At 69.2% G+C, this 56,021-nt stretch carries 54 protein-coding genes and 2 pseudogenes (1 of these 56 running past the window's edge); 25 read left to right on the top strand and 31 right to left on the bottom strand.

Annotated elements, in window-relative coordinates; genetic code table 11:
• The 4 genes from MED01_RS31545 to MED01_RS31530 form a co-directional block, all read right to left on the bottom strand.
• A protein-coding gene (locus tag MED01_RS31545) for a TMEM175 family protein (RefSeq protein WP_238672107.1) crosses the window boundary here: on the bottom strand, positions 1-15 show its beginning. 636 nt of this gene lie to the left of the window's left edge; 15 of the gene's 651 nt are visible here — the first part of the coding sequence; it begins with the start codon at positions 13-15; the stop codon falls past the left edge of the window.
• 20 nt (positions 16-35) lie between these two features.
• A complete protein-coding gene (locus tag MED01_RS31540) occupies positions 36-563 on the bottom strand; it encodes a pyridoxamine 5'-phosphate oxidase family protein (RefSeq protein ID WP_238672106.1) in 528 nt (175 codons plus the stop codon).
• A gap of 67 nt (positions 564-630) precedes the next feature.
• Positions 631-1,377, bottom strand: a complete 747-nt coding sequence (locus tag MED01_RS31535) for an MBL fold metallo-hydrolase (RefSeq protein WP_238672105.1) — start codon at positions 1,375-1,377, stop codon at positions 631-633.
• Between the two features lie 99 nt (positions 1,378-1,476).
• Positions 1,477-1,728: a hypothetical protein gene (locus MED01_RS31530; protein ID WP_238672104.1), complete on the bottom strand. Its 252-nt coding sequence runs from the start codon at positions 1,726-1,728 to the stop codon at positions 1,477-1,479.
• Positions 1,729-1,903: 175 nt separating this feature from the next.
• On the opposite strand from MED01_RS31530, the gene MED01_RS31525 reads away from it, so the two are divergent.
• The 3 genes from MED01_RS31525 (at position 1,904) to bla (ending at position 6,343) form a co-directional block, all read left to right on the top strand.
• Entirely contained in the window at positions 1,904-2,605 is a 702-nt protein-coding gene (locus tag MED01_RS31525; protein ID WP_238672103.1) for a DUF4396 domain-containing protein, read from the top strand.
• Positions 2,606-2,768: 163 nt separating this feature from the next.
• Entirely contained in the window at positions 2,769-5,390 is a 2,622-nt protein-coding gene (gene rph / locus MED01_RS31520) for a rifamycin-inactivating phosphotransferase (protein ID WP_238672102.1), read from the top strand.
• A gap of 56 nt (positions 5,391-5,446) precedes the next feature.
• Positions 5,447-6,343, top strand: coding sequence for a class A beta-lactamase (gene bla / locus MED01_RS31515; RefSeq protein ID WP_238672188.1), 897 nt, complete (start codon positions 5,447-5,449; stop codon positions 6,341-6,343).
• Positions 6,344-6,348: 5 nt separating this feature from the next.
• On the opposite strand, the gene MED01_RS31510 is transcribed toward bla, so the two are convergent.
• Positions 6,349-6,780: a winged helix-turn-helix transcriptional regulator gene (locus MED01_RS31510; protein WP_238672101.1), complete on the bottom strand. Its 432-nt coding sequence runs from the start codon at positions 6,778-6,780 to the stop codon at positions 6,349-6,351.
• A 115-nt stretch (positions 6,781-6,895) separates the two neighbouring features.
• Between MED01_RS31510 and MED01_RS31505 the strand changes: the two genes are divergently transcribed.
• Positions 6,896-7,615 (top strand): DsbA family oxidoreductase, encoded by a 720-nt coding sequence (locus MED01_RS31505; protein ID WP_238672100.1) that lies wholly within the window; start codon positions 6,896-6,898, stop codon positions 7,613-7,615.
• 5 nt (positions 7,616-7,620) lie between these two features.
• On the opposite strand, the gene MED01_RS31500 is transcribed toward MED01_RS31505, so the two are convergent.
• Both MED01_RS31500 and MED01_RS31495 read right to left on the bottom strand, forming a co-directional pair.
• On the bottom strand, positions 7,621-8,187 hold the full coding sequence (locus MED01_RS31500) for a dihydrofolate reductase family protein (RefSeq protein ID WP_238672099.1): 567 nt from the start codon (positions 8,185-8,187) through the stop codon (positions 7,621-7,623).
• A gap of 58 nt (positions 8,188-8,245) precedes the next feature.
• On the bottom strand, positions 8,246-8,746 hold the full coding sequence (locus MED01_RS31495) for a pyridoxamine 5'-phosphate oxidase family protein (RefSeq protein ID WP_238672098.1): 501 nt from the start codon (positions 8,744-8,746) through the stop codon (positions 8,246-8,248).
• A 63-nt stretch (positions 8,747-8,809) separates the two neighbouring features.
• Here MED01_RS31495 and MED01_RS31490 point away from each other — a divergent pair, with 63 nt between their 5' ends.
• On the top strand, positions 8,810-9,496 hold the full coding sequence (locus MED01_RS31490) for a winged helix-turn-helix transcriptional regulator (RefSeq protein ID WP_238672097.1): 687 nt from the start codon (positions 8,810-8,812) through the stop codon (positions 9,494-9,496).
• Positions 9,497-9,730: 234 nt separating this feature from the next.
• On the opposite strand, the gene MED01_RS31485 is transcribed toward MED01_RS31490, so the two are convergent.
• A complete protein-coding gene (locus MED01_RS31485; RefSeq protein ID WP_238672096.1) occupies positions 9,731-10,645 on the bottom strand; it encodes an SDR family NAD(P)-dependent oxidoreductase in 915 nt (304 codons plus the stop codon).
• Between the two features lie 102 nt (positions 10,646-10,747).
• Between MED01_RS31485 and MED01_RS31480 the strand changes: the two genes are divergently transcribed.
• The 5 genes from MED01_RS31480 to MED01_RS31460 all read left to right on the top strand — a co-directional run bounded on the left by MED01_RS31480 (position 10,748) and on the right by MED01_RS31460 (position 13,666).
• Positions 10,748-11,413 carry a TetR/AcrR family transcriptional regulator gene (locus MED01_RS31480; RefSeq protein WP_238672095.1) on the top strand — a complete coding sequence of 222 codons (666 nt, stop codon included), beginning with the start codon at positions 10,748-10,750 and terminating at the stop codon, positions 11,411-11,413.
• Between the two features lie 56 nt (positions 11,414-11,469).
• Positions 11,470-12,354, top strand: a complete 885-nt coding sequence (locus tag MED01_RS31475) for a S41 family peptidase (protein ID WP_238672094.1) — start codon at positions 11,470-11,472, stop codon at positions 12,352-12,354.
• 243 nt (positions 12,355-12,597) lie between these two features.
• Positions 12,598-12,975: a DUF2089 domain-containing protein gene (locus tag MED01_RS31470; RefSeq protein WP_238672093.1), complete on the top strand. Its 378-nt coding sequence runs from the start codon at positions 12,598-12,600 to the stop codon at positions 12,973-12,975.
• Entirely contained in the window at positions 12,975-13,232 is a 258-nt protein-coding gene (locus MED01_RS31465) for a hypothetical protein (protein WP_238672092.1), read from the top strand. Before MED01_RS31470 ends, MED01_RS31465 begins: the two co-directional genes overlap by 1 nt.
• An 11-nt stretch (positions 13,233-13,243) precedes the next feature.
• Positions 13,244-13,666 carry an SHOCT-like domain-containing protein gene (locus MED01_RS31460; protein WP_238672091.1) on the top strand — a complete coding sequence of 141 codons (423 nt, stop codon included), beginning with the start codon at positions 13,244-13,246 and terminating at the stop codon, positions 13,664-13,666.
• Between the two features lie 217 nt (positions 13,667-13,883).
• Here MED01_RS31460 and MED01_RS31455 read toward each other — a convergent pair whose 3' ends face one another.
• Positions 13,884-14,216, bottom strand: coding sequence for a YciI family protein (locus MED01_RS31455; protein ID WP_238672090.1), 333 nt, complete (start codon positions 14,214-14,216; stop codon positions 13,884-13,886).
• A gap of 79 nt (positions 14,217-14,295) precedes the next feature.
• Here MED01_RS31455 and MED01_RS31450 point away from each other — a divergent pair, with 79 nt between their 5' ends.
• Entirely contained in the window at positions 14,296-14,685 is a 390-nt protein-coding gene (locus tag MED01_RS31450; protein WP_238672089.1) for a hypothetical protein, read from the top strand.
• Between the two features lie 42 nt (positions 14,686-14,727).
• Here the strand turns inward: MED01_RS31450 and MED01_RS31445 are convergent, their stop codons facing one another.
• Positions 14,728-15,069, bottom strand: coding sequence for a GlsB/YeaQ/YmgE family stress response membrane protein (locus tag MED01_RS31445; protein WP_238672088.1), 342 nt, complete (start codon positions 15,067-15,069; stop codon positions 14,728-14,730).
• Between the two features lie 272 nt (positions 15,070-15,341).
• On the opposite strand from MED01_RS31445, the gene MED01_RS31440 reads away from it, so the two are divergent.
• Together MED01_RS31440 and MED01_RS31435 are read left to right on the top strand one after the other, a co-directional pair.
• Complete coding sequence (locus tag MED01_RS31440; RefSeq protein ID WP_238672087.1) at positions 15,342-15,920, top strand: hypothetical protein; 579 nt, start codon at positions 15,342-15,344, stop codon at positions 15,918-15,920.
• 4 nt (positions 15,921-15,924) lie between these two features.
• The gene (locus tag MED01_RS31435) at positions 15,925-16,842 is read left to right on the top strand and encodes a DUF6357 family protein (RefSeq protein ID WP_238672086.1); all 918 of its coding nucleotides are present in this window, start codon (positions 15,925-15,927) and stop codon (positions 16,840-16,842) included.
• Here MED01_RS31435 and MED01_RS31430 read toward each other — a convergent pair.
• Together MED01_RS31430 and MED01_RS31425 are read right to left on the bottom strand one after the other, a co-directional pair.
• Positions 16,760-17,125 (bottom strand): VOC family protein, encoded by a 366-nt coding sequence (locus MED01_RS31430; protein WP_238672085.1) that lies wholly within the window; start codon positions 17,123-17,125, stop codon positions 16,760-16,762. The genes MED01_RS31435 and MED01_RS31430 overlap by 83 nt on opposite strands.
• 155 nt (positions 17,126-17,280) lie before the next feature.
• Positions 17,281-17,817 (bottom strand): TetR/AcrR family transcriptional regulator, encoded by a 537-nt coding sequence (locus tag MED01_RS31425; RefSeq protein WP_238672084.1) that lies wholly within the window; start codon positions 17,815-17,817, stop codon positions 17,281-17,283.
• Positions 17,818-17,889: 72 nt separating this feature from the next.
• Here MED01_RS31425 and MED01_RS31420 point away from each other — a divergent pair, with 72 nt between their 5' ends.
• Entirely contained in the window at positions 17,890-18,936 is a 1,047-nt protein-coding gene (locus MED01_RS31420) for an aldo/keto reductase (protein ID WP_238672083.1), read from the top strand.
• On the opposite strand, the gene MED01_RS31415 is transcribed toward MED01_RS31420, so the two are convergent.
• The 8 genes and pseudogenes from MED01_RS31415 to MED01_RS31385 all read right to left on the bottom strand — a co-directional run bounded on the left by MED01_RS31415 (position 18,827) and on the right by MED01_RS31385 (position 25,410).
• Positions 18,827-20,266 carry a helix-turn-helix domain-containing protein gene (locus MED01_RS31415; protein WP_274526563.1) on the bottom strand — a complete coding sequence of 480 codons (1,440 nt, stop codon included), beginning with the start codon at positions 20,264-20,266 and terminating at the stop codon, positions 18,827-18,829. The genes MED01_RS31420 and MED01_RS31415 overlap by 110 nt on opposite strands.
• The gene (locus tag MED01_RS31410; protein ID WP_238672081.1) at positions 20,214-20,375 is read right to left on the bottom strand and encodes a hypothetical protein; all 162 of its coding nucleotides are present in this window, start codon (positions 20,373-20,375) and stop codon (positions 20,214-20,216) included. The genes MED01_RS31415 and MED01_RS31410 overlap by 53 nt, the downstream gene beginning before the upstream one ends.
• Before the next feature lie 124 nt (positions 20,376-20,499).
• Entirely contained in the window at positions 20,500-21,690 is a 1,191-nt protein-coding gene (locus MED01_RS31405; protein WP_238672080.1) for a helix-turn-helix domain-containing protein, read from the bottom strand.
• Between the two features lie 622 nt (positions 21,691-22,312).
• On the bottom strand, positions 22,313-22,705 hold the full coding sequence (locus MED01_RS31400; protein WP_238672079.1) for a hypothetical protein: 393 nt from the start codon (positions 22,703-22,705) through the stop codon (positions 22,313-22,315).
• 235 nt (positions 22,706-22,940) lie between these two features.
• Positions 22,941-23,107: pseudogene (locus MED01_RS36415) on the bottom strand (helix-turn-helix domain-containing protein); the annotation flags it as partial.
• Positions 23,055-23,216 (bottom strand): hypothetical protein, encoded by a 162-nt coding sequence (locus tag MED01_RS31395; RefSeq protein WP_238672078.1) that lies wholly within the window; start codon positions 23,214-23,216, stop codon positions 23,055-23,057. The gene MED01_RS31395 and the pseudogene MED01_RS36415, both read right to left, overlap by 53 nt.
• Positions 23,217-23,340: 124 nt before the next feature.
• Positions 23,341-24,543 (bottom strand): helix-turn-helix domain-containing protein, encoded by a 1,203-nt coding sequence (locus MED01_RS31390; protein ID WP_238672077.1) that lies wholly within the window; start codon positions 24,541-24,543, stop codon positions 23,341-23,343.
• 29 nt (positions 24,544-24,572) lie between these two features.
• Positions 24,573-25,410 (bottom strand): IS5 family transposase gene (locus MED01_RS31385; RefSeq protein WP_238672076.1). Its coding sequence is split into 2 segments (ribosomal slippage): positions 24,573-25,127 and positions 25,129-25,410, totalling 837 coding nucleotides; the frame shifts between segments, so codons are not numbered across the junction.
• A gap of 342 nt (positions 25,411-25,752) precedes the next feature.
• Between MED01_RS31385 and MED01_RS31380 the strand changes: the two genes are divergently transcribed.
• The 3 genes and pseudogenes from MED01_RS31380 to MED01_RS36410 form a co-directional block, all read left to right on the top strand.
• Positions 25,753-26,637: a hypothetical protein gene (locus MED01_RS31380; protein WP_238672075.1), complete on the top strand. Its 885-nt coding sequence runs from the start codon at positions 25,753-25,755 to the stop codon at positions 26,635-26,637.
• Positions 26,638-27,083: 446 nt separating this feature from the next.
• Entirely contained in the window at positions 27,084-30,626 is a 3,543-nt protein-coding gene (locus MED01_RS31375) for a hypothetical protein (protein ID WP_238672074.1), read from the top strand.
• 675 nt (positions 30,627-31,301) lie between these two features.
• Positions 31,302-31,605: pseudogene (locus MED01_RS36410) on the top strand (IS5/IS1182 family transposase); the annotation flags it as partial.
• Positions 31,606-31,627: 22 nt separating this feature from the next.
• Here MED01_RS36410 and treZ read toward each other — a convergent pair.
• The 3 genes from treZ to glgX are packed head-to-tail and all read right to left on the bottom strand — an operon-like array spanning position 31,628 to position 37,774.
• Positions 31,628-33,352: a malto-oligosyltrehalose trehalohydrolase gene (gene treZ / locus MED01_RS31365; protein ID WP_238672073.1), complete on the bottom strand. Its 1,725-nt coding sequence runs from the start codon at positions 33,350-33,352 to the stop codon at positions 31,628-31,630.
• Positions 33,349-35,655: a malto-oligosyltrehalose synthase gene (gene treY, locus MED01_RS31360; protein ID WP_238672072.1), complete on the bottom strand. Its 2,307-nt coding sequence runs from the start codon at positions 35,653-35,655 to the stop codon at positions 33,349-33,351. The genes treZ and treY overlap by 4 nt, the downstream gene beginning before the upstream one ends.
• Position 35,656: 1 nt before the next feature.
• Positions 35,657-37,774, bottom strand: coding sequence for a glycogen debranching protein GlgX (gene glgX / locus MED01_RS31355; protein WP_238672071.1), 2,118 nt, complete (start codon positions 37,772-37,774; stop codon positions 35,657-35,659).
• A 316-nt stretch (positions 37,775-38,090) separates the two neighbouring features.
• On the opposite strand from glgX, the gene MED01_RS31350 reads away from it, so the two are divergent.
• Together MED01_RS31350 and MED01_RS31345 are read left to right on the top strand one after the other, a co-directional pair.
• A complete protein-coding gene (locus MED01_RS31350) occupies positions 38,091-39,530 on the top strand; it encodes a glycosyltransferase family 4 protein (protein WP_238672070.1) in 1,440 nt (479 codons plus the stop codon).
• 221 nt (positions 39,531-39,751) lie between these two features.
• Positions 39,752-40,396: a maleylpyruvate isomerase N-terminal domain-containing protein gene (locus MED01_RS31345; RefSeq protein WP_238672069.1), complete on the top strand. Its 645-nt coding sequence runs from the start codon at positions 39,752-39,754 to the stop codon at positions 40,394-40,396.
• A gap of 249 nt (positions 40,397-40,645) precedes the next feature.
• Here MED01_RS31345 and MED01_RS31340 read toward each other — a convergent pair whose 3' ends face one another.
• The 4 genes from MED01_RS31340 to MED01_RS31325 all read right to left on the bottom strand — a co-directional run bounded on the left by MED01_RS31340 (position 40,646) and on the right by MED01_RS31325 (position 45,806).
• The gene (locus tag MED01_RS31340) at positions 40,646-41,929 is read right to left on the bottom strand and encodes a citrate synthase (RefSeq protein ID WP_238672068.1); all 1,284 of its coding nucleotides are present in this window, start codon (positions 41,927-41,929) and stop codon (positions 40,646-40,648) included.
• 232 nt (positions 41,930-42,161) lie between these two features.
• The gene (locus MED01_RS31335) at positions 42,162-44,192 is read right to left on the bottom strand and encodes a sulfatase-like hydrolase/transferase (RefSeq protein WP_238672187.1); all 2,031 of its coding nucleotides are present in this window, start codon (positions 44,190-44,192) and stop codon (positions 42,162-42,164) included.
• A 16-nt stretch (positions 44,193-44,208) separates the two neighbouring features.
• A complete protein-coding gene (locus tag MED01_RS31330; RefSeq protein WP_238672067.1) occupies positions 44,209-45,639 on the bottom strand; it encodes a class I SAM-dependent methyltransferase in 1,431 nt (476 codons plus the stop codon).
• 17 nt (positions 45,640-45,656) lie between these two features.
• Complete coding sequence (locus tag MED01_RS31325) at positions 45,657-45,806, bottom strand: hypothetical protein (protein ID WP_165947858.1); 150 nt, start codon at positions 45,804-45,806, stop codon at positions 45,657-45,659.
• 201 nt (positions 45,807-46,007) lie between these two features.
• On the opposite strand from MED01_RS31325, the gene MED01_RS31320 reads away from it, so the two are divergent.
• A complete protein-coding gene (locus MED01_RS31320; protein WP_238672186.1) occupies positions 46,008-46,859 on the top strand; it encodes an arginase family protein in 852 nt (283 codons plus the stop codon).
• A 4-nt stretch (positions 46,860-46,863) separates the two neighbouring features.
• Here MED01_RS31320 and MED01_RS36230 read toward each other — a convergent pair whose 3' ends face one another.
• Positions 46,864-48,705, bottom strand: a complete 1,842-nt coding sequence (locus MED01_RS36230; protein WP_238672066.1) for a glycoside hydrolase family 15 protein — start codon at positions 48,703-48,705, stop codon at positions 46,864-46,866.
• 68 nt (positions 48,706-48,773) lie between these two features.
• On the opposite strand from MED01_RS36230, the gene MED01_RS31310 reads away from it, so the two are divergent.
• From MED01_RS31310 to MED01_RS31300, 3 genes are read left to right on the top strand one after another with little or no spacing between them, the layout of a single operon-like run.
• Positions 48,774-49,991: a D-arabinono-1,4-lactone oxidase gene (locus tag MED01_RS31310; RefSeq protein WP_238672065.1), complete on the top strand. Its 1,218-nt coding sequence runs from the start codon at positions 48,774-48,776 to the stop codon at positions 49,989-49,991.
• Positions 49,988-50,362 (top strand): sensory rhodopsin transducer, encoded by a 375-nt coding sequence (locus MED01_RS31305; RefSeq protein WP_238672064.1) that lies wholly within the window; start codon positions 49,988-49,990, stop codon positions 50,360-50,362. The genes MED01_RS31310 and MED01_RS31305 overlap by 4 nt, the downstream gene beginning before the upstream one ends.
• 46 nt (positions 50,363-50,408) lie before the next feature.
• The gene (locus MED01_RS31300; protein ID WP_238672063.1) at positions 50,409-51,545 is read left to right on the top strand and encodes an FUSC family protein; all 1,137 of its coding nucleotides are present in this window, start codon (positions 50,409-50,411) and stop codon (positions 51,543-51,545) included.
• Positions 51,546-51,590: 45 nt separating this feature from the next.
• Here the strand turns inward: MED01_RS31300 and MED01_RS31295 are convergent, their stop codons facing one another.
• From MED01_RS31295 to MED01_RS31285, 3 genes are all read right to left on the bottom strand, one after another.
• Positions 51,591-53,096 carry a sensor histidine kinase gene (locus MED01_RS31295; RefSeq protein ID WP_238672062.1) on the bottom strand — a complete coding sequence of 502 codons (1,506 nt, stop codon included), beginning with the start codon at positions 53,094-53,096 and terminating at the stop codon, positions 51,591-51,593.
• Positions 53,074-53,814, bottom strand: a complete 741-nt coding sequence (locus MED01_RS31290; RefSeq protein WP_372493772.1) for a response regulator transcription factor — start codon at positions 53,812-53,814, stop codon at positions 53,074-53,076. The genes MED01_RS31295 and MED01_RS31290 overlap by 23 nt, the downstream gene beginning before the upstream one ends.
• 119 nt (positions 53,815-53,933) lie before the next feature.
• The gene (locus MED01_RS31285) at positions 53,934-54,164 is read right to left on the bottom strand and encodes a DUF8847 domain-containing protein (RefSeq protein ID WP_091408172.1); all 231 of its coding nucleotides are present in this window, start codon (positions 54,162-54,164) and stop codon (positions 53,934-53,936) included.
• 190 nt (positions 54,165-54,354) lie between these two features.
• Between MED01_RS31285 and MED01_RS31280 the strand changes: the two genes are divergently transcribed.
• Both MED01_RS31280 and MED01_RS31275 read left to right on the top strand, forming a co-directional pair.
• A complete protein-coding gene (locus MED01_RS31280; protein WP_238672060.1) occupies positions 54,355-55,302 on the top strand; it encodes a serine/threonine-protein kinase in 948 nt (315 codons plus the stop codon).
• A gap of 70 nt (positions 55,303-55,372) precedes the next feature.
• Positions 55,373-55,798 (top strand): OsmC family protein, encoded by a 426-nt coding sequence (locus MED01_RS31275; protein WP_196922768.1) that lies wholly within the window; start codon positions 55,373-55,375, stop codon positions 55,796-55,798.
• The last annotated feature ends 223 nt before the right edge of the window (positions 55,799-56,021 follow it).

Raw genomic sequence — 56,021 nt, 5'->3', positions numbered from 1 at the left:
CCCTTTGGGAGGCACGTACCGAATTATGCAGTAGATCAGCTTTCGTCACTGGTGGAGCGACGCCAGAACTGGCGTGGCGCGAAACCCTCACGTCGCAGCCAGTGCTCGGTGTAGACGATCCGCTCCGCCTCGACGACCACGAGGGTGTCCTCGGGCGGCTCGGACAGCGCCCGCCCCCGCTCGGCGTGCTCGTTCTCCCACCGAACCGCCGCCCAGTAGTGCGCGCGGTCCGGATGCTCCGGAGCAAGCACCCTTGCCGTCCCGAACAGTTGGGCACCACGGCTGCTGGCCAGTCCGACCAGCGGCGCGAAGATGCCGATTGACACGCGCGGGTCGGCGGCAATGTTGCGGATCTTTGGCGATCGTGGCGCGGCGGTGAAGAGCACCGCGAAGCCGAGCGGGTAGTACCGCACCGGCGTGGCCAGCGGTCCGTCCGGACCCGTGGTCGCGAGCACACACATGTTCTGCGACGACAACAGGTTGAGAAGGCGTTCTTCGAGCCGTTCGCGATCGAGCCGCTTCGGCGGCGTGGGCTCCGACAGCCACGGATTCGTCAGCGGCATACAACGTCCTCGATCATGGCGAACACCCTAACCGCGTAACCCGCCGTCAAGATCGGCAGGGCGTGCTCTACGCCGTCCTGCGCAGGTAGGTCTCCGCCAACTGACGAAGGCGTGTCCTGTCGAAGCTCTCCCCGTGACCGGGATGGACGACGGACACGTCGAGGTCGACGAGGAACTCCATGCTCCGCCGGTACGCTGCCACGTCGGAGTTCGGCAGATCGTCGATCAGGGCACCCTCGTAGACGACGTCGCCGGAGTACAGGGTCCCGGTGCGTTCCTCCAGCAGGGCGATGCTCCCGGGCGTATGGCCCGGAAGATGCAGCACCGTCAGCACCCGCCCGCCCAGGTCGATGCGGTCGCCGTCGTCGAGCAGGCGGTGCAGGGTCATCGGTGCGACGCGATAGGCAGCCGGGTCGTACCCGGGATCGGGCAGAACATCGATCATGAGCTCCGGGACGGCTTCCCTCGCGGCGTCGATCCCCAGCTTCTCGAAGAGTTCCGCGCCGTACAGGCTCGCCGGTACGCCCGCCGCGAGGATCCCCGCCTCGGCAGGGTGGGCGGCCCGGTCACCGAACTCCGCCGCCGCACCGACGTGATCCAGGTGCGCGTGGGTGAGCACGACAATCGGATCACGCTCGAACAGGCCCGGAATCGCCTGCCGCAGCGCGACGACACCGAGCCCGGCGTCGATCACGATGTCCCGATCGGTGCCCCGCAACCACCAGAAGTTCGCCGACAGCAGCTCGTTGACGTGCGGTTCCGAGATCCGGACGACGTCGCCGTCCACTTCGACCCGGGCATACCAGTCGACCATGCCCGAGAGTCTGCCAGCGCAGCGATGCCGCTTCGACCCCGCGAATCACGGTTCGCGCCTGTCGCGATCGAGATGGAATCCGGCGGGTGCAAGAAGAAGCTAAATGATCGCGAAGAGACGGTCGGCGGGGTCCACGACGGCGGCCAGCACCGCGCCGGGAACGAGGGCTGGGTCGGTCGCACGGATCGTGTCCGCCTCGAAGGTGGCGAACCCCGGCCCGCTGATGCGCAGGTGGAGTTCCAGCTCGGGATTCTCTCCGCCCAGGTGGTTCGCCACCGCGACAATCTCCGCCGTCGCGGCGACACCGGCGGCGGCCAGCCGACTCGCGTCACGGCGCGAGCGGCCGACCACTGGCCAACCGAAGACGCCGAACCCGACACCGATGGCTGTCGCCAGGACGCCACTCCACCGTCCAACCGAGGCCGGGGAGGGTGAATCCGTCCGCGTCGGCGCGCGGGAACGCCCGATCGGCCGATCCGAACGAGTACGCCGTGAAAGACTCGCCCGGCTGGCGGAAGGGGCGGGGATGCAACCAACCTGGCTCGTAGCGCTCTCGTGGGCTTCGCTCGCGTTCGGCGTCGTCAGCTTCGCGGTCGTCATCGCCGACACCTATCTCCGCGGGCACCGGCAGCCGGTCCGGGTCATGGAGATCGTCTGGCTGGTGACCGTCCTCTACATCGGCCCTGCCGCCGTCCGCCTCTACTGGAACTGGGGCAGGCCCGAGGCGTTCTCTCAACGGCGGCAGGAGGGTCAACCGCGACGGCCGCGCCGGGGCATCGTCGTCACCCACGTGTCCCGCTGCGGCGCGCACTGCGCTCTCGGGTTCATCGTCGCCGAGGTCGCCCTGTACGCCGTGAGATTCGACCCGGCCGAGGACCCGCTGTGGGTCGGCTACGCGGGCGACTATCTGATGGCGGTGACGATCGCCGTTCTCTTCCGGTACTTCGCCGGGCCGGGTCGCAGCCTGACGAAGGTCTGGCACGCACTGTCGAGCGTCGGCAGGATCGAGCTGCTGACCATCACCGTGTTCGAGGTGGCGTTGTTCGTGTGGCTGACCCTCGCGCATCGGGTGGTCTTTTCGGAGCCGCACCTGCGACCCGACAGCCCGACGTTCTGGTTCGCCGGTCAGCTCGGGCTGATAGCTGGCTTCCTCGCGGCCTGGCCCACCGCCTCCTGGCAGCTCGGCCGAGGGCTGAGATTCGAGCCGCGCCGACTCCCCTACGACTGAGCAGGGCCCGGCCGCCCGACAAAAACAAGCGGCAAGGAGATCACTCTCCCTGCCACTTCTAACGTATACCGCACCTGGGGGCTTGCCGCAAGACCCCGGTCGTGGCGCAGAATCGGCGGCCGGACCAGCACAAACGAGGTAACGGGGGCGAGACGTGGGTGTGTTGTCGAGGGACGAGGACCGCGCCGGCCAGGCACCACTGTTGGATCTTCGAGAGGTCGACGAGACGCAGGTGTCGGTCGTCGGCGGCAAGGCCGCGCACCTGGGCGCGCTGTCGCGGATCGACGGCATCCGGGTGCCGGCGGGGTTCTGCGTCACGACTGCCGCCTTCCGGCGGATCATGGCGCAGACGCCGTCGATGGACGATCGACTCGATCAGTTGTCGCGCCTGAGCGCGGACGAGCGGGAGGCGATTCGCACGCTCAGCGCGGAGATCCGCCGCAGCGTCGAGGAGACCCCGATTCCGGGCGACCTGGCCGCCGCGATCACCGGCGCGCTCGACCGGTTCGGCGAGCAGGCCGCCTACGCCGTGCGGTCCAGCGCGACGGCGGAGGACACGCCCACGGCGTCCTTCGCCGGCCAGCAGGACACCTACCTGAACGTGGTGGGGCCGGAGGCGATCCTGCGGCACGTCAGCCGGTGCTGGGCGTCACTGTTCACCGAGCGGGCCGTCATCTACCGCCTTCGCAACGGCATCGACCACCGCACGGTTCAGATGGCTGTCGTCGTACAGCAGATGGTTTTTTCGGATGCCGCAGGCATCCTGTTCACGGCGGACCCGGTGACTGGCAACCGGACTGTCGCGACGGTGGACGCCAGCTTCGGCCTCGGCGAGGCCCTGGTGTCCGGCCTGGTGAACCCGGACGTCTTCACGGTGCGCGACGGCGAGGTCGTCGCCGGCACTGTCGCCGCCAAGCAGCGCGCCGTCACCGCGCTGCCCGGCGGCGGAACGCGGGAGGTGGCGATCGAGGCGCAGCGGCAGGAGCAGCCGGCGCTGACGCAGGCGCAGGTCCTACGGCTGGTGCAGCTCGGGCGACGGATCGAGGCGCACTTCGGCCGCCCGCAGGACATCGAGTGGTGCCTGGTGGACGACGACTTCCAGATCGTGCAGAGCCGGCCGATCACCACCCTGTTCCCCATCCCGGCGGCCGACGACCAGGAGAACCACGTCTACCTCTCGGTCGGTCACCAGCAGATGATGACCGACGCCATGCGGCCGCTGGGTCTCTCGATGTGGCAGTTGACGGCCATCGCCGTGATGCTGGAGGCCGGCGGGAGGTTGTTCGTCGACGCCACCCGGCTGCTGGCCTCGCCCACGAGCCGCGCCGGCTTCCTGGAGATGGTCGGGAAGTCCGATCCCCTGATGCGCGACGCGTTGCAGACGCTCCTCGACCGCCCCGACTTCATTCCGACGCTTCCGGACGGGGGCGGTCCCGCCAGGCTGACGACCGGCGGCGCGTCCACCTCGATCGAAACCGACCCGGCGATCGTCACCGAGCTGATCGAGCGCAGCAGGGCATCCATAGCCGCCCTGCGACGCGACATCGCGACGGTGACCGGTACGGCGCTGTTCGACTTCCTGCTGGAGGCGTTCAAGGAGCACAAGCGGGTCCTCGGCGATCCGCTGAACATGCAGGCGATCATGGCCGGCATGGAGGCCACCTGGTGGCTCAACGACCGGCTGCACGAGTGGCTGGGTGAGAAGAACGCCGCCGACACCCTCACCCTCTCCGCGCCCGGCAACGTCACGTCGGAGATGGGGCTGGCGCTGCTCGACGTCGCCGACGTGATCCGCCCCTACCCGGAGGTGGTGGCATTCCTCCAGGACGTCGCGCACGACGACTTCCTCGACGAGCTGCCGAAGGTCGCGGGCGGGGCCGAGGCGCGCGCCGCCATCAAGGCGTACCTCGACCGGTACGGCATGCGCTGCGTCGGCGAGATCGACATCACCAGGCCGCGGTGGAGCGAACGCCCCAGCACGCTGGTGCCGGTGCTGCTGGACAACGTCAAGCTCTTCGAGCCGGGCGCGGCCCGGCGGCGCTTCGAGCAGGGCCAGCAGCGGGCACGGCAGCAGGCGCAGGAGGTGTTGACGCGCCTGCGGGCGCTGCCGGACGGGCAACAGAAGGCCGACGAGACCGCGCGGATGATCGACCGGGTGCGGGCCTTCATCGGCTACCGGGAGTACCCGAAGTACGACATCATCAGCCGCTACTTCATCTACAAGCAGGCCCTGCTGGCAGAGGCCGAGCGCCTGGTACGCGCCGGCGTGCTCGCCGAGACCGAAGACGTCTTCTACCTCACGTTCCAGGAGTTCCACGAGGTGGTGCGCACGCACCGGGTGGATGACGAGCTGATCCGGCGGCGTCGGGAGGAGTTCCTGTCGTACCAGGCGCTCACCCCGCCCCGGGTGCTGACCTCCGACGGCGAGGCGATCACCGGGGCGTACCGACGCGACGACCTGCCGGCCGGCGCCCTGGCCGGGATGCCGGTGTCCGCCGGGACTGTCGAAGGACGCGCCCGCGTCATCCTGGACATGGCACAGGCCGACCTCGAAGCGGGTGACATCCTCGTCACCGCCCACACTGACCCGAGCTGGACGCCGCTGTTCGTCGGCATCGCCGGCCTGGTGACAGAGGTCGGCGGGTTGATGACGCACGGCGCGGTGATCGCGAGGGAGTATGGCCTGCCGGCCGTCGTCAGCGTGCTCGACGCGACCCGGCTGATCCGCGACGGGCAGCGGATCCGCGTGCACGGCAGCGACGGGTACGTGGAGATCCTTTCCTGACCGACGGCACCTCAGGAGGAACGACAGTGGCGGTTTCGGTCCGACGGCTGGCGATCATGATGGCCACGGCGTCGACACTGGTGTCGGTGGCGGGGTGCAGCAGCGGCGGCGGCGACGCCACCGAGGCGGTGACGACGCCGAGCCCGCAGGTGACGCTCGCCCCGTCGCCGGCCGCCGATCAGGAGTTCCGCCGGCTGGAGGAGCAGTTCGGGGCGCGGCTGGGGATCTACGCCGTCGACACGGGCGCCGGCCGCACTGTGGAGTACCGCGCCGACGAGCGGTTCGCGTACGCCTCGACGTGGAAGGCCCTCGCTGCCGCCGAGGTGCTCGACGGCACCACAGACGCCCAGCTGGATCGGGTGGTGCGGTACTCGGCGCGGGACCTGGTGGCGCACTCCCCCATCACCGAGAAGCACGTCGGCGAGGGCATGAGCCTGCGGGCCCTCGCCGACGCCGCAGTGCGCTACAGCGACAACACGGCCGGCAACCTGCTGCTGCGCCACCTCGGCGGGCCGGCGGGGTTCGAGTCGAAGCTGCGCGCGCTGGGCGACACTGTCACCGACGCGGCCCGCTACGAGACAGCGCTGAACGAGGGAACACCTGGCGACAGGCGGGACACCAGCACCGCGCGGGCCCTGGCCGGCGACCTCCGGGCGTACACGGTGGGGGTTGCCCTGGAACCGGCGGACCGCGACGTGCTGATCGGCTGGCTGCGGGGCAACACCACCGGCGCGGCGCTGGTCCGCGCCGGGGTGCCGGCCGGCTGGGTGGTCGGGGACAAGACCGGGACCGGTGGGTACGGCACCCGCAACGACATCGCGGTGATCTGGCCGCCCGACCGGGCCCCGATCGTGCTCGCCGTGCTGTCCAGCCGCGACAGGAAGGACGCCAGCCCGGACGACAGCCTCATCGCCCAGGCCACCCGGGTGGTCGTCGCCCACCTGCGAGCATGAGTCCGTCAGGTCGCGGCGCGGCTGTCGTAGGCCGATTGGTGGCGGCGGATCTCGGCGTGGTGGTCGGCGGACCAGGCCGCCAGGGCCAGAACGGTGGAGAGCAGTGACCTGCCCAGCTCGGTGAGGGCGTATTCGACGCGGGGTGGCACCTCCGGGTACGACGTCCTGGTGATGAGGCCGGTGCGCTGGAGGTGTTTCAGGGTCAGCGTGAGCATGCGCTGGGAGATGCCGGGGATCGCGTCGCCCAGGTCCGAGTAACGGACGGGGCCGTCGGCGAGCGTGCCGATGATCAGCACGCTCCATTTGTCGCCGACGAGGTCCAGGACCTCCCGGATGAAGTCGGCGTCCTCGTCGTTCCAGTGGGCGCAGGGCCCCGGAGCGGCCCGAACGTTCCCCCGGACGTTGGTGCGCCTGCGCCGAAGTTCTCCTGCGCTCATCCCCGCCGCCCCTCCGCGCAGTCCGCGCTACGCACATGAATGTACCTTTTGTGGCCCTCCAATTCTGATGCATCATGGCGCTACGAACAAGAAGTGAGAATCAGTGAGGGGCACCATGAAGATCGAGTTCTGGTCGGACATCGTCTGCCCGTACTGCGGGCTGATGGACCACCGGCTCCACCGGGCAGTGGACCGGCTTTCGTACGGCGACCAAATCCAGGTGATCCACAGGTCGTTCCAGCTGCATCCCGACCTGCCCCGCGCGGGTGTCAGTCAACGGGAGCTGATCACGATGGCGGGGGCTCCCGCGACGACAGTCGACAGGGTTCTGCGGCCGATCGAGCGGGCGGCCGAGGCGGAGGGTTTGACGCCCTACCACGCGGTGGACCGCACGCTCGGGCCGACGGATCTCGCCCACGAACTGCTCGCGTACGCGTCCGACCAGGGTCGCGGCACGCAGATCTGGACGGCGATGTTCCGCGCGCACTTCGGGCAGGCCCGCAAGCTGTGGACCGCTGAGGAGGTCCTCGACTTCGCCGCCGAGGTGGGTCTGGACAGCGCCGGGGCCGCCGACGCCCTGCGAAGCCGCCGCTACCGGGCCCGGGTGGCGGCCGACCAGCGCGAGGCAGAGCGACTCGGGGCCCGCGGCGCGCCGTTCCTCGTCTTCGACGGCCGCTTCGCCGTGCCCGGGGCGATCGGCCTCGACGACCTGCTCGCGGTCATCGACAAGGCGTGGGCCGAGAGCCACCCGACGCCGCAGCCACTGCCGGTGGTCGGTGTCGCCGAGGGCATGTGCGCCCCGGATGGCTGCGCGCTACCCGACCGCACCGCCTGAACTCGTCAGGCGGGGTGGTACTTCAGGAGGACGACCCCGGAGGCGAAGGGTTCGGCGGAGACCAACTCCAGTCGTGCCGGGGGTTGATCACCGTCGAACAGCGCCTTGCCCCGGCGCAGGTACAGGGGATGCACCAGGAGGTGGAACTCGTCGATGAGCCGCAGGTTGGCAAGGGACCGGATCAGCGTGAGGCTGCCGTAGACCACGATGTCGCCGCCGGGATCACGCTTCAGCTGGGCGATCTCGTCGGGTTCGATGTGAGTGAGCCGGCGGCTGTCACCCCAGGTCGCGGTGTCGCCCGAGGCGGAGACGACGATCTTTTCCAGCGCGTCGAGCCGCTGGGCATAACCCCGTACGTCGTCGGGCTGGTCGGGATCCTGGGCGACCAGCGGCCAGTGTCCGGCGAAGTCGGCGTGCGTGACCCGGCCCAGCATGAGGCTTCCGGCCTTGTCCACCAGGTCCCGCTCGTACTTTTGCAGATGGTCGTCGATCAGCAGCCAGTCCATCTCGTCGTCGGGGCCGGCGACGAACCCGTCGAGGGTGGTCCACATCGACACGACAATCTTGCGCAACGTCGTCCTCCGTCATGGTGCGGTGGGCCCCGGGGATCCGGGACCTCGGCGGTGTCGACTACTGGCCGCCGCTGAGCGCGGCTCGGACGGGTTCCGGCGTCCGGCCCGGGAACCTCTGCTGGAAGTCGATCACTCCGACCCAGGTGGGGCGCAGGCCGATCCGGACCATCCGCAGGCCCGGCTGATCTATCGCCGCCAGGTAGGCGTCGCCCGTCTCGTCGCCCATCCCCGCACGCTGGATGGTGGCGTACTCCGGCAGGACGCCCTCGACCTCGGCCACTGTGACCTTCCCGCGCAGCATGAGCACCTCCGGAAGACCGTCTGCGGTGTCGATGCAGACCGCCACGTCGGGGCGGGCGCTCAGGTCGCGGATCTTGTAAGTGCCGGCGAACGCGCCGACGACCAACTCCTCGCCGGTCCACAGGAAGTTCACCGGGATCAACCGCGGCGTTCCGTCCCGGCTGGTGTAGGCGAGGCGCGCCACCGGGGACGTGGCGAGCAACCGCTGCGCCAACGGGGTGTCCAGCAACGTCACGTCACCTTGCGGCGGCAGGTCCATGCCACTCACGCTAGGGGGTCAACTCCTACAGAACAAGTGGCACTCCTAAAAAAGGATCCGGGTATGCTGATGGCCATGGTCGGCATGCGTAGCTATGGGGATCCGTGCGGTGTCGCACGTGGACTGGACATCATCGGCGAGCGGTGGGCGCTGCTGGTGGTACGCGACCTACTGCTCGGCCCGAGGCGGTTCAACGATCTGCTCGGCGGCCTACCCGGGGTGAGCCCAAACGTGCTGAGCCAGCGACTGCGCCAGTTGACCGAGTACGGCGTCGTCCGGCGGCGGGACCTGGGCCCGCCGACGCGCGTACACCTCTACGAGCTGACCGAATGGGGCCGCGCCCTGGAGCCGATCCTGCTGCAGTTCGGGCGCTGGGGAAGCCAGTCCCCCCAACTCCCCGACGGCCCCCTCGGCGTCGACTCCCTGCTGCTCAGCATCAAGGCGGCCTTCGATCCGGCGCGCGCCTCGGACCTCGCCGGCAGCTACGCGTTCCACATCGACGCCGACACCTACCTCGCCGACGTCGCCAACGAGACGGTGCGGCTCCGGCGCGGCACGGCGACCGACCCCGACGCGACGCTCAGCACCGACATCGACACCCTTCGAGCCGTCTGTGGCCATGAGATCACCATGGCGGCGGCGGTTGATGCCGGCGTGGTGCGGATGAGCGGTGACGAGGATGCCAGGCGGCGCCTCACCGATCTGCTCCTTGCGCCGTTCACCCCCGCACCCCAGCCCGCCACGCCCTGACGACCGGCGATCCGCCCCCTCCGGAGAACGCCACCCTCGGCGCGGGCTGACTCCCGGCGACCACCTGACGATGACGGAGATCGCCACGGCCCTCGTGGTTGGACAACCCGTCCCGTTCTCCCGGCGGTGGCGGAGATCGACTCGGGTTTCGTGAAATCGGGGCGTCCTTGGCGGCGGGACGCCCCGACTTCCGTGAACCCGAGTGGATCGTGCTGACAGCGGGACGCGGCACTGTCACGCCGTCGCGGCTGCCCGACCCAGCGGGAACCGCACGCCGGTGAGGTCTTCCGAGACGGCCCAGAGGCGTTGCTGCACGCCCACGTCGTAGGACTCGGGGCTGGAGGTGACCAGCCTCGGGTAGCCGCGCACCTCACCCAGGCCGTCGGGGCCGTAGTACTGCCCGCCGAGGACTGACGGGTCGGTGGCGGCCCGCAGGGTGGGCAGCGCGCCCGCCGTCGCGGGCTGGGTGATCACCGGGGCGAGCCACGTGATCGGCGCGCGGACGACCGCCGGGGCGTTGCGGACCAGTTCGGTGTTGGAGACGCCCGGGTGCGCGGCCACCGCGACGGTGGTGCCGTGCGGAGCGAGCCGGCGCTGCAACTCGTAGGTGAACATCAGATTGGCGAGCTTCGACTGGCCGTAGGCGGCGACCCGGCCGTAGGAACGCTCGAACTGAAGGTCGTCGAAGTGGATGGCGGCGCGGATGCGGTGGCCGGCGCTGCTCACCGTGACCACCCGGGAGCCGGGCACGGGCAGCAGCAGGTCGAGCAGCAGGCCGGTGAACGCGAAGTGGCCCAGGTGGTTGGTGCCGAACTGCATCTCGAAGCCGTCGCGGGTGGTCTGCTTCGGTGTGTACATCACGCCGGCGTTGTTGATCAGCAGGTCGATCCGCTGGTGGGTGGCGCGCAGGTCGGCCGCGGCGGCGCGCACCGATTCCAGCGAGGTCAGATCCAACTCCTGCACGGAGACGTCGCCGTTGATCCGGGCGGCGGCCAGCTTGCCCTTCGCTGTGTCACGAACGGCCAGCACGACCGACGCCCCCCGCTCGGCGAGCCGCCGGGCGGTCTCGAAGCCCAGCCCGGTGTTGGCGCCGGTGACCACTGCCACCCGGCCGTCCTGGCGCGGAATCTGCTGCTCGGTCCACTTCATCTCAGGCTCCCCAATGTACCGCCGGTAACTTATGCTCGAAACGGTAATGTACCACCGGTACTCTGTCAAGGGACCGCCGGTACCTAAGCTAGGGTTGGCGTCATGACGTTCCAGCGGGCGCGCAGCGAGGAGCAGCGTGAGGTCCGGCGCCGGGCGATCCTGGAGACGACCTCGGCGATGCTCGACGAGATGCCGGTGGCCGAGGTGACCCTCAACGAGCTGAGTCGTCGGGTCGGCCTGGCCAAGACGGCGGTGCTGCGCTATTTCGAGTCCCGCGAGGCGGTGCTGCTCGACCTGCTGGACGACCGGACGACGACCTGGCTGGCCGAGCTGGACCAGGAGTTGGCCCACGGCGTCGACCTGAGCCGGCCCGCGACGGAACGGGCGGAGCAGACGGCCGACGTGCTCAGCCGCTCGCTCGCCGCCCACACGGTGCTCTGTGATCTCTTCGGTGCGCAGGGCGGGGTGCTCGAACACAACGTCTCCGTCGAGGCGGTCCGCCGGCACAAACGGGCCGCACTGGGCAACCTCGCGGTGATGGCCGACCTCGTCCTCCGGCACCTGCCGGAGCTCGGCGACAACGCCGAGCTGTTCTGCCTGAACGCCCTGATGATGGCTGGCGCACTGTCCGCCTACACCTCGCCGCCGCCGAGCCTGCTCGCCGTCTACGAGTCCGAACCGGCGCTCGCCGTCCATCACGTCGACCTGCGGACAGCCCTGCGGGTCGCGATCATCACGTCGCTCGTGGGCATGCTGCCGCGCCCCTGATTCGTTGCGGGAAACTCGGTGGTCACGAGGCCGTTCGGGGTCTACCGTGGCCCGCCGTGCTCTCAAACGAACAGATCATCGGACAGGCCCTGGACCGGATCGAGGCCGGGTACGTCTTCCCCGAGAAGGTCGCGGACATCGACGCCGCGATCCGCCGTCGTCTCGCGGCAGGTGAGTACAACGACCTGGACGGGCCGGCGCTCTGCGAGACGGTGACCGCCCACCTTCAGCAGGCGTGTCCGGACAAACATCTGCGGCTGCTGTGGTCGGACCAGCCGCAGTCGCTGGATCCCGCCGACGAGGACGGCGGACGGGCCGCGTTCCTCGCGCTCCTCAGGACGGAGAACCAGGGAATCCGCCGGGTCGAGCACCTGGACGGCAACGTCGGGCTCATCGACGTGCGGCGCATCGCGTACGCCGACGAAGGCGCCGTCGCGATCGGCGCGGCCATGCAACTGGTCGCCCTCAGCTCCGCGCTCATCCTGGACCTGCGCGCCTGCTCCGGCGGAACACCGGAGGGCGCCGCGATGTGGTGCAGCTACTTCTTCCGCGACGACCAGGTGCACCTCAACGACTTCTACGAGCGGTCCACCGGCGCCACCCGCCAGTTCTGGACGACCGCGCACCTGCCCGCACCCCGCTACGCGGACCGCCCGGTCCACGTGCTCACCAGCGCCATGACGTTCTCCGGGGGCGAGGACGTGGCGTACACCCTTCAGGCGCACGGCCGGGCCGTGGTCGTCGGTGAGACGACGCGTGGCGGCGCGCATCCGACGGCCCGTCACCCGGTCACCGCACACATCCTCGTGACAGTGCCGACCGCCCGGACGATCAACAGCGTCACCGGCACCAACTGGGAAGGCGTCGGAGTGGTCCCCGACGTACCCGTCCCGGCGGACCAGGCACTCGACACGGCGCTCAAGGCCCTCTCCGGCACCTAGGCACGCGCGTCGGCGGCCGCCCACCCGAGAACGGCACGACGACACACACCCGAGACGTCGCCGCGGCTCGTTGCCGGCCCGGCGTGATCGACTCGGGTTCCGTGAAACCGGGGTGTCCGCCGAGCCCGGACACCCCGGTTTTCCGTGAACGCGAGTGGATCACCCGCAGCACCTGGAGTCGGAATTAAGAAAGTTAAGGCCCAGACCTTGGAAGTTGAGGATTCTTAAGATACAACTTTAGGTATGACAGAACAGCCGATGGACTGGCAGGAGCTGACCAGCCTGACTCGGGGGCAGCCGTTGGTCGTCGAGCGGGTGCGCCTGGCGAGCAACGGCGTCGCGATCGAGGGCGAGTTCGAGCTGCCGCAGCTGGCTCAGCTCAACGTCGAGGACCAGGTCTTCGTCACGGCGTTCGTGCGCAGCCACGGTTCGATCAAGGAGATGGAACGCATCTTCGGGGTGAGCTACCCGACGATCAAGTCACGTCTCAACCGGATCACACAGATGCTCGACTTCGTCGAGACCGACCCGGCGCCGTCGCGGGCCGACATCATCGACCGGTTACGCCGCGGTGAGATCACCGCACAGCAGGCGTTGACCGAGCTGGGCGGCCGGACGTGATGCCGCAGCTGGTGACCGTCAAGGTCAACCGCCCAGACCGTCGGCCCCTGCGCTTCTGGGTTCCGGTGCTCCCCGTGGCGCTCCTGCTCTTCCCGGTCGTGGTCCTGGTCGTGCTCGCGGCGATCGTGGCCTGCCTGGTGTTCCGCATCGGTGTGGTGCGGGCACTCGGCGCTGGTTGGCGCGTCATCTCCGCGCTGCCCGGCGCCCGCTTCGACATCGAGCACTGCCACACGGCCGTGCTCGTGGCTATCCGATAGGAGAGGTTCGCATGACCGAACAACGCAAGGACATCCTCGACATGCTGGCCGCCGGCAAGATCACCGCGGAGGAGGCGGAGCAGCTCATCGCCGCCCTCGAACGGGACCAGGCACCGGCGGTGGCAGGCCACGACGCCAAGCCGAAGGGCAAGGTGAAATACCTGCGGGTGGTGGTGGACGCCACCGACAACGGCGAGCCGTCGCGGGTCAACGTGCGAGTGCCACTGCAACTGCTGCGAGCTGGCGTACGGCTGGCGGCGCTGGTCCCGCCGCAGGCCCTGGTCAAGGCCAACGCCTCACTCAGCGACTCGGGTGTGCCGATCGACCTGACGCAGCTCAAGCCCGAGCAGTTGGAGGCGCTCGTGGAGCACCTCGACGACGTGACGGTGGAGGTGGACTCCCCCGATGCCACAGTGCGGGTCTTCTGCGAATAGGCGTCGTCCGATGGGACGGCCCCTCGAGAGGGTGCTGGAACACCCTCCCGAGGCTGCGCCCGCCGCAGCAGAGCACAGGTGAACTGCCAACCTGAAGTCTAGCCACTCACCGGCAACCAGCGGAGGGACCACTCGGACGGGTGGTCCCTCCGCTGGTTGCCGTGAGGCACCAACACCCCTGATGGTGCGCGGAATCGTGGGGACGTAAAGACGCGGATCAGCTGGGCGGGGGCGGGCACTCCAGGACCGCGATCGAGTTGCCGGCGAACAGCGTCAGGTGCGGGTGCCCGGAGAAGATCTGAACCGCCTCGTCGTGCGAGCCCGCTTCGACAATGGTGTAGCCGGTCAGCGCGTCGGTGAAGTCCTCGACACCCTGCGCGGTGACCAGCTTCTTCGCGTTCAGTGGAGCGCCGGGGTCGACGATGGCCTTCTCGTTGGCCTGCGCCCACGACGCCCAGGCGTTGATGAACTCGGTCTGCTGCTGTTCGGTGAGTTCGGCCTTGCCGACCTCATCAGCCGCGCCGTTGAAGAGCGCAAGAAACCTGCCCATTCCCGCATCCTAACGGCGGCCTGGCCAGGCCGCCCCGAGCCACGATCTCAGGTTGCCCGCCGATGGCATCATCGATCCGATGAACGTTCGTCGCCTGGCGGCCATCGACATGTACGGCAGCCGAGGAACCACGCGCCGACGGCGGATCATTCTGGCCGAGTTCCTCGTCGGCGTGGTGCTGATGGTGACGTGGGGCTGCTGGCTACTGGCGTCAGCGAACGGTTTCGGCACCCGAGCATTCGGCCTGTGGTTGGTCGGCGCGGGTCTCAACTACGCGCCACTGTCCCTGTACGCGCTCGCGCTGATGCGGCCCGGCGCCCTCGACTCCGAGTTGACCGGCGTCGACACCAACGGGGAACTGCGCCGCTACACGGTGCTTCAGCTTTGGGTCTTCGTGCCGTTCGCCCTCGTCGTGTTCGCCATCCGCGACGCACTCGCCCGGCGTAGGGCGCGGACGACAACTCCCTGACCGCCGCACAAACCGGTGGACTACCTGACATGGCTTGGCTCGTCAGCTCTTGGCCTTGCTGCGACGGGCCCGCCGGCGGGGCTTGTCGTCGCCGCCGGCAAGCCGGGTGAAAGTGAGCATGTTCGCCAGTGCCACGGCGATGATCGCGAGGCCGACCTGGATCGCGAGCACTACCCAGTCCCAGCGCAGCACCCACACCTCCACGCTGGCTCCGTCGTCGATATCGAGCGCCCTGGCGACCACCGTGCCCAGCACCGCCGAGCCGACGCCGATGACGAACGTGGCGAAGAAGCCGATCCGCTGCCTCCCCGGCAGGATGAGTCGACCGAGCAGGCCGACGAGGGCACCGATGAGCACCGCGCCGAGATAACCACTTACCAGCATTGCCGTCTCCCCTCCAGCAGTGCCCAGATACATGCCCGAATCTCACGTTCCCGGAAACCCCGCCCCGGTCGCGGTCCGGTTCAGGGCCTGCCGGTGGTTGGTCGCTCGCGCCCAGCACACCGACGATCAGGGCCGGCGGGAATGTCGCTCTGATCCAATACGCTGCCGGAGCTTTGACACCTGAGCGGAGGACGCACATGGCCCGCCCCTACAAACCCGGCCCGAAGCAGTTCGTATTCGCCGTCGGTGATGGCAACGATCACCATGTCTCGGTGGGCGACCCTCAGGAGGCCTACGTGGCGTTCTCCGCGTTCTTCCGGGGCCGGGAGTCCGACACCTACACCGTCACCGACGAAGCGGCGAGGCAGAGTTTGGTCCTCATGCCCAGCCTGGGAGTGATCTCCCGGATCACTGACGCGGACCACCCTCGGTCGGAACACCTCCGGGTCGACAGACCCAACCGCTACCTGCCGAGCGCGATGCTGTTCTTCGAGAACGGGTACGCCGGCCTCGACCACTTTGGCCAGTGGTTCTCCGACCTCTCCGACCTCGACGCGGCACCGGAGATCCGGGGTGCCGCCCGCGCCGCCACCTTCACGACGGAGGCGGCGGCGATCGACGAGGTGGGCCGGATCTGGGCGGATTCCGGCTACGTCGACCCGACCGACCAGTACTACATCTTCTTCGACTCGCATGACATCGACGACGACCGGGCCGAACGAGCCGAACTGCTCACGTTGATCGAGTTCCTCGGTCTCGAACGGGTCGACGCCCCGGCCGATGCCGCCGGGGGCGAGGTCTGGGTGCGCAGCGACCCACGCCTCGACGCCGAATGCGAACGGTGGGCGTGAACAGGTGACAGACATCGTTTTTGCACGCAGCGGCAGCCTCTGGATCCCGAGCGTCATTCGGGAGGACGGCGAGCTGAAGCTGATGCTCGCCGCCGGTGCCGACGCCAACCATGAGCCGCGCACTTTCACGTTCCCGATCTCCGAAGCCCACCTTGCGGTGATCAGGGTGGACCTGGCCAGGCACCTGCTGCTGTGGAGCGCGGTCCTACCGCTGTGCGACGCCGCCGGCACCCGGGGCTCGCTCGACGAGAACGCCGCCGTAGCGCTACTGGACCCGGTCCTGCTCTCCCCGCCCGCCGACGTCGACGCGCTCTTTCGGCGCCTCCGGTGGGACCGGACCCGGCTCGTCGCCCACGGCGCCGACATCCGCCTCCTGGAGCGCGGTCAGGTCTGCGAGGCGGTGCGCGCGGCGACGGAGGAGGCGAACGAGAAGCGTGCGCAGGAGCATCACGCGGACCGCCAACGTGCCGAGCGGGGCGTGACCCTCGGGCCACTCGACGCGCAGATCCTGCGGTACACGGGCCAGTACCTGCACGGCGCGACAATTCCACGGCGAAGCCCCGACGCGGTCGACCCCGCACTCCTGCCCCAGGTCATCCAGGTGATCGCCGTTGCCGAGCAGGCGTGCGCCGGGATGCGGATCGGTCTCGACCCGCGGCGGGGACACCGGGCCACCGACAAGCGCGACTGGGGCCGGATGACGGCGACGGTCGACAACGCCGTGCGCCGCGCGTACCCCGAACTCGTCGACGACGCGGTGCGGACGGTGAGCTTCCTGATGTGCTCGGAGGCTGCGCCGCACTCGACCAACACGGCCCCTGGATGTCGGACCCGCCGGGTTAGCGGCGTAGGCAGAAGGGATGGCCGGCCGGGTCGCGCAGGACGCGAAAACGGTCCGGCCCGAACTGCTGCTCTTCTTTGACGGCTCCGAGTTCGATGGCGCGCGCCTCAGCGTCGTCGAGGGTGTCGGGGTCGTCGACGGCCAGGTCGAAGTGGATCTGCTGCGACCGCTCGCCGGAGGGCCAGGTCGGTGGCCGGTAGTCGTCGACGCGAACGGCGCCGAGGATCAGCGAACGCGCCTTGACCGCACAGAAGTCCGGTGTCTGGACCGCGACCTCACCATCGAGCATGGCGGCCCAGAAGCGGGCCAGGTCGGCCGGGTCGGGGCAGTCCAGGTTGATCGCGGCGATGTGAGCTACCGGCATGGCTCCTCCAGAGGGCGGGATACTGATCGACCCTAGCATTCAAAATGACGGTCTGCTCTTTTTTGCGCTCGACCACCTCCGCGAGGTTGCCGTCCGACACCCGGACGCCGGACGAGGGTTCGCGGGCCGGCAGCGATCCGGCGCAGCGCGCCCGCCTAGTCGTTGATGATCGCCATCAACGCTGCGGCATAGGGTGCGGGGTCCACGTCGCCGCGGACCGCCAGTTGCAGGCTGTAACTGACGCAGAGGGCCACGAACGCTTCGGCGATTTGTCCGGCTCGCGGGCGCTGACGGTCGGGCACCAGCTCGGCGATCGCGGCCCGCATGGCGGAGAGCTGTCGTTGCACAACTGCGGCCAGCAGCGGCGATACCGCCGCCTCGGCGTAGATCTGGGCAACCAACCGGGCATGGTGGGCGTCCCGGGCCTGGCTACGCACATGCTCGAGGAAACCCCCCACCGCCTCGGCGGTGAGCGCCCTCGGCAGCGCGTCGGTCCCCTGCTCGCAGACCGCGACGACGATCTCGTCCTTGCTCGTGAAGTACCGGTAGATGGCTCCGTTGGAGAGCCCGGACTCGGAAACGATGTCGGCCATCGACGTGTGGGCGAAGCCGTGGCTGGCGAACCGAGCGCGGGCGGCATCCACGATCTGCTGGCGGCGCGAGTCGAGATGCGCTTGACTAACCCTGGGCATAAAGAGTGACCCCTCGTTTTTCTTGCTACTGTCGAGAGCGTACCTCCTCGCACCGGAACTCAGGAGCCCTCCATGCGCTACCAAACCTTCGGCCGCCTGACCGGACTGCGCGTGTCGCAGTACGCGCTCGGGACAGCGAACTTCAGCACCTCGGACGCCGGCGCCGGCCCGGAGGCCTCACGACAGATCTTCGAGGCCTTCGTCAGCGCCGGCGGCACCACCTTCGACACCTCCAACCTGTACCGGGACGGGGAGGCCGAGAGCGTGCTGGGCGGGCTGCTCGGGCGTCAGCGGGACGACTTCGTGATCATCACCAAGTACAGCGGGAGCAGGCAATCCCAGCCGCGCCCCGGCACGACCGGCAACAGCCGCAAGATCATGATCCGGTCTCTCGAGGCGAGTCTGCGCCGCCTGAACACCGACTACGTCGACATCTTCATGCCGCACTTCCCCGACGGCGTCACACCGATCGAGGAGATCCTGGCCGGGTTCGACGACCTGATCCGCTCCGGCAAGATCCTGCACGGCGCCCTGTCCAACTTCCCCGCCTGGCGAGTCGCCGGCGCCGCAGTCCACGCCGACCTACGCGGCTTGGCCCCCCTGGTCGGCATACAGACGGAATACAGCCTGGCCGAACGCTCCGCCGACCGGGAGCTGCTGCCGATGGCGCAGGCCCACGGCTTGGGCGCGGTCCTCTATTCCCCGCTGGCCGGCGGCCTGCTGACCGGCAAGTATCGACAGGGTGCACAGGGCCGGCTGACCGCCCGAGGCGACACGGTCGAAGGCACGGCGCAGCGCACCGCCGTCGTCGACGCCGTACTGGCGATTGCCGAGGAACTCGGTGCGAGCGCGACCCAGGTCGCCCTGGCCTGGCTGCATCGCCGGGCCGCGCTGGCTCCCACGGCCATGATCCCGATCGTCAGCCCGCGCACCCTGACCCAGCTGGAGGAATACCTGAAGTCTCTCGACCTCGACCTCAGCGACCAGGACTACCGGCGTCTGGACGACGTCAGTGCCGTCCGGCCCGGAGCCCCGCACGAGGATGTCGCGGCCGCACTGGATCAGGGCGTCGACGGTGACCGCACCCTGCTCGACCTTCCTCCCGTTCCCGCCATCTGAGGACGCGGCATCGTCCCCAGGCTGCCGGCACAGCGCGTGGTGAGCGGGTGAGGCCGACCAGCGTCGCCAGTCGCGCCACGCCGGCCGGCGCCGGCCGCGCGCGGGCAACATCGGCGATCACCGTACGCGCCAACGGCCGGCACCGAACCTCAGCCGGCGCGACACTGTCCGCGTCGACCAAGGCGCGTGCCGCCCCACGCAGGTCACCCACCTGGAGGTACGCCCGCGCGACGTCGACCAGATACGCTCCCCGATGTTCGGCCGGCAACCGCCGCCACCCCTCCCGCCGCACCACTGTCGAGTGCCTTCGCAACGCCTCGGCGGCGTCACCTCGCTGTGCCGCCACGAGCACCCGCGCCAGCTCAACGGCGACCGGCCCGAAGCTGGTGCGGTGCGTGTCGTCGTACCCCCTCAGGCTGGCGGCGATCCCTGCCGCCCGGTCGATCAGCTCGTCCGCGCGGCGGTGCTCGCCACAGCCGGCGGCAGCGAGCGCGGCCTGCACCAGCAACGTCCCACCCACCGCCCTCCCCCGGTGGCCGCCCTGCCCATCACCCCCGCTCCCGCTCCCGCTCTCGTGATCAAGAGGTTTCGGGCAATTTTGATCGCCAAAGAGCCCGCAAACCTCTTGATCACCGGGGTTGGCTAACTGTGGGAGGACGCGGTTGGCGGTGGGGAGCAGCGCGGTTAGGGCCAGGCGGTCGCGGTTTTGCGCGCGGAGCGCCTGGGCTACCTCGATGGTTGCTGCCGCCGCGAGGAGCCTGTCGTCGCCGGCTGCGGTCATCGCCCGGTCGGCGGCCAGCCATCCCAGGTCGGCTTCGCCGAGCTTGACCAGCAGCGATGAGGTGATCCGGTACGCCTGCACCAGCAGCTCCGCCGACCGCGCACCCTGGGCGGCGTCGAGCAGACAGGGCAGCAGGCGCACCAACTGCCCGTAGTGCGCGTGCTGATAGGTCAACCAGGCATGCCCGATCTGCCGTCTCAGCTCGTCCGTCTGCGGTGGAGCCTGCGGAATGTCGTAGCGGGCGAGCGCGGCCCGGATGTCGTCCACCCCGACCGGCGTGCCCGCCGGGGTGCTCCGCGGCTGGCCGAGCAGCACCTCCGGGTCGACCCGCAGGACGTGGGCCAGTTCCTGGATCACCGAGTACCGGTCCAGGGCGCGGGCACCCCGCTCGACCTTGTCCACCCAACTCTTCGACCTGCGCAACCGGTCGGCGAGCATCTGCTGCGTCATCGACCGCCGCACCCGCCAGCTCGCCACCCGGCGGCCGATCGGGACGTCATCGTCGGTCACGCCGCCACCGCCGGTCCGGGACCGCGCGGGTCGCGTCATCCACGGGCACGCGCTCCGCCTCGGCCTGAGCCAGGAGCCGCTGTTTGGCAGCCTCCCGCTCGGCCGCCTCGCCGTTGTCCTCCGGAGCGTTGTCGTCCCGACCGCTCATCCCCGCCCCCTCTGGTGGAGGCCCAGCAGCTCAGGGTCGACCGTTGCCGCGCTGGACCATCAGGACGTGCTCACGTCCCAAACCAGACAGTAGGGCGGATTGGTGATGCAGTGATTACTGGCAGTTACGCGGCCAGGTTGATGCCGATGCGGCCGGCGAGCAGGCGCAACTCGTCGGGGATGGCTCGGCGCTGGGCGCGCTGGGCCAGGGTCACCACGGCATCGCGGGCGAGGGGGTTGATGGCGAACGGGATCGGTGCGGCTCGCTCGGCCTGCACGAATGCGGCGAGGGCTTCTGCATCTCGCCGACCGCCGTCTGCCAGCGCTCGCCCAATGTCGAGCCAGTACGACAATTGCCGGTTGGACGCCTTGAGCACCTGCGGGCGGATCGTCTGGGACAGCTCGATTATCTTGCCGTACTCGCCCTGCTCAGCCGCGATGGACATTTTCCAGAGCCCCACATTGGTTGGCCCGAAGCAGCAGCCGTTGAAGCCGCCTCCGTCGGCCGGATCTCCCAGGCTCTCGGCTTCGCGAGCGGCCTCTGCAAGGTGATCCTGGGCCGCATCGGAACGTCCATCCACGGTCGAGGCGAGCGCAGCCATGAGGTGGAGCTGGCCGAGCATCTGGCGCACCCGGATGTCGGAGGCATCTCCCTGTAGCTCCACTAGTGACCGGTCAGCGGATGCGGCCGCTAAGCGCGCGGATTCGATCGGCAGGCTCTGCGCGTAGATGAACCGGGATGCGCCGATCCACGCTCGATCTTCGACGTCCTCAGCAGCCGACACGGATATCCGGGAGGCGTTGAGGGCCAGGTGGCGATAGCCGAGGTGCCGAAGACAGGTAGAGGCTAGGTAAGCAACCTGAGCGAGGGAGGCACCTCCCACGGCAGCGGCTTCGAGCAGCAGGCTCGGAAGCATGCGGGCCATGGCCGGGTAGTTGCACGAATTGCGGAGCTGATCGGCACGGGCGATCTCGGCCGTCAGGCGTTCCGTTGTGAAGGTCGACGGGCGGCGCTCGCCGTCCTCGATCTCGATCAGGGCCGACCAGACCGCCGGCACGCATTCGGCCGCGCCCTCACGGGCCGGATCTCCGGACTCCGTGCCCTGGCCAAGCAGGTCGGCGACCGTGACCTGGAGCGCGGCAGCGAGAGCCACCAAAGTGGAGCGGCGGTCGATGGTCTTCCGACCCGACTCGACCTGCGACACGTACGACTGGGTGACGCCCGCGAGCCCAGCGAGAACGGCCTGCGTCATGCCGCCCCGGCGCATCCGCCAGTACCGGATCCTGGCCCCAATGGTGTCCGGCTTCGTCACCATGCCTACACCCACCCCAGGTAGAGGACCAGGACAGCGGCCACGCCATGCTATCCCGCACGTTTGGACGGTACACCGACAGCAGCCAAGTGATGCCGCTGAATGCCCCGAGAGGCGTCGCAGGCTCATCTGCACTTGGCCCAACTCAATCGTCAGAGTTGGCTAGGGTTTGCCGGATGACCTGAACGAGCCAGCCGAGTGCCTAGTACTGGTGCCCGCACGGCCCCCGAATCCGCCGATGACCGGCATCCGATCATCACCACGGAAGGTTGCTCGTCGTCGTTCGCAGGCAATACACCACGCGCCTCGACAAGCGCTGTCATTTGAATGAGAAATCGCTCGAGCGCTGCTCCGCTTGATGGTTCAGCGCGCTCGACCCTGGTGCCGGCCTTCTCAGCAGTCGGTTCAACTCGCTGGGCGCAGTCGAGAATCGGTGGTGGAGCCCACGACGAGGCCGTTGTCGGCGATTGCCCACGACGCTCATAGCGACGCAGAACCTCGATGACGGTGATCCTGGGAAGGACCACCTTCATACGGGGTTCTGCGGGCAACGAATCCGGGCGCGTCCGGACCGCTGATCGAGCCAGCTACTCCAAGCCACTACTCGGAAAGGCCCAGTGGAGGATCAGCAGGGGGTCAGCTGCCAAGTCACCTTCGTCACGTTGACCGGTATATACAGGTCGCCCCCGGTCCCGCCGGCAGGAGCGCAGTTCTTGAAGGGAATCGACGAGCCGAGCATGAACCCGGATATTACGGCGTCGCGGCCTGTGCCGTTGTAGAAGTTGAATCCCTGGATGCTGCCGGTCCACTCGCTGTTGGTCGTCAGAGACGGCGTCTCCACGGGACCCTGCGGCGGGTGATTCCAGTTGGGCCAGATGCAGAGCATGCCCTGCGGGCAGTTCCCGGACCCCGAGCCTTGTACCGACACTCCGGGTGCTGCCGCCGAGGCGGCGGGGGCGGCGGCCAGCGCGCCTGCGACGGACGCGGTGATGGCGATGGCGATGGATTTCAACAGCACGGTTCACCTGCTCTTAGATAGATGCCTGTCGTTGTGGATTTAAACTACCGGCGGAAAATTGACAGGTCAAGCACCTGAAACGACGTAGTCCGGGCGGGTCACTCGGAAGCTGGCGTCCACCTGAGTCTGATGACGATTGAGGTAGTTTCAGAGTGGTATCTGTCGGATGGCACCTCGGCCTGCCCGCATCCGATCACCGCCCACGGTGGAGCCGACCGTGCTCTCACCCGACGGCGCCCCGCTCGATCTTGTCCACCAGCTCTTCGACCTGCACAACCGGTCGGCGAGCATCTGCTGCGTCATCGACCGCCGCACCCGCCAGCTCGCCACCCGGCGGCCGATCGGGAGGTCATCGTTGGTCACGCCGCCACCGCCGGTCCGGGACCGCGCGGGTCGCGTCATCCACGGGCACGCGCTCCGCCTCGGCCTGAGCCAGGAGCCGCTGTTTGGCAGCTTCCCGCTCGGCCGCCTCGCCGTTGTCCTCCGGAGCGTTGTCGTCCTGACCGCTCATCCCCGCCTCCTCCGATGGAGGCCCAGCAGCTCAGGATCGACCGTTGCCGCGCTGGACCATCAGGACGCGTTCACGTCCCAAACCGGACAGTAGGGCTGATTGGTGATGGGCTGATTACTTCCGGTTATGCGGCCAGGTTGATACCGATGCGGCCGACGAGCAGGCGCAACTCATCGGGGATGGCTCGGCACTGAGCGCGCTGGGCCAGGGTCACCACGGCATCGCGGGCGAGGGGATTGATGGCGAACGGGATCGGCGCCGCCCGCTCGGCCTGCACGAACGCGGCGTGGGCTTCGGGATCCCGCCGCCCGCCGTCCGCCAAGGCGCGACCGAGGTCGAGCCAGTAAGACTGCTGGCGGATCGACGCCGCGAGAACCTGCGGGCGAACTGTCCGAGACAGCTCAATGACCCGGCCGGACTCGCCCTGCTCGGCCGCGATCGACATCTCCCAGAGCCCAACATTGGTTGGTCCGAACCCACAGCCGTTGAAGCCCGCACCGTCAGGCGGATCGCCGAGGGTCGCTGCCTCGCGGGCCGCCTCGGCGAGGTGGTCGCGGGTGACATCCAGGCGCCCACTTACTGCCGAGGTCAACGCGGCAGAGAGGTGGAGTTGACCAAGCATCTGTCGCACTCGCTCGTCGTCGGCATCAGCTTGAAGCTCGGTCACAGACCGGTCAGCAGCGCGGGCCGCGACGGCGGCTGACTCGATCGGCAGGCTCTGCGCGTAGGCGAAACGGGATGCCGCGATCCACGCCGGGTCCTCAACGTGCTCGGCGACCGTCGCGGAGAGCCGGGCGGCGTTGAGGGCCAGGTGGCGGTACCCGAGGTTCCGCAGACAGGTGGCGGCCTGATAGACCACCTGAACGAGCGCGGTGCCGCCCACGGCAGCAGCTTCGAGCAGCAGGCCGGAGAACAGACGAGCCATAGCTGGGTAGTTGCAGGACGTGCGAAGCTGTTCGGCGCGAGCAATCTCGGCGGTCAGCCGCTCCGGTGTGTAGGTTGACGGGCGACGCTCGCCGTCCTCGATTTCGATCAGGGCGGACCAGATGGCTGGCACGCACTCAGCTGCGCTCTCACGGGCCGGATCGCCGGGCTCGCTGCCCTGACCGAGTAGGTCGGCCACCGTGACATGGAGTGCAGCAGCAAGAGCGACCAGAGTGGAGCGACGGTAGATGGTCTTCCGCCCCGACTCGACCTGCGACACGTAAGACTGGGTGACACCTGCGAGCCCAGCAAGGACAGCTTGGTTCATCCCGCCACGACGCATACGCCAGTACCGGATCCTGGCACCGACGGTGTCCGGCTTCTTCACCACGACTTCGCCCATCCTCTTAGAGCGTGTTTGAGATGGTGTGATCAGGTCCAGTTGAAGGTGCGGCGGGCTTGGCGGCGGGCGGGTCGACCGCGGGTGATGCGGCGGGTCATACCGGCGATGGCGGCCCAGCGGATGATGGCTTCGGAGACCTCGGGGTGGCGTTCGTAGTCGCGGGCGAGTCGGCGATAGGCGGTGAGCCAGGCCAGGGTTCGTTCCACCACCCACCGCCGCGGGTGCACGGCGAAGCCGCGCTGGTCAGCGGGCTTGCGAAGGATCTCGAGGGTGATGCGCAGGATGTCGCGGGTCCAGTCGACGAGTCGTCCGGTGAAGCCCTGATCGGCGAAGACGTGTCGAATTGGGGTGGCCATGTAGGCGCTCAGCAGGGCGGCCTTCGCGCCATCGCGGTCCTGCCAGCTCGCGGCGAGGACAGTCACCGTGACCAGCAGCCCCAGGGTGTCGGTGACGATGAACCGTTTCCGGCCGTTGATTTTCTTGCCCGCGTCGTAGCCGCGGCTGTCCCGGCCGACGGTGTCGGCGCCCTTCACGCTCTGGGAGTCGATGATCCCGGCCGACGGTTCGGGCTCTCGGCCCCTGCTGCACTCGGGCCTTGATCCGCAGGGTGGCCAAGAGCTTCTCGGTGACGCGGGATTCTTCCCACCGGGTGAAGTACCAGTACACCGTCTGCCACGGTGGCAGGTCAGCAGGCAGATAACGCCACGGGCACCCGGACCGCACCACGAACAGGATCGCGTTGACGATCTCCCGCCGCGGGTGCTTCTCCCGCCGGCCGTCCGTGTTCGGCTCCGGCAGCAAAGCCTCAATCAGCGCCCACTGGGCGTCGGTCAGGTCGGAGGGGTAGCCACGACGCGTAGACACCACGCCACCCTGCCCGGCCCGCCGTCGAAGGTCACGCCGCCGCGCCGTCCACAACAGACCTTCTCAAACACGCACTTACAGAACCGAGATAGCGGCTACGCCCTGCTACTACGCATGATTGGACGGTACACCGACAGAGCATCCAGACGATGACGCCGACTGCCCGAGAAGCGCAGCCCCGCTCACCGGCACTTTGCAAACCGCAGCATCGGAGCTCGCCGCGGTCGCTTGGTGACCTGGACGGGGCGGATGAGTGCCTGAATAGGGCACCCGCATGGCTTCCGGACTTGCCGATGACCGGGGATCGCCGCACAAGCCACCTTCCCATACAGAATTTCGGGTGGCATGTCGAAGGTGGATACTAGGATAATGTCGACCGTGACGAATCCGGTTGTCGACTGGTCGCCCGCAGACCATCCAGAGGCCATCGCGGTCTCGGAAATTCAGTGGTGGGAGCGTGCTGCAGAGCTTGCTCTGTTCCGTATGCACGATTCTGACGACCACCGCATCTCGTGGTTCAGTTCGCGTCAGATCGACGCTCGCCAGCTCATCCTTGCTCTCCGGCAGCTTCTTGCCGCTGCCTCGCTCGTAGACGGCCGGCTGCAGGAACTCGGGCTCGATCAGGCTCTGAACGCTCTTAGGCAGGCAAAGCAACGGTACGAGCGAGCCCTGCCAGGGTTGACCGAGGTGCGAAACTCTCTGATGCACTTCGAGGCGTGGGCGCTCGGGGCTGGCCACGGCCCGCAGAAGCGGCGCATCGCCAGCGGCGCGTCAGCCCGTGAGGTCGCCAGCGAGTTCTGGGGCTTTGCATATGACCCCGCCACCGAGACCATCTCTCTCGGCCCGTACACCATCACGGTAACTACGGTTGCCAGCGCTATGGCTCGACTCGCGGATGCCGTGTATGCGGCTGCCCGCTCAGTCGCCCACCGCAATGCAGTCAACCTAGGTGCCGATGCCAAGACTGCGCTGACCACAGAGGGCATCTCGACGGACGAAGCGTCGCCGTTCCCAAAGTTGACCGTGGGCAGTGACAATAGGCTCTGGCTGTCGATGAGCTCGGATGGACACGACGAGGAAACCGAGCGTCGTGCGCTGGCGGATCGCGTTGTCGGAGCTCTCCTCGCGGCCAATATCAGACTCATCTGTCCCGAGCTGCCCAATGAGCGGGATGTAGCTGGCCCGTTGGCTCGTGGCGATGCACTTCTCTGCGACAGAACTCCCCGCTGAGCTGGTGCAAAATTTCCTGCGAATCGCGCTCCAACTCCGCAACCGACTCAGTCCGACGTTGCGCCACAAAAGGAGGTAATCTTGGAATTTCTGACAACGTCTCCGCTTTCGCTCAGATCAACGAGGAGCGGCGCACCTTCGTCGATGCCCAGCGCCCTTCCGGACTCGAGGCCATCATCGTCGATGGGAACTCACAATTCCAAAGCGGAGCGACTAGGACCTTCATCGACCACGTATTCCGCAACAGCGCGGTACCACCTCCGACGCCAAAAACGTTCTGCCCGCATCGCGCTTCTCCGCAACTAATGGTCACAGCGAACCGAAGCAACGTATGTTCACCTGGTCTTCAAACCGGGTACGGGTGATGCCAAATGAAACGTTCGGCGCAAGTATTCGAATGTTTACGGCCACCTTCAGACCTCGCAGCTAAAGGGAGTGACACGCCAGTGGTTCCCGATATCGCATCAATTGACGATCGACAGCAGCGAATCTACGCCGCGCTAGCGGAGAGACGTTCTGACATCGCCAGTATGTATCGGGCAGCCTTGCTCCTGCTCACGACGCCAGCCGAGGTCGGCGACGAGCGAACGCGGATCTCGCACATCTGTCATTCGGTGCGCGAAGTCATGAACCGGGTGCTGGGCGCAATGGGGACCACGGCGAGCCCTCGAATCAAACCGCCGACCGGGAAGCAGGTCCAGGAACTACCGGACATGCTGGCGAGGTTTCCGGGCTTGGCTCTTGACGCCGACGGCGAGTCCATCCCCGTTCCACGCGCCGTTGCAGAGATCTTCGATAAGCTCATCAAGACGGCAGTGCAAGAGAAGCGGCGCAGTCGAGACGACGTCGCCTCTTTGCTCACGGACGACGGCAACAGTGAGCACCTCGTCGTCAAGCGCTGGGTGGAGTCCCGCGACTTTTTCGTAAGATGGGCCCACCTTCAGGATGACGAACCTAAGCTGTCGGATCTTCCCTCCGATGACCTTCTACGTGACCATGTAGCAGTTTTTGATGAGCTCTTCGACACCGTCATCACCGCCTTCTTTACGCTTCGCCATTCAATAGACGATTTACTGGCCGAGATAAATGCCCTTGAGGAGGTCGGCAATGACAACGCGTGGTACAAGAAGCCGAGCAAAGCCGACGTCCAAGCAGTACTCCTGAAGATACCGACGCTCCAACTGCGGAGGGTTTTCTACGAAGGCCTAAATAATCCTCACTGGGTACGGCCGTTGTTCGAAGCTCATGCGTTCGCGAATCCACCTGAGCCAGAGAACACCGACGACGGGTATGTCCGTGACGTCTACTGGCCCGAGATAGCATACCTAGCCCGGGTGGCACCAGAGGTGCCGACCGACGTGGTCGATGTTCTACGTGCCCTCACCAACAGCAACAATACGTGGGTGCGACGCGCGGTCTTTGAAATCGGTTCGAGGATTCCCGCTGCGGAGGGAGCCCGCCTCAAAGCGCTCCTTCAAGCGTGGGCGGCGACGCGCCAAGGATTCGGGTGGCGAACGGACCCGAGTGAACTTGTGTCGTTTGCGATCACGCTTCTTGACGGCGGCGAGAATAAGGCGGGTCGCTGGTTGGCGAACAACCTCTTCGCACCGAGACCCTCTGTCTCTGACGGCCCCTTTAGGCGAACGCCAGTTCTAGCGATGGACGACTACTGGTACCAGGAGGAGTTGCCACGATTGGTCCCAGCACTCGGTGCGGACGCACTCAAGGCAGTTGCCGGCTGGCTCGCCAGCTTCGAGAAGTTATCCGGCCACGACGGAGACGAGCACGACTTCAGCGGTATGATTCGACCGTCGATTCGGGCACGCGACAGTTCCTACCCAAGTCCTGAGCACGCCCTAGTCGACGCGGTCAGAGACCTGGCGATACCAGCCGTATTAAAGGATCCGGAGGAGACTGTCAAGGCGCTCCTCCGCTCCCGCGTCCAGCTACTCCGCAAGATAGCCATGTTCGCTGTTGCCGAGGCGATCCGTCAGCGCATCGATACAGGCGCCGACGCACGGTACCTGCTTGGTGTTGCCGAACGGTTACTCGGAGACGAGGCGTCCGACGACGACAATCTGCGGGTCGAGTACGCCGAGCTTGGACAATCGGTTGCGAAGATCGACTCAGCAGCTTTGAACGTCATCAACAATTTTATTGCCTACGCGCACGCAGAAGATCTGAAGTGGATGCGTGAACGCTTCGTCGATCCCGAAACGCCCGCCGAAGAGGCCGAGGCTCAAGTCCAGGAGCGCGCTGACCGCAATAAACATCGCTGGCTGTCTGCCCTTGGCGCTGATGCTCTTCCTCCCGGGCTGCGCACCGAGCTGGCCGAGTTGGATGCGCGTAACGGCATGGTCGAGGGGGCGCGCACTCCCTCGGGCATGGTCACGGGCTGGACCGGCCCTAATCCGTACTGCACCCAAGACGAGATGGCGACAATGAGTCCTACCGAGCTTGTCGCTCACCTTGCAAGCTGGCACGACACGGGGGACGGCTGGGGACCTGAGCCCTCTCATGAGGGTCAAGGACGAGAGCTTGCCGGACTCTTGACCACAAACCCGCGCGCCATAGCTGGAGTCACAGGTCTCATCGAGAAACTCCGGCCGACCTACCTGCGCGCCATCCTTCGGGGATGGGAGGCGGCCCTCAAGGCGGACATGGAACTCGATTGGTCAGAGGTTGCCGCGTTGATCCGCGACGTTCTAGAGCACGGGAACGAGTCACCCTTCCCTGTTGAGGGGGGCACAATGGATGACGACAAAGACTTCCGTGGGGCGAAGAACGCAGCAGTTGGACTATTGGAGGAAATTGTCAAAGAACGCGACAGTGTGTCGATTTCAGACCAATCAATGGTTCAGTTTGCGAAGCTGCTGATCGAAGACGCCAAGGATGACGAAGCTTGGGCGGAGTACAACGCTTATGAGGTGGGCGAGAACAGCTGGGACCCACTCACCATGTCGCTCAACTGGCAATGGCCTAACCGACTACGGGCGTTAATCTACCTGGCCACCCGGGCGAAGCAGGCCCCCTGGAAGCCGGCCGCGATGGCAGCGATCGAGCGAGAGCTCGCGCGAGATGATAGACACGGCGCCGGCCGCGCGGTACTCGGCGAAAAGACCGGCCGCATCCTTACTCACTCTTCGGAGTGGCTGAAGGGCCACCTCGAGGCGTTCTTCGGCTCCGAACATAACCTATCCGTTCAGCAGCAGATCGGTTTGACAACGGCTCTTACCACGCACTACTACCACCGCGATTTGTATGACCTACTAAACGGCCCGATGATTGCTGCGATTGACCTCGGCGATGCGCTCATCTGTGGATGGCGTACTAGATCCAGCCCCATCCAGCGGATCGGCGAATGGGCCGTCGATTCACTGATATACGGCCACAAGACGGCCGACGATCCCGTCGTCCACGCTTTCTTCGCGACCGTCGACGCCAAAATCCGTGGCGACGCACTCGGCGCTATCGCTTCATCCTTCTACCATGCAAGCCACGTTGACGAAGAAATCCGCGATCGATTCGGGGACCTTTGGGACGAGCGTTTCCAGCACGTCAGGGATCATCCGGAGGACCATGAAGAACTGAAGGGCTTTTACTGGATCGCCAAGGGCAACAAGTTTCCGGTCCAATGGTGGCTGCCGCGGCTGAGGGATGCATTAGAGCTGGAGCCGGCAATTGCGACGGAGCGGTACATGATCGGGAAAAATTTGGCACAAGCCTCTACGGTCGACCCGGCAACTGCTTTCGCTGTGCTCAAACTTCTCCTAGACGGTCGCGACGAGGGCGGCATGGCGTCCTACGACCCCACACGAAATGCGGTTCCAATGGTAATTGCGAACGCTATGACGTCTGGAGACGATTCTCTAGGGTCAGCGGCAGAGGCGTTTATGAACAGCCTCGGCGCGAAGGGGCACCTTCGACTGGAAGCCGAGGTCAAAGCCGTTCTTGGTGGGGCGGCGACCATCGCGGATGTTGCTGAGTGACCTTCCCCCATGATCTTGCAGAACGGGCATCGTCATGCCGCGATCCGTGCACCGCCAGCGCCACGGTCAATCGCGACGCTGCACGGGTCTTGCCGATGGTGGCCTACTCACCGAGCCACAGCAGGGCCACCACCAGCCCTTCGCCCCCATGGCACGTCACGAGTGTTACGCCACAACCCATGTTCGTCCGCAATCAAGAACAAGCCGCAGAGCGAATCGCCGAATCGCCGTCACCGTCGACGGGGAGAAATCGCGGCCAGTTCGGTTATTTGCCCCAAGCCACCTTCCGCTGCAGGAGCGCTCACGTCTCATGCCAATTCTTCCTTTGAGGTCTAAAATACTGGCCCTCTTCAATCAACCTCTTCTCCCCGGTGGGGAGGGTTTTTCATTGGGCGGTCACGGAATTCGCTGGATACCGGCGAGATATGGCGCAAATGTCAACCTCCTGGCCACTTCGTCTAATCATAGAAAAAATTTCGATCCTCAGCACGTCCAGAAGGGAACAGTCACAAGTTGTGCTGGTGCAGCCGGTCCCAGTTTGGCGGGGCCGGGCGAGAGAGCGAGTTCGTCGCCGCGGGTAACAAAGTTCTCACGGGCGTGTTGCACGGAAGGGCTGTCGTTGGTTGCATAAATGTTATGCACGCGCTAATCTGCCGCAACCCGCAGGCATTCTCACTGAGCCAGCCCCGCACCCACGCCATCATCTACGCACTGACCAACGCGAATGTGATGACTTCCGCCGACAAAGCCAACCAGGACGCCGCCGGCAGCATTCGAACCCCGTTCAAACGCCACCGCTACCGACCGAAACTCTCTCGCTGGCGGGGAAGGCCAACAGCCCTCACGCCCGAATCCGTGCCATTGCGAACGTACCAACGCCACCCTCAAAAACTGGAGTCCTGACCAGGCTGCGGCGACCCCGATCGTGCAGGCCATCCTCGTCCTTTATCCGTCGAAGACCCGCCCTGACCGAGGATGAAAAAGGCTCACTTGACATCACGTCACAGCGCCACGATCGCCGCAGTCTCCGCCGGAAGCTCGATCCGGTCCCGCATCACCGTGACCCCCTCCCCCGTAGCCAGCAGCACCCGCCGCGCCACCCCAGGCAGCGACACCCCCTGCCCCCGCCCGGCGAAGTTCGCCACCACAAGCGTGTCCCCCCGCCGCATCACCAGGAACTGGTCCCCGTGCTGCACCGACACCTCGTGCATCCGTGGATCGGACAGGTCCGAAGACGACCGACGCAGGGCGATCAGTCGCCGGTAGAACGACAACATCGAGGCATGCTCAGGCTTGTCCAGCTCAGCCCAGTCCAACCGGGACCGTACGAACGTCTCCGGGTCCTGCGGGTCCGGCACTTCCCCTTCTGGCCACCCGTGCGAGGCGAACTCCCGCCGCCGCCCGGTCCGCACCGCGGAAGCCAACTCCGGCTCCGGGTGCGACGTGAAGAACTGCCAGGGCGTGGAGGCCGCCCACTCCTCCCCCATGAACAGCATCGGAGTGAACGGCGCCGTCAGCAGCAGCACAGCTCCAACACGCAGCAGTGAGGGCGACAACGAAACAGAGATCCGATCCCCGGTGGCCCGGTTCCCGATCTGATCGTGGTTCTGGAGGTAAGCGACAAGGCGATGCCCAGGCACCCGCGAGTCCAAGGGCCGCCCGTGGTGCCGGTTACGGAAGCTCGACCAGGTCCCCGCGTGGAAGAACCCACCCGTCAGCACGTCCGACAGCGTCTCCAGAGAGCCGAAGTCGCCGTAGTACCCCTGCCGCTCCCCCGTCAGCAATGTGTGCAGCGCGTGGTGGGCGTCGTCGTTCCACTGGGCGTGCAGCCCGAAGCCGCCCGCCTCCCGAGGCGTGATCAGCCGGGGGTCGTTGAGGTCCGACTCGGCGATCAGCGACAACGGCCGCCCCAGGTGCGTCGACAGCGACTCGACGGAGACCGCCAGCTCTTCCAAGATGGGGACGGCCCGCGAGTCGTGAAGGGCGTGCACGGCGTCCAGGCGTAGTCCGTCGACGTGGTAGTCGCGCAGCCACATGAGGACGCTGTCGATGATGTAGCGGCGTACCTCGTCGGAGTGCGGGCCGTCCAGGTTGACCGAGCGGCCCCAGCTGTTGCTCTGCTCGGCGAGGTAGGGCCCGAACTGCGGCGCGTAGGCCCCGGAGGGCCCGAAATGGTTGTAGACAACGTCGAGGATCACCCCCATCCCGCGCGCGTGGGCGGCGTCGACGAACCGTTTCAGGCCGTCGGGGCCGCCGTAGGGCTCGTGCGGGGCGTACCAGCAGACGCCGTCGTACCCCCAGTTGTGTTCGCCGTTGAAGGCGTTGACCGGGAGCAGTTCGATCAGGTCGACGCCCAGCGACACCAGGTGGTCGAGGCGGTCGATGGCCGCGTCGAAGGTGCCGTCCGGGGTGAAGGTGCCGATGTGCAGCTCGTAGAGGATGCTGCCGGGCAACTGCCGGCCCGTCCACGAGGAATCGGTCCACTGGAACGCGGAATGGTCGTAGCGGCGGCTCGGCCCGTGCACTCCCGCAGGCTGCCACGGTGACCGGGGGTCGGGCAGTGGGGATTCGTCGTCGTTCAGCAGAAAGGAGTAGTCGAGGCCGGCGTCGGGCACCTCGACCCGCCACCAGCCGTCGTCGGCGGCGCGCATCTCGTGGTCGGTGTCGCCGGCCAGGCGCAGCCGCACCCGGGTGGCGTCCGGTGCCCAGACGGAGAATTCGGTCATGAAACGGCCTCCTCGGCAGCGGTGGGAGGAGCCAGCAGAGCGACGGGGTAATCGGCCAGAAGATTGTCCAGCGGCGTCTCTCCGCCACTGTAGACCCGGCCGGTGAACAGGTCCTTCATCTCGTGAACGGGAAGTGACAGGGCTGTGTCGCACCACCCGCCGACACGTGCCAGGCCCAGCGGAAGTCGGGTCGCCACGACGATCACCCCGCCCCGGTCGAAGGCCACCGCGTGCCGGCTCACCGGCCCCTGCGCCGGGACCGGCCGGTAGGTGGTGAACAGCTCCGGGTGCGCCCGCCGCAGCCGCAGTGTCCGCGACACGACGAGCAGCTTCGCCGCTCCGTCGGTGTCGATCGGGGGACGCCAGCCGCCGTCGATGCGTGCCAGCAACTCTCGGCGTACGTCGAAGTCGACAGGGCGGCGGTTGTCCGGGTCGACCAGGGAGTTGTCCCACAGCTCGGTGCCCTGGTAGGTGTCCGGCACCCCGGGCATGGTGAGCTGGATGAGCTTCTGCCCGAGGGAGTTGCACCAGCCGGCCGGGGCGATGGCGGCGGCGAGTTCGGTCAGCTCGTCGTGCAGGCTCGGGTCGTCGTACATCAGGTCGACCACGTCGTGCAGCGCCTGCTCGAAGACCGGGTCGGGGTCCGCCCAACTGGTCGAGGCCCCGGCCTCCCGGGCGGCCTTCTCGACGTACGCGTGCAGCCGTTCCCGTTCGATCGGCCACGCGCCGACGGCGGTCTGCCAGAGCAGGTGGGCGAACGCTGGGTCGGGCAGCGGGGCGTACTCCATCCAGGTCTTGACCTGCTCGGCCCACCGGCCCGGCAGCTCGCTGAGCACGGCGAGCCGGGCGCGGACGTCCTCGCCGCGTTTGGTGTCGTGGGTGGAGAGGGTGGTCATGCTGGCCGGCCAACGGACCTGTTGGGCGGCGGCGAAGCGGTGGAACTCCGCCGGTGGCACCCCGAAGCGGGTGGGGCTGTCGCCGACCTCGTTGAGCGCCACGAACCGGGTCCAGCGGTAGAACGCGGTGTCCTCCACGCCCTTGGCCATCACCGCGCCGGTGAGCTGGGGGAACCGCATGCCCAACTCGTCGTCGGGGTTGCGCAGCCGTCGGGTGATCGCGTCCAGGGCGGCGGCCAGGTCGGGGCGGCGGCGGCCGGCCTCGGAGCGGGCGGCGGCGAGGTGCCGGGCTCCGTGCGGCGGGTAGCCCCGGTAGACGTCGAACGCGGCGGCCAGCTCGGCGAGCGCCGCGCGGGCCTGCTCGGTGGGCACCTCGGGGACGAGGGCGGCCAGCCGGGTCAGCTCGGCGGCGAGCAGTTGGGTGGCGGCGGCCAGCTTGGTGGTGTGGGTCAGGTTCTCCCAGGAGGTACGCCGGCCGGCAAGCTGGGTGTCCAGCACCGTGAAGTCGCCCTCGGCGTCGATGTCGATGAAGAGCCCGCCGGCCATGGCCAGGGCGTCGTAACCGGTGGTGCCGTCCACCGGCCAGTCCGGCAGCTCCTCGCCGTACTCAAGGATCTTCTCCACCACGAGCCAGGCGTCGGGCGCGGCGGCCCGCAACCGGGCCAGGTAGCCGGCCGGGTCGCGCAGGCCGTCCGGGTGGTCGACGCGGATGCCGTCGACCTCCCCGGCGGCGGCCCAGCGCAGGATCAGCTCGTGGGTGGCGGCGAAGACCGCCGGGTCCTCCACGCGCAGACCCGCCAGGCCCGCGATGGCGAAGAACCGGCGGTACGTCAGCTCGGCGTCACCGCGCCGCCAGGAGACCAGCTCGTAGTGCTGCCGGTCGTGCACCTCGGCGGCGGTGCCATCGCCGGTGCCGTCGGCGATCGGGAAGCGGTGCTCGTGGTAGCGCAGCTCCCCGTCGACAAGCTTGAGGTCGTCGAGGGCTGCCTCGTCGTCGGCCAGCACCGGCAGCAGCAGCCGGCCCCGGTCCCAGTCGATGTCGAACCAGTCGGCGTACGTCGAGTCGCGCCCCCGGCGCAGCACGTCCCACCAGGCGGGGTTGGCGGCCGGGACGGCGACTCCGGCGTGGTTGGGCACGATGTCGACGACCAGGCCGAGCTGCCTGTCGCGTAGCGCGCGCAGCAGCCGCTGCCGGGCGGCCTCCCCGCCCAGCTCCGGGTTGACGGCCCGGTGGTCGACCACGTCGTAGCCGTGCTGGGAGCCGGGCGTGGCGGTCAGCAGTGGGGCGGTGTAGAGGTGGGTGACGCCGAGGTCGTCCAGGTAGTCGACGACCGCGGCGGTGGCGTCCAGGTCGAAGCCGGGGCGGACCTGGATGCGGTAGGTGGAAGTGGGAGGGGTGGCCGGCATGTCAGATCGTCCTCTCCAACACGACGAGGGACCGGTCCGGCACCCGGATGGTGCCGCCCGCGCTGATCACCGTGGCATCGCCAGGCTCGGGTTCGGCGGTGCTGATCACCCGTTCCCACTTCTGGCCGTACTCGCTGCCGGGCATGGTGAAGTCCAGCGGCGCGTCGTGGGCGTTGAAGCAGAGCAGGAACGACGCGTCGTGGTGCTTCTGCCCGTACTGGCCGCGTTCGCGGATGCCCTCGCCGTTGACGAAGAGCGCCACCGAGCGGCCGAAGTCGTTGCCCCAGTCCTCGCCGGTCATCTCCCGCCCGTCCGGGGTGTGCCAGGCCAGGTCGGGCAGCGGCTCGTCGATGCCGCGCCCGTTCACCGGCAGACCGGTGAAGAACCGGCGACGCCGGAACACCTGGTGGCGTTTGCGGAACGCGGTGAGCGTCTGCACGAACTCCAGCAGATGCTCGTCGACGTTGTCCCAGTCGACCCAGGCCAGCTCGCTGTCCTGGCAGTAGACGTTGTTGTTGCCGTGCTGGGTGCGGCCCAGCTCGTCACCGTGACCGATCATCGGCACGCCCTGCGACAGCATCAGTGTGGCCAGGAAGTTGCGCCGCTGCTTGGCCCGCAGGGCGAGGACCGCCTCGTCGTCGGTGTCGCCCTCGACCCCGCAGTTCCAGGACCGGTTGTGACTCTCCCCGTCGCGATTTTCCTCGCCGTTGGCCTCGTTGTGCTTGTCGTTGTAGGACACCAGATCGTTGAGGGTGAACCCGTCGTGCACAGTGACGAAGTTGATGCTGTGGAACGGTCGGCGGCCGTCGTCCTGGTAGAGGTCGGCGGAACCGGAGATGCGGGACGCGAACTCGGCGAGGGTGGCCGGCTCACCGCGCCAGAAGTCCCGCACCGTGTCGCGGTACTTGCCGTTCCACTCCGTCCACAGCGGCGGGAAGTTGCCCACCTGGTAGCCGCCGGGGCCGACGTCCCACGGCTCGGCGATGAGCTTCACCCGGCTGACCACCGGGTCCTGCTGCACCACCTCGAAGAAGGTGGAGAGCCTGTCCACCTCGTAGAACTCGCGGGCCAGGGTGGCGGCCAGGTCGAACCGGAAGCCGTCGACGTGCATCTCGGTCACCCAGTACCGCAGCGAATCCATGATCAGTTGCAGTGAGTGCGGGCTGCGCACGTTGAGGCTGTTGCCGGTGCCGGTGTAGTCGACGAAGTAGCGCCGGTCCTCCTCGCTGAGCCGGTAGTAGCTCGGGGCGTCCACGCCCTTGAAGCTCAGCGTCGGGCCGAGGTGGTTGCCCTCGGCGGTGTGGTTGTAGACCACGTCGAGGATGACCTCGATGCCGGCCGCGTGCAGCGCCTTCACCATGCCCCGGAACTCCTGCACCTGCTGGCCGGTCCGGCCCAGCGCGGAGTAGCCGTGGTGCGGGGCGAAGAAGCCGATGGTGTTGTAACCCCAGTAGTTGCGCAGCCCCAGGTCGACGAGGCGGTTGTCGTGGATGAACTGGTGCACCGGCATCAGCTCGATCGCCGTCACCCCGAGCCGGGTCAGATAGTCGATCATCGGCGGGGAGGCGATGGCCGCGTACGTGCCGCGCAGCTCCTCCGGGATGTCCGGGTGCCGCATGGTCAGCCCACGCACGTGCGCCTCGTAGATCACCGAATGGTGGTAAGGGGTGCGCGGTGGCTTGTCGTTGCCCCAGTCGAAGTACGGGTTGACCACCACGGACTTCGGCATGAACGGCGCCGAGTCGGTCTCCGACATCCGCTCCGGCTCGTTCAGGTCATAGTCGTAGACCGCCGGGTCCCAGTGGACGTCACCGTCAATGGCCTTGGCGTACGGGTCGATCAGCAGCTTGTGCGGGTTGCAGCGCAACCCGTTCGCCGGGTCGTACGGGCCGTACACCCGGTAGCCGTAGCGCTGGCCCGGCTCGATGCCCGGCAGGTACGCGTGCCACACGTAGGCGTCCACCTCGCGCAGCTCGACGCGGCGCTCCGCGCCGGTGTCCCACTCGTCGAAGAGGCACAGCTCGATCCGCTCGGCCACCTCGGAGAAGATGGCGAAGTTGGTGCCCATCCCGTCGTAGGTGGCGCCCAGGGGGTACCGCTCGCCCGGCCAGACCTGCATGTCGCTCCTTAGACCATGGTTATGTGCGCACCGGCCGAGATCGCCCGCGCGCACGCAGGTAGTGCCCCCGGCCCGGACGCGCCAATCCATCCTTTCAGGCGGTGGGCGGAAACCACCCGTCTGATGCGCGCTACACCACTCAGGTGTCCTCCGTCACGATGACCCTTTTCGAGGTGCGTTCTTGGCCCCGATGGACTTTCCTTGTTTGGGGGCAAGCGTCCGCGCGCGTCCCGCCAGGCCCTCGGCCACCCCTTACACCTCTCGCTCCGCCGCCACTGACGCCGGCGCGTACCACCATGCATGGACGGAGATTGATGTGACGACCCTGCGGGTCGACGAGCAGTTCGCTGCCACCAAGGACCGGGCCCACCGGCCCACAGTGATCTCCCGGCCTCCCGCGCAGGCCGGTCCCACCGCGCAGCCCGGCACGCCAGTGCCGGCGCAGTCCGGCCCCGGCACTCCCCCGCAGACCCGCCGCATCCTCATGCTGTCCTGGGAGTACCCGCCGGTGCTCGTCGGCGGCCTCGGCCGACACGTGCACGCGTTGTCGGTGGCCCTCGCCGCCGCCGGCCACGAGGTCACAGTCGTCACCCGCCACAGCGACGGCGCACCCCTGGAGGAGTACGCCGACGGCGTACGCATCCTGCGCGCCCCCGAAGACCCGGTGACCTTCCCCCTCGCCACCGGCTCGCTGCTGGCCTGGACCATGGCCTTCAACCACACCCTCACCCGCACTGCCCTGCGCGCCACCCAGGCCGGCTCCTACGACGTCATCCACGCCCACGACTGGCTCGTCGCGCACACCGCGATGACGTTGCGCGACCACCTGGACATCCCGCTGGTCAGCACGATCCACGCCACCGAGGCCGGCCGGCACCAGGGCTGGCTACCGGAGGAGATGAACCGCACCATCCACGGCGTCGAGCACTGGCTCAGCAGCGAATCCAACCGGGTGATCGTCTGCTCCGGGTACATGCGCGACGAGGTGAACGCGCTCTTCGGCGTACCGGCCGGACGGGTCGACGTGGTCGCCAACGGCGTGGAGCCGCACCGCTGGCGGGTGCCCGCCCGTGCCGTGGCCGCCGCCCGCGCCCGCTTCGCCGGGAACGGCCCGCTGGTCACCTTCGCCGGCCGCCTGGTGTACGAGAAGGGCGTGCAGCACCTGATCGCCGCACTGCCCCGGCTGCGCGAGCGGCACCCCGGGCTGCGCGCCGTGATCGCCGGCGACGGCCCGTACCGCGCCGAACTGGAAGCCGAGGTGCACCGCCGTGGTCTGGGCGGGATGGTCAGCATGCCGGGCTTCCTGGGCGGCAACGACCTGCCGGCGCTGATGGCCGCGTCAGACTGCTTCGCCGTGCCGAGCATCTACGAGCCGTTCGGCATGGTCGCCCTGGAAGGCGCGGCGGCCGGCGCTCCGCTCGCCGTCGCCGCCACCGGTGGCCTCGGCGAGATCGTCGAACCGGGCGTCACCGGAATGACCTTCCGGCCGGACGACCCGGACAGCCTCACCGACGCCGTGGACGCGCTGCTGTCGGACGCCGACCGCTCCCGCGTGATGGCCCGCCGCGCCCGCCGGATGGTCCACGACCAGTACGGCTGGGCCGCCATCGCCCAACGCACCGCCGCCAGCTACGCCGCCGCCATCCACCACGACGCCGCGTTCACCGCCGAGCGCGCCGAGCAGCGGATGTCGCAGGGTCGGGCTCTCCCGGCGCTCCCCGAGGGCAACCTGCTCGCCGCCGCCGGCCTGCGCTGACCCTCGCGGTGTGCGGCTGATCGACTCGGCTTTCTTGAAGTCGGGGTGTCCCGGTGCTCGGGACCCCGCGACTTCCGGAAAGCCGAGTCGATCACGTCGTGGGGAGCGCGCCGCGAGCTCCACGCCGGGTGGGCGGCTCGGTGTCGCGCGGCTCGGTGTCGGGCCGTCGGGCCGGGACGCGCAGCCCGGCGCCGGTCGGTGGGGCCTGCCAGAATGTGCGGATGTCTCGCAGTGTCGACGCCCTGGATGCCACCTTCCCGATCGCCGCCTCGATCGCGCTGGACCTGATCCGACGCCCCGAGGTGATTGACCAGTGGTCAAGCCCGAGCGCCCTGCCACACCTGTCCATTGGTGGCCTGGCGTGCCACCTGGGGCGGCAGGCGGTCCGTGCGGCGGAGCTGCTGCCGATGCCGACCGACCTGCCGGTGTTGGAGTCGGCCGACAACCATTACGAGCGGGCCGCCTGGGTGTCCGAGGGGTCCCCGGACAAGGACACTGTCGCCTCCGGCCCCGACGAGGCCGACGCCGCACGCGGGCCGGCTGACCTGCACGTGCGTTCCGCCCAGGCGCTGGAGGAGGTCGGCGACCTGCTCTCCCGGGGTGCCGCTCGTGACGTCGTGCCGATCCCGTGGCAGGGCTGGGCCCTTCCGCGCAGCGAGTTCCTGCTCACCCGTCAACTGGAGATCGTGGTCCACTCCGACGACCTCACGGTGAGCGTCGGCGTGCCCACGCCGGAGTTCCCGGCGGACGTCTTCGACCCCGTACGCGACCTGCTGGTCCGCCTGGCCGTGCGCCGCAACGGCCAGTCCGCGTTGATCAGCGCGCTGAGTCGCAGCGAGCGAGCCCGGAACATCTCCGCCTTCTGACCGCCCGCCCCGCCGCCGACCACCCGCCACCCGACGCCCAGGGCTCGGGGCCCGCCCTCGGGGTCACCCCGCCCATGATCGACTCGGCTTCCTGAAAGTTGGGGTGTCCTGGCACGGCGGACACCGCGTCTTCAAGGAACCCGAGTCGATCATGGGCGGGACGGGGACGGGACAGCTCGGAGCACGGGAACGCGGCAGGCCGCCGACCCGTGAGCGGGTCGACGGCCTGCTGGTGAAGCGAGGAGCGGGTCAGCGCTCGCCGAAGGGGACGTAGTCCCGCTCGGCGGAGCCGACGTAGACCTGCCGCGGACGGCCGATCTTGGTCTCCGGGTCGTTGATCATCTCGCGCCACTGGGCGATCCAGCCGGGAAGCCGGCCGAGCGCGAAGAGCACAGTGAACATCTTGGTCGGGAACCCCATGGCCTTGTAGATCAGGCCGGTGTAGAAGTCCACGTTCGGGTAGAGCCGGCGGGAGACGAAGAAGTCGTCGGCGAGGGCGATCTCCTCCAGCTCCATGGCGATGTCCAGCAGCGGGTCGGGCTTGGCCATCCGGCCCATCACGTCCTGCGCGGCCTTCTTGACGATCGCCGCCCGCGGGTCGTAGTTCTTGTAGACCCGGTGGCCGAAGCCCATCAGCTTGACGCCGTCCTGCTTGTCCTTGACCTTACGGACGAAGGACCGGACGTCGCCGTCGCCGGCGTGGATCTGCTGGAGCATCTCCAGCACCGCCTGGTTGGCGCCACCGTGCAGCGGGCCGAACAGCGCGTTCACGCCGGCCGAGACCGAGGCGAACAGGTTGGCGTTGCTGGAGCCGACCAGGCGGACGGTCGACGTGGAGCAGTTCTGCTCGTGGTCGGCGTGCAGGACGAAGAGCATGTCCAGCACCTTCGACATCACCGGGTCGACCTCGTACGGCTCCGCCGGCACGCCGAACGTCATGCGCAGCAGGTTGTCCACGTAACCCAGCGAGTTGTCCGGGTACAGCAGCGGCTGACCGATGGACTTCTTGTACGCGTACGAGGCGATGGTGGGAACCTTCGCCATCAGCCGGACCGTGGAGATCTCCACGTGCTCGGAGTCGAACGGGTCCAGGCTGTCCTGGTAAAAGGTGGACAGGGCGCTCACCGCGGACGAGAGCACCGCCATCGGGTGGGCGTCCCGGGGGAAGCCGTCGAAGAAGCGACGCATCTCCTCGTGCAGCAGCGAGTGCCGCCGAATCCACTCGGTGAACTCGGTCAGCTGCTGCTCGGTCGGCAGCTCACCGTAGATGAGCAGGTAGGAGACCTCCAGGAAGGAGGACTTCTCGGCCAGCTGCTCGATCGGGTACCCCCGGTAACGCAGGATGCCCGCGTCGCCGTCGATGTAGGTGATCGCGGATGAGGCAGCGGCGGTGTTGACGAAACCGGGGTCGTACGTGGTCATCCCGGTTTCCTTCAGCAGCTTGCTCACCCCGATACCGGCGGGGCCCTCGACCGCAGGATGCACCGGCATCGACAGCTGCCCACCGGGGTGATCGAGCTTGACTTCCGTCATGTGGTTCCTCGCTTCGCCGGCAGATCTACGTTGAATTGCCTTCGCTTCTACCGTAATTGCGGCTCGGGGGACAACGCCCGCCGTGGTTCGGCGGTGAGGTATGCGTCACCCGATTCCCGACCGGGCGGCCGGGAAACCCGGCATCCCGCCAACCGGGACCGGACCGGACCGGACCCGGAAACCAGACCGGACCGGGCCCGGCAACCGGGCTGGACCGACCCCGGACGCCAGGTCACGACAGGGTGAGGCGTCGCAGCGTACCGTCCGTCGCGACCTGGAAGACGTCGAGTTGGTTGGTGCCGGCGTGGAACAGCTTGTCGTCGGCGAGCAGCGCGGCGAACCGGCGTCCGCCGGGGTCGGCCGGCACCACCGGGACGACGGCCCCGATGCGGCCGTTGACGGCGACGGCCAGCAGTGTGCCGTCCGGGATCCGGTCCGGGACGTCACCCCAGACCAGCGCCGGGAGGGTGCCGGTGTCCGGGTCCGTGGCGGTGAACGCGGCCAGGTCGGCGACCCGGGCGCTGCCGGCGGCCGGGCCGGCGCGTACCTCGGTGCCGACCAGCGGGTGGGGTGTCGGCAGGGGTGGCGGGGCGGGCACGCCACCGGGGAAGGTGACAGGTTCACCGGGACGGTCGTAGAAGTGCTTCGTACCGTCGGTGCGGGGGGCCTGCCGGGCGGAGCGGCCGTCGACAGGCCAGGGCAACCGGACGCCGGCCTCGTCGGCCACCGTCGGCAGCAGGTCGACGTGTTCCCAGTTGCGGTCGTCCACCCGGCCGGTCTGTTGCCGGGGTTCCTTGACGAACGTCGGCACCCAGGCGACCTCCCCGGCGGCGGCCTTGATGGCGTCCATGCCCCGGCCCTGCGCGCCGGGACGGAAGCTGACCCCGTGGTCGGCGGTCACCACGACGAGGGCCTGGTCGTAGAGGCCGTTGGCGCGCAGCGTCCGCAGCGTCTCGCCGATCAGCCGGTCGGTGTAGCCGAGCTGGGCGAGGTGCCGTTGCCGGGCCAGGTCGACCCAGCCGGCGCCGTCGTTGGGCAGGTCCTCGGGGGCGTCGTAGCGCGCGCCGGACGGCAGGTAGGCCCACGGTGAGTGCGGCATCAGCAGGTGCAGGAAGTGCAGGGTGGGTCGCGCCGTCGGCTTCAGCCCGGCCAGGAAGCTGGTGAACCGGGCCGGTTGGTTGTCGTCCAGGCTGTCCCAGCGGAACTTCGGGTCGGCCGGCACGGGTTCGGCGGCGTCCAGGCCGGCCTCGGCGCGGGTCTGCTCGCGATAGGAGTCTTCCGGGTCGACAGCGCTCTCCGTCGGCCCGGCGACCCGGCCGAGCAGCTTGCCGGTTTCCCGGACCAGCACACCGAGCCCCTGCGCCGGGGCGACCGGCTGCTCGCAGCGGCTGGGCGGGCAGAGCCTGGTGATGCTCTCCTCGGCGCGGATGTCGTACAGGCCGCCGAAGGCGGTGAAGATGTTGTCCGGGTACTGCGAGTAGTGCGGGGCGACCGGCTTGGCCGGGTAGCGGCCGGTGAGCATCGCCGGCAGCGCGTTGGGCGTCCACCCGCTGACCCCTGTGGAGTTGCGGTACCAGGTGGATCCGCCGGCCAGCTCGGCGAAGTGCGGGTACCGCCCGGCGTCGATCCTCCCGTCCGCGTCGAGCAGGCTGACCAGCGGCAGCTCGTCGAGGATCAGCATGACCACCGGGGGGTGCACTGCCGAGCCCTGCGCGGTGCCGGCCGCGCCGCCGTCGCCACGCGGCAGGACCACCGCCGAGGTGGGTGAGGCGAGCAGGAAGAGCGCCACGAAGGCCACCGGGCCGGCGGCGGCCAGTCGCAGAACATGACCCGGCGCCCGCCACCGTCGGTGCGCGGCCCCGCCGGCGGCTCCGGCCAGCACGGCCACCAGCAGCAGCGGTACGCCCCGAAGCGGCGTGACGTGTCGGCCCACCTGCACGGCGAGGGCGGCGACCAGCAGCCCGACCTGCGCGGTGTGGGTGATGGCGCGGGCGGTCCGGCCGGCCAGTCTGCTCAGCGCGCCGAGCAGCGCCACCGCGACTGTGGGCAGCACCGTCACCAGGGCGAGCAGCAGCAGGATCTGGGCGGGGTCGGCGCGGTGGAAGAGGAAGAAGTCGGGGCTGCGGCCGAGCACGTCCAGCAGTGGCTGGGTGACCACGAGACCGACCAGCGCGACGATCTCCAGCAGCCGACCCATTTCCCCGCGCCAGCCCTGGTGCCACCGGCCAGGCGTTGGGGACCGCCGGTCGGGCGGGGCCGGCAGGTCGGCGGAGGAGGGTTCAGCCACCCATCACCGTCCGGTAGAGCGTGCGGGTGCCCGAGGGCAGCTCCAGCCGGTCGGTGATGCGCCCCCGGGCGGCGAGCAGTGTCTCGAAGGCGTCGCGTCGGTAGTCCGGGAAGAGACCGGCGGGCTTGTTGCCCAGCAGTCGGGTCGCCATCGGATCCTCCGGGTGGACGAACTCCACCACCACCGCCCCGCCCGGCGCGGTCAGTCCGGCCAGCCAGTCGATGACCTCCGGCAGCGGCACGTTGCGTCCGATCGCCAGGTGGTGCACCACGGCCAGGGCGAGCACCACGTCGGCGGACGCCCGCTCGGCGAAGCCGGCCCGCTCGACGCCCCGCCAGCCGCCACCCGGCGAGGGGTCGGCCAGGTCCAGCACCAGCGGCAGGATGCGGCGCTGCCCCTCGGAGCGCAGCTGTCGGTACAACTCGTCGACGACTGTGGGGTCCTGCTCGACGGCGACCACGTAGTCGGCGTGCCCTGCTGCCAGCCGGGAGTACCGGCCGTCGTTGGCGCCGAGGTCGAGCACCAGGCGGGGGCGGGCGCCGGCGGCGACCGCGGCGGCCACGAACTGCTCCTTCGCCACCCGGTCGCGGGCCGAGTAGCCACAGGTGCGTTGGTAGTCCGACCAGTGGCTCTCGGGTGGGCGGCGGTCCAGCTTGCGGACCAGTTTCTCGATGCCGCGCACGGTGGCGAGCAGCAGTTCCCGGGAGAAGCCGGCGGCCCGCAGTTGGTCGCGGACCTCGGTGGTGCTGGCGGCGGCGTTGCGGTGCTGCATCGCCCCGTGCAGGTGCAGGTGGGTCAGCACGCCGGGGCGCAGCCGGCGGGCGCCGTTGAAGAGTGGCCGTAGCTCGTCGGCCTCGATGCCGTCGACCCGGGCGCGCAGCCACGGGTGGAAGTCGACGCCCAGGTGGGCGGTGAGCATCAGCGGGTAGAGCACGGTCTGGCAGAACTGCCGGTAGCCGGCCCACGGTTCGCCGTCGCGGACCGGCTCGAAGGAGCCGATGTCGATGAAGACCGGTTGGGCGCCGCGCCACTGGAGGTTGTACGCCGAGCCGTCCTTCGTGGTGAATCCCTCGCCGAGCGCGGCGGTCAGGATCTCCAGGTGCAGCAGGGCGGCGTCGCGCAGCATGCTGAACGACCACTCGTACGGGTGGGAGACGAACGGGATGCGCTCGTGGCGCAGCACGGCGGCCCACGGCGTTCCGGTAGCGGCGGGCACCAGGGTGGGCGGGGCGTCCTCGGTGGCGCAGACCTTGCGCGCGGCGACGAGCGCCGGGAAGAACGTGCTGCCGGTCAGCGCCCGCCAGTGCTCGGCGGCCTGGGGGTCCAGCCCGCGCAGCACCTCGTCGCCGACGTGGAAGACCCGGTTGGCGGGGTCGCGGAAGGAGGCCGGCTCGGGCCGTACCTCGGTGGGTGAGATCGCCATCGTCGGGGCTGGCCCGCTCAGCGCTGGTCGGTGGGTTGCCGGCGGAACCTGTCGACCAGCCGTCGCCAGTAGAGTTTGGCGGCGACCGCGGCGCCAGCCACCCCACCGACGACCGCCTGCACGATCAGGCTGCCGGACCCCGCGTCCAGGTAGGCCAGATGTTCCACCGATCGCTCCTTGCCCTCGCCGCCTCGACACCGGCGTCCCGGGCCGTACACCATGAGGCTTTTGACCCAGAAAGCCGGACTTGTCCATCACCGTACGCCGGTCGTCGTCGCCGTCGCGGGCACATCGGCGTACTCCCAGCCGCACCACAGAATGTGGCCGGGACCGGCCGATCCCGCCGGTACGCTGCGGACGTGCGCTGGATGATCGTGGACGCGCCGCTGGACTCCTCCGGCGCCGGGCGCGGCGAGGAGCGGGCCCCGGCCGCGCTGCGCCGGGCCGGCCTGCGCGAGGCCCTGTCCGCCGACGACGACGGGCGGATCGACGAGGCGCTGTTGCGCGACCCGACCCGGGACCCGGCCAGCGGGGTGATCGGCGCGGCGGGCCTGGTCCGGGCCGGCGGCGCGATCGCCGCGCGGATCGGCGCGCTGATCGCGGACGGCCACCGACCACTGGTGCTCGGCGGCGACTGCGCGATCCTGCCCGGCATCTGCCGGGCCCTGCCCCCGGCGACCGACCTGTGGTTCGTCGACGCCCACCCGGACTTCCTCGACGGCACGACCTCGCCGACCGGTGAGGCCGCCGACATGGACCTCTCGGTGGTCACCGGGCACGGCCCCGCCGCCGCCGTCGGCACCGGCGGCGGCGCGCTGATCGAGCCGAACCGCGTCCATCTGATTGGGCACCGCCCGTCCACCGACGAGAGCAGCCGGGTCGAGGCGGCCCGGATCGACCCGGCGATCCACCAGATCACCGCCGCCGAGTTGCGGCGCCGGGGCGCGGCGACGGTCGGCGCGAGCCTGGCCGCCGACGGGGACGGACCAACCTGGCTGCACCTCGACCTGGACGTGGTGGACCCGCGCGACCTGCCCGCGGTGACCTACCCCGAACCGGACGGGCCGCGCTGGGCGGACCTGATCGCGCTGGTCACACCGCTGGCCCGCGCCGACCGGCTGCTCGGGATGAGTGTGACCGACCTGAACACCGACGAGGACCCCGACGGGCGGCACACCCGACGCGTCGTCGAGGTCCTCACCGAGGTGCTGGTCGGCTGACCGGTCAGCCGTCGGCCGTTCCCGGCCGGGTGGTGCGCTCCGCCCAGGCGTGCAGCGCGTCGCGGTCGCCGGCGCCGTCGAGGTTCAGCGCCGCCTCGATCAACGCGAGGTGGGTGAAGGCCTGCGGGTAGTTGCCCAGCGCTGTGCCGTCGGCGTCGAGCTGTTCGGCGTACAGGCCGAGCGGCCCGGCGTACGCGAGGAGCTGGTCGAACACCTCGGCGGCCTCCTCTCGGCGCCCGGCCAGGACCAAGGCGGAGACCAGCTCGAACGAGCAGAGCAGGAACGCGCCCTCCTCGCCGGGCAACCCGTCGTCGGCCGCGTACCGCCGGATGAGCGCCGGGGCGATGGCGAGGTCCCGCCGGATACGGTCGATGGTCGCCACCACCAGCGGGTCGCCACCGGCAAGGAACCCGACCAGGGGCATCCGGAGCAACGACGCGTCGAGTTCGGTCGAGTCGTACGCCAGCACGAAGCTGCCGACGCGGCTGTCGAAGCCACGCTCGATCACCTCGGAGTGGATGGCGTCGCGTTCCGCGCGCCACCGCTGCGTCGGTGCGTCGTGGTCCCCGACCAGGTCGGCGAGGCGGACACCCCGGTCGAGGCAGACCCAGGCCATCATCTTCGAGTTGACGTAGTGCCGCAGTGGCCCGCGGATCTCCCAGATGCCATGGTCCGGCTCCCGCCACCGGGCGGCCATCGTGTCGACGTGCCGGCGCAGCACCTGCCACTGCGCGCCGGTCAACTCTCCGGTGAGCTGCTGGTACAACAGCGCGGCGTCGAGCACGTGCCCGTACGTGTCGAACTGGAGTTGCTGGGCGGCAGCGTTGCCGATGCGCACCGGCCGCGAGCCCGCGTACCCGTCGAGGTGATCGAGGATCTCCTCCTCGCGGGTCACCCCGTGGATCCCGACGAGTGGGCTGAGGACGTCGCCCGCCCCGCCGCACGTGCTGAGCAGGAAGCGCAGGTAGCGACGGCCCTCCTCGGCGTGGCCCAGTCGGAACAGGGCGAGCAGCAGCAGCGCGGCGTCGCGGTGCCAGGTGAAGCGGTAGTCCCAGTTGCGGACCCCGCCGATCTCCTCGGGAAGCGAGGCGGTGGGTGCGGCGAGCAACGCCCCGGTCTCGTCGAACGACAGGCCCCGCAGCACGGCGGCGCTGTGCCGCACCTCGTCGCTGCCCTGGCCGGTGTAGTCGGCGCGGTCGGACCACTCCCGCCAGGTGCGGCAGGTGCGTTCCAGCAGGTCGGCCGGGTCCAACTCGTCGATGTCGCCCGGGCCGTAGCCGAGGAGCACGTCGACCGTCTGACCCTCGTGCAGCACCGCCTCGGCCCGCAGCGCCGCGCCGTCGACGCGGAACGGCAACCCGGAGCGGAGCCGCAGCCCGGCCTCGGCCGCCACCCAGTGGTCGGCGTCCCGGTGCCAGAGCGCCGGGCGGGCACCGTACCCGGGGCGTGGCGTCACCTCGGCACGCACCCGCACCGACCCCTCCCGTACGAGGAGGCGGCGTACCAGCAGCATGTCCGCGCGGAACGGCTGTGCGGCGTCGCCGGCCCGTACGGCGAGGAAGTCCTGACCGACGGCGCTGCCACCGGCAGCGTGGTACGCGCTCTCCAGGACCAGGGTGCCGGGCAGGTACCGGCGGACCGGCGCGGCGTCAGTGGCGACGGAGAACGTGAACGCGCCCCCGACGCGACGGTCCAGCAGCCGCGCGAAGACAGCGTCACCCTCGAAGTGCGGCACGCAGAACCAGTCGACCGCGCCGTCCACGCCGATCAGCGCCCCGGTGTGGGTGTCGGAGAGGAACGCGTACGAGTCGATCGGCGGCGTGGTCGGGAAGCCGAAGGCCGGCACGCGGCTCCTTACCCGGCGGTCCGGCACGGAAACGCGACTACCGGTCGCGCCGACGGGTAGTCGGCCGGATGCGACAGTTCGTCAACTGGTCCGGCAGCCTTTCGTTCACCCCGGGGGAGTTCGCCGAGCCGGCCGACGAGGACGCGGTACGGGAGCTGGTGGTGCGGGCACGCCAGGACGGTAGGACGATTCGCCCGGTGGGGTCCGGCCACTCGTCGAGCCCGTTGGTGCGCACCGACGACATCCTGCTCAGCGCGGACCGGCTCGCGGGTGTCATCACCGAGGACGCCGATCGGGCGCGGGTGTGGGCGGGCACCAAGCTCAAGGCCCTCGGTGAGGGCCTCTACGACGCCGGGCTGGCCATGGACAACCTCGGCGACGTGGATTACCAGTCGATCGCCGGCGCGACCGCCAGCGGCACGCACGGCACCGGCATCGGTTTCGGCAACCTGTGCACCCAGGTGACCGGTGTTCGCCTGGTCACCGGCACCGGTGACGTGCTGGAGATCTCGGCCGACGAGAACGCGCACCTGGTGCCGGCGGCCCGGCTGTCGCTGGGCGCGCTCGGCGTCGTCACCCAGGTCACGTTGCAGGTGCAACCCCAGTACGAGCTGCGCCGCCGGGCGTGGTGCGCGCACCTCGAGTGGACCCTCGACCACCTGGCCGAGCTGCAACACACCAACCGCAACATGGACTTCTACTGGTACCCGCGCAGCGACCAGACGCAGATCCGCACCATGAACCGCGCCGACCAGGCGTCCGGCGAGCGGGTGTGGGCCGCGCCGCGGGTCCCGGACTCCGGGCCCTGGGGCGCGCCCCACGAGATCCGGTCCGGCCCGGCGCACCGCACCATCCCCCAGGAACGGGACCTGCGGTTCGAGGAGATCGAGTACATGCTGCCGTCGGAGGCGTTCCCGGCCTGCTTCGCCGAGGTCCGACGGCGGATCCTGCAACGGCACCGCACGGTTGTCGGCTGGCGGGTACTGGTGCGCAGCATCGCCGCCGACGACATCTGGCTGAGCAACGCGTACGGGCGGCCCACCACCACCATCGCCTGTCTCCAGAACACCTCCCTGCCGTACGAGGACTACTTCCGGGACATGGAGGCGGTGTTCCGGCAGTACGGTGGCCGCCCGCACTGGGGCAAGAAGCACTGGTTGACCGCCCGTGACCTGCGGCCCCTCTATCCGCGCTGGGACGACTTCCAGAACGCCCGCCGCCGACTCGACCCGGACGGCGTGTTCCTCAGCCCCGACCTCGCCCGGCTGCTGGAGGAGACCCGATGACCGAGATCGGCGCCCGCCTGTGGGTCGTGCCGGGCGGGCACATCCCGTTCCCCGGCAACGGTCCGGAACCGGCGTTCACCAGCTTCGACCAGCTCTGCGTCCTCAACGCCACCGCCACCCGCGCCGACGTCGAACTGAGCCTCTACTACGAGGACACCGAGCCGGTCGGCCCGTACGCCATCACCGTCGACGCCCGTCGGGTACGACACGTTCGGCTCAACGACCTGATCGACCCGGAGGCGGTACGACTCGACCGACCGTACGGCTGCCTGCTGCGCTCCCCCGTCCCGGTGGTGGTGCAGTTCCTGCGCCAGGACACCCGACTGCCGGGGGTGGTGGCACTGGCCGCCACCATGGCCTATCCAACCTGATCAGCCGGTCATGTTCGGGCGCGGCTCGGCCCGGGTAACCCCGGCCATGCAACTGAGGGCCGGGGCGGGCGACGGACGTGCAGCGGCGGCAAACCTGCGGGCACGGGTCACCGCGGCTGTCGACGAGGGCCGCCACCGGTTGCGGACCTACGTGATCGTGGCGTTCCAGGCTGGCCTGGCCGCCGCCCTGGCCTGGGTGGTGGCCCACGAGGTCGTCGGAAACTCGGAGCCGACCTTCGCGCCGGCCGCAGCCGTCGCCGTCATCGCCGCGTCGCTCGGCAACCGCGCTCCCCGCGCGCTGGAGCTGGTCGTCGGCGTGGTGGTCGGCATCGGTGCGGGCGACCTCCTGATCGGCCAGTTCGGCACCGGCCCCTGGCAGACCGGCGTCATCGTTTTCCTGGCGACCGCGACGGCGGTGCTGGTACGCGGCCCCGGCGCTCTGATGGCACAGGCCGGAGGTACGGCCGTGCTCATCGCCACTCTCACCCCAACCGCACCGGACCTGGAGTTACCCCGAACGGTCAACGCGCTGATCGGCGGCTTGGCGGGGTTGTTGGTGATGCTCGTCCTCCTGCCCATCAACCCGATGCGAGCGATCCGCCGAGCCGCCGAACCAGCCCTGGACCTGTTCGCCCGGGAGATGACCGCCTCGGCCGAGGCGCTCGCCGAGGCGGACCGTGGACGCGCGAAGGCGGTGCTGGACCGGATGCGCGACGCGGACCCGAAGATCGAACAGCTCACCCAGGTGACCACGGCCGCCGAAGAGGTCGTCCGCCTCTCCCCCGTACGGTGGCGACGACGCCGGGCAATTACCGCGTATGGCGCTGGAGCGACGCACATGGAGCGGGCCTTCCGCAACAGCCGTGGTCTGGTCCGCCGGATCGGCACCACGCTGCGCGACGGGGAACCGGTTCCGGCCGACCTGCCGGCGGCGGTCGAGCACCTGGGCGAGGCGGTCCGGCTGCTGAACCGGGAGTTCCTCGCCGCCCAGGAGCCCGTGCAGGCCCGCGCACGGGCGCTGCGCGCCGTCAGCGAGGCGGGCGGGGCCTGCCGGGAGGGTCTCGGCTTCTCCGGAACGATCGTGGTCGCCCAACTGCGTACCGCGGCCAACGACCTGCTCCGGGCCACCGGCGTGCCCCGGGACGAGGCCCGCCGGTTGGTCCGCGAGGCCGCCGCGGGCTAAGGCCTGTTTCATAAGAACTGGCCGGCCGCCCTTATGAAACAGGCCTTAGGCGTCGACCGTTGGATCCGGCAGTCGGACGGTGAACAGGGTCCGACCCGGGCGGCTGTCCACCCCGACCGTTCCGTGGTGGGCCTCCACCACCGCCGCGACGATCGCGAGGCCGAGGCCTGTGCTGCCGTGCGCACGGGATCGGGAGCTGTCGCCCCGGGCGAACCGCTCGAACATCTCCGGTTGCAGCTCCACCGGCACCCCCGGCCCGTCGTCGGCGACGGTGAGCACTGCGCTGGCGGCGTCAACGGCCAGCGTGGTGGTGACAGTGCTGCCGGGCGGGGTGTGCACCAGGGCGTTGGTGAGCAGGTTCGCCACCACCTGGTGCAGCCGGGCGGCGTCGCCCGGCACCCGGATCGCCACCTCGGGTAGGTCGAGCTGCCAACGGTGTTCGGGGCCGGCGACGTGCGCGTCACTGACCGCGTCCACCACCAGAGCGGTCAGGTCCACCGGTTCGACAGCAAGCGGCCGGCCGGTGTCGAGGCGGGCCAGCAGCAGCAGGTCGTCGACGAGGCTGGTCATTCTGGTGCTCTCCGACTCCACCCGGCGCAGCGCGTGCGCCACGTCGGCGGGAACCTCGTCACGGCCACGCCGGGCCACCTCGGCGTAACCGCGGATCGCCGCGAGAGGCGTCCGCAACTCGTGGCTGGCGTCGGCGACGAACTGGCGTACCCGCGTCTCGCTGGCCTGCCGGGCGGAGAGCGCGTCGGCGACGTGGCCCAGCATCCGGTTCAGCGCCGCGCCGACCTGACCGACCTCGGTGCGCAAGTCGGTGTCGGCGGCCGGGACCCGGACGGCGAGCGCCACCTCGCCCCGGTCCAGGGGCAGCTCGGTGACGCGGGTGGCGGTGGCGGCCACCCGGTTGAGCGGTCGCAGGGTCGCCCGCACGATCAGCGCGCCCGCCACACCGGCGAGCAGCAGCCCGACCGCAGCCACCCCGGCCTGCGCGGCGACCAGCGCCCAGATCGTCTCCTGGACGCCGGAGAGGGGGATCGCGACGACGCGTACGCGGCCGTCCCAGTACTGGCGGGCCACGGCCCGGTAGTCACCGCGATCGCCGAGGTCGACGGTGCGCGGTCTGGCGTCGACCGGTAGGTCCGCCAGCACGGCGACCTCCCCCACCGCGACGGTCTGCTCGTCGGGGAACGGATCGGCGCTGGAGGCGCTCTTGGTCAGGGTCCGGGCGCTGGCCACGCGGCCGTCGGTGATCTCGGCGACCACCGCACCGGACGGCAACCCGGGCGGGACACCAGGTCCGTTGCCGGGAAACGCCGGCCGACCCGGCCGGTCGCCCCGCATGGCCGTCGCGGGGGCCAACTGGGCGTCGAGCCGGTCGATCAGGAAGTGCCGCAGCGCCACAGTGGTCAGGCCACCGATGGCGACGCTGACCAACGCCAGCAGCGCGAGCAGGGCGAACACCAGTCGGGTACGCAGGGAGCGCCCGGCCAGCCACCCGCGGGCGGCGCGCAGCGGGCGGCGCCTACTCGGCGGGTTTGAGGACATAGCCCGCGCCGCGCAGCGTGTGGATCATCGGCGCCCGGCCGGCGTCGATCTTCTTGCGCAGGTACGAGATGTACAGCTCCACCACGTTGGCCTGACCGCCGAAGTCGTAGTTCCACACCCGGTCGAGGATCTGTGCCTTGCTGAGCACCCGGCGCGGGTTGCGCATCAGGTAACGCAGAAGCTCGAACTCGGTCGCGGTCAGGGTGACGAGCTGGCCGGCCCGGCGAACCTCGTGGCTGTCCTCGTCGAGGCTGAGATCACCGACTGTCAGCACCGCCTCCTCCCGGGTGGCGATCGCCAGCCCGGAGCGGCGCAGCAGCGCGCGCAGCCGGGCGATCACCTCCTCCAGGCTGAACGGTTTGGTGACGTAGTCGTCGCCGCCGACTGTCAACCCGGCGATGCGTTCCTCGACCGCGTCGCGGGCGGTCAGGAAGAGCACCGGCACGGTGGGGGCGTGCTCGCGCAGCCGGCGCAGCACCTGGAAACCGTCCAGGTCGGGCAGCATCACGTCGAGCACCACGGCATCCGGCTGGAACTGTCGGGCGGTGCTCAACGCCGCCATGCCGTTGCCGGCGGTGCGGACCTGCCAGCCCTCGTAGCGCAGGGCCATCGACAACAGGTCGGTGAGCGTGGGTTCGTCGTCGACCACCAGCACCCGGACGGGCTCACCGTCGGGGCGACGCAGCTCGATCCGGCTCGGCGCGGCCTGCCCGTTCATGACCATGGGCCCCATGGTGGCCGCCACGCCTGTGCCGCGCCCCTGCGGAAGCTGTGCGCGAGCTGTGCGGCCGGGCCGACGCGACGCCGGCGACGCCACCGGTCAGCCCCGCCTCGTGGTCACTCGGACACCCCGTACGCGTCGGTGCGCACGAACCGCATGCTCCAGCCGCCGGCCTCGTCGGGCCGGTCGCGTTCGTAGAGGTGGTCGGGGCCGGGCTGCACCGGACCCGTGCCGTCCGGGTGCCGCATGATCCAACGCTGGGGTGGGGCGCCGTCCGACCCGGCCGGCAGCAGCCGGACCAGGCCGTCCGCAGGCCCACCGACGAAGCGTACGGTGACCTCGCTCATCGCGGCGTCCCCTCGGGTGACGGTGCCGGCACAATCGGTGACACCGGCTCTGGCTCGCAAGCTACCGCACCCACCGCTCGGGCGCAGCGAGGTGCGCGGGGCCGAACCGGCCTCGGTTTGCCCAGCTCGGAGTGCGGGTACCGCGATCTGAGCACCCGGCCGTCGGCGGGGCGAGGACGAGGAGTGGTCGATGCGGACGCTGGACGGGCGGTACCGGCTCGAACAGCGCATCGGTGTGGGCGGGATGTCCGAGGTGTGGCGTGCCTACGACCAGGTGCTGGACCGGCCGGTCGCGGTGAAGCTCATCTCGCCCGGCCGCGACGACCGGGACGGCCCGGTGGACCGGATCCGCGCGGAAGCCCGGTCGGCGGCCCGCCTCGAACACCCCAACGTGGCCAGCGTGCACGACTTCGGCACGTCCTCGACGTGGCCCGGCCGACCGGTGCCCTACATCGTCATGGAGCTGGCCGAGGGTGAGACGCTCGCCGTGCACCTGCGCGCCGGTCCGCTGGACTGGCAGATCGCGGTGCGGGTCTGCGCGGAGGTCGCCGCCGCGCTGGCCGCCGCGCACGCCGAGGGCATCGTGCACCGGGACGTCAAACCGGCCAACATCATGCTCACCCCGGCCGGCGTGAAAGTGCTCGACTTCGGCATCGCCATCGCCGCCGGCGCGCCGGACCCGATGCCGACCGGCATGGTGCTGGGCACCCCGGCGTACCTGGCGCCCGAACAGCTGGACGAGGCGCCGGCCACCCCCGCCGCCGACATGTACGCCCTCGGCGTGCTGCTCTACTACAGCCTCACCGCCCGCCTGCCCTACCGCGCGGCGACCGCCAGCGAACTGCTGCTCGTCCGCCGCCGTCAGCCACCGGAGCCGCTGCCCGACATCGCCGGGCTGCCGCCGGAGGTCGCCGAGCTGTGCCACTCCTGCCTCGCCGACGATCCCGAGCGGCGTCCGACCAGCCTGGTCGCCGCGCTGCTGCTGGCCGAGGCGGTGGACGCCCGGGTGTACGTGCCCATGACGATCCCGACGACCCGCCGGCCGGCCCCGACGTCGCCGTGGACCGAACGGGCCGCCGCGGAAGCCACCGAGGCGGTGGCACTGCTGGACGAGCCGAACCTGCCCGCCGGGCGCTGACCGGACGACAGGCGGCGTTTCGTCAGGCGGCGAAGGGGTAGCCGGCCTGGTGAGCGACGGGAGAAACGCGATGCCGGATCAGAGTTCCTGGCTGCGTGAGGCCACAGCGACCGCCGAGGGCGGTCACGTACGCACCGACGATGGCGGGCTCTCCACCGCGCTGGCCTCACCGCTGGCGCCGCACTGCACCGGGCTGACCCCGGAACAGCTGCTGGCCGCGGCCTTCGCCTCCTGCCTGCATCACGCGGCAGTGGAGGTGGCCGGGGAGATCACCGACGAGGCGCACACCGTACAGGTCCGCGCGGAGGCGAAGCTGGGGCGGGACAACGACGGTCGATACCGGGCCGACGTCCACGCGGAGATCTCCTCAGCCGGGCTGAGCCGAGATCAACTGGCCGACCTGGTCGAGTACGCCGACCGGCTCTGGCCGTTCTCCAGCAGCGACACCAGCCGACACCGGCTGACCGTCACCCCAGCCGAAAACGGCCGCCACTGACCCGCCGACCCAAGGATCTGCGCGCCGGGAAGCGCACCGTTCCGCATGATCGTGCTTGATCCTGGTTGTAGTTGCCTCGTTCCTGCCTGAAGGCCCTACTTCCTGGATCAAGCACGATCTTGCGGTGGGTTGCCGCGCCGCGTCAGCGGCACGACGGCGCGGCGCGACGCGGCACTACGACGCGGCACGGCGATGCGGCACCGCAACGCGGCGCGGCGGCGCA

The organism is Micromonospora alfalfae (genome assembly GCF_022230925.1).
Taxonomy (GTDB): Bacteria; Actinomycetota; Actinomycetes; order Mycobacteriales; family Micromonosporaceae; genus Micromonospora; species Micromonospora alfalfae.
The sequence above is the reverse complement of the archived record's forward strand: the minus strand, read 5'-3'. Positions and strand labels throughout refer to the sequence as shown.

Excerpts from the sequence above, each read along its gene's own strand:
- MED01_RS31420 (WP_238672083.1), top strand. The coding sequence starts at position 17,890 with ATGCGCTACCAAACCTTCGGCCGCCTGACCGGACTGCGCGTGTCGCAG.
- MED01_RS31505 (WP_238672100.1), top strand. The coding sequence starts at position 6,896 with ATGAAGATCGAGTTCTGGTCGGACATCGTCTGCCCGTACTGCGGGCTG.
- treZ (WP_238672073.1), bottom strand. The coding sequence starts at position 33,352 with ATGACCGAATTCTCCGTCTGGGCACCGGACGCCACCCGGGTGCGGCTG.
- MED01_RS31425 (WP_238672084.1), bottom strand. The coding sequence starts at position 17,817 with ATGCCCAGGGTTAGTCAAGCGCATCTCGACTCGCGCCGCCAGCAGATC.
- MED01_RS31345 (WP_238672069.1), top strand. The coding sequence starts at position 39,752 with ATGTCTCGCAGTGTCGACGCCCTGGATGCCACCTTCCCGATCGCCGCC.
- MED01_RS31320 (WP_238672186.1), top strand. The coding sequence starts at position 46,008 with ATGATCGTGGACGCGCCGCTGGACTCCTCCGGCGCCGGGCGCGGCGAG.
- MED01_RS31465 (WP_238672092.1), top strand. The coding sequence starts at position 12,975 with ATGCCGCAGCTGGTGACCGTCAAGGTCAACCGCCCAGACCGTCGGCCC.
- MED01_RS31295 (WP_238672062.1), bottom strand. The coding sequence starts at position 53,096 with ATGTCCTCAAACCCGCCGAGTAGGCGCCGCCCGCTGCGCGCCGCCCGC.
- MED01_RS31460 (WP_238672091.1), top strand. The coding sequence starts at position 13,244 with ATGACCGAACAACGCAAGGACATCCTCGACATGCTGGCCGCCGGCAAG.
- MED01_RS31510 (WP_238672101.1), bottom strand. The coding sequence starts at position 6,780 with ATGAGCGCAGGAGAACTTCGGCGCAGGCGCACCAACGTCCGGGGGAAC.
- MED01_RS31455 (WP_238672090.1), bottom strand. The coding sequence starts at position 14,216 with ATGGGCAGGTTTCTTGCGCTCTTCAACGGCGCGGCTGATGAGGTCGGC.
- MED01_RS31445 (WP_238672088.1), bottom strand. The coding sequence starts at position 15,069 with ATGCTGGTAAGTGGTTATCTCGGCGCGGTGCTCATCGGTGCCCTCGTC.
- treY (WP_238672072.1), bottom strand. The coding sequence starts at position 35,655 with ATGCCGGCCACCCCTCCCACTTCCACCTACCGCATCCAGGTCCGCCCC.
- MED01_RS31480 (WP_238672095.1), top strand. The coding sequence starts at position 10,748 with ATGACGTTCCAGCGGGCGCGCAGCGAGGAGCAGCGTGAGGTCCGGCGC.
- MED01_RS31415 (WP_274526563.1), bottom strand. The coding sequence starts at position 20,266 with ATGACGCGACCCGCGCGGTCCCGGACCGGCGGTGGCGGCGTGACCGAC.
- MED01_RS31380 (WP_238672075.1), top strand. The coding sequence starts at position 25,753 with ATGTCGAAGGTGGATACTAGGATAATGTCGACCGTGACGAATCCGGTT.
- MED01_RS31300 (WP_238672063.1), top strand. The coding sequence starts at position 50,409 with ATGCAACTGAGGGCCGGGGCGGGCGACGGACGTGCAGCGGCGGCAAAC.
- MED01_RS31275 (WP_196922768.1), top strand. The coding sequence starts at position 55,373 with ATGCCGGATCAGAGTTCCTGGCTGCGTGAGGCCACAGCGACCGCCGAG.
- MED01_RS31280 (WP_238672060.1), top strand. The coding sequence starts at position 54,355 with ATGCGGACGCTGGACGGGCGGTACCGGCTCGAACAGCGCATCGGTGTG.
- glgX (WP_238672071.1), bottom strand. The coding sequence starts at position 37,774 with ATGCAGGTCTGGCCGGGCGAGCGGTACCCCCTGGGCGCCACCTACGAC.
- MED01_RS31395 (WP_238672078.1), bottom strand. The coding sequence starts at position 23,216 with ATGAGCGGTCAGGACGACAACGCTCCGGAGGACAACGGCGAGGCGGCC.
- MED01_RS31285 (WP_091408172.1), bottom strand. The coding sequence starts at position 54,164 with ATGAGCGAGGTCACCGTACGCTTCGTCGGTGGGCCTGCGGACGGCCTG.
- MED01_RS31495 (WP_238672098.1), bottom strand. The coding sequence starts at position 8,746 with ATGGACCTGCCGCCGCAAGGTGACGTGACGTTGCTGGACACCCCGTTG.
- MED01_RS31390 (WP_238672077.1), bottom strand. The coding sequence starts at position 24,543 with ATGGGCGAAGTCGTGGTGAAGAAGCCGGACACCGTCGGTGCCAGGATC.
- MED01_RS31525 (WP_238672103.1), top strand. The coding sequence starts at position 1,904 with ATGCAACCAACCTGGCTCGTAGCGCTCTCGTGGGCTTCGCTCGCGTTC.
- MED01_RS31340 (WP_238672068.1), bottom strand. The coding sequence starts at position 41,929 with ATGACGGAAGTCAAGCTCGATCACCCCGGTGGGCAGCTGTCGATGCCG.
- MED01_RS31540 (WP_238672106.1), bottom strand. The coding sequence starts at position 563 with ATGCCGCTGACGAATCCGTGGCTGTCGGAGCCCACGCCGCCGAAGCGG.
- MED01_RS31430 (WP_238672085.1), bottom strand. The coding sequence starts at position 17,125 with ATGCCGGTAGCTCACATCGCCGCGATCAACCTGGACTGCCCCGACCCG.
- MED01_RS31405 (WP_238672080.1), bottom strand. The coding sequence starts at position 21,690 with ATGGTGACGAAGCCGGACACCATTGGGGCCAGGATCCGGTACTGGCGG.
- MED01_RS31310 (WP_238672065.1), top strand. The coding sequence starts at position 48,774 with ATGCGACAGTTCGTCAACTGGTCCGGCAGCCTTTCGTTCACCCCGGGG.
- MED01_RS31490 (WP_238672097.1), top strand. The coding sequence starts at position 8,810 with ATGCTGATGGCCATGGTCGGCATGCGTAGCTATGGGGATCCGTGCGGT.
- MED01_RS31305 (WP_238672064.1), top strand. The coding sequence starts at position 49,988 with ATGACCGAGATCGGCGCCCGCCTGTGGGTCGTGCCGGGCGGGCACATC.
- MED01_RS31485 (WP_238672096.1), bottom strand. The coding sequence starts at position 10,645 with ATGAAGTGGACCGAGCAGCAGATTCCGCGCCAGGACGGCCGGGTGGCA.
- MED01_RS31450 (WP_238672089.1), top strand. The coding sequence starts at position 14,296 with ATGAACGTTCGTCGCCTGGCGGCCATCGACATGTACGGCAGCCGAGGA.
- MED01_RS31470 (WP_238672093.1), top strand. The coding sequence starts at position 12,598 with ATGACAGAACAGCCGATGGACTGGCAGGAGCTGACCAGCCTGACTCGG.
- MED01_RS31410 (WP_238672081.1), bottom strand. The coding sequence starts at position 20,375 with ATGAGCGGTCGGGACGACAACGCTCCGGAGGACAACGGCGAGGCGGCC.
- MED01_RS31535 (WP_238672105.1), bottom strand. The coding sequence starts at position 1,377 with ATGGTCGACTGGTATGCCCGGGTCGAAGTGGACGGCGACGTCGTCCGG.
- bla (WP_238672188.1), top strand. The coding sequence starts at position 5,447 with ATGATGGCCACGGCGTCGACACTGGTGTCGGTGGCGGGGTGCAGCAGC.
- MED01_RS31330 (WP_238672067.1), bottom strand. The coding sequence starts at position 45,639 with ATGGCGATCTCACCCACCGAGGTACGGCCCGAGCCGGCCTCCTTCCGC.
- MED01_RS31290 (WP_372493772.1), bottom strand. The coding sequence starts at position 53,814 with ATGAACGGGCAGGCCGCGCCGAGCCGGATCGAGCTGCGTCGCCCCGAC.